The sequence below is a fragment of the Pseudomaricurvus sp. HS19 genome, from assembly GCF_009857815.1.
Taxonomy (GTDB): Bacteria; Pseudomonadota; Gammaproteobacteria; order Pseudomonadales; family Cellvibrionaceae; genus Pseudomaricurvus.
Genome location: NZ_WVVW01000019.1, coordinates 1 through 57,671, shown reverse-complemented (window position 1 = coordinate 57,671; position 57,671 = coordinate 1). Strand labels below are relative to the sequence as shown.

The 57,671-nt window shown below is 58.1% G+C and carries 34 protein-coding genes (1 of these 34 running past the window's edge); all 34 read left to right on the top strand.

What is annotated here, in order from left to right:
- Positions 1–35,955, top strand: the 3' portion of a protein-coding gene (locus tag GSF27_RS17500) for a DUF4347 domain-containing protein (protein WP_160971366.1). The gene continues 69 nt to the left of window position 1, outside the view; 35,955 of the gene's 36,024 nt are visible here — the last part of the coding sequence; its start codon lies off the left edge, out of view; it ends in the stop codon at positions 35,953–35,955.
- A gap of 102 nt (positions 35,956–36,057) precedes the next feature.
- A complete protein-coding gene (locus GSF27_RS17495; RefSeq protein ID WP_160971365.1) occupies positions 36,058–36,345 on the top strand; it encodes a DUF3467 domain-containing protein in 288 nt (95 codons plus the stop codon).
- A gap of 30 nt (positions 36,346–36,375) precedes the next feature.
- Complete coding sequence (locus GSF27_RS17490) at positions 36,376–38,229, top strand: efflux RND transporter periplasmic adaptor subunit (protein WP_160971364.1); 1,854 nt, start codon at positions 36,376–36,378, stop codon at positions 38,227–38,229.
- Positions 38,230–38,247: 18 nt separating this feature from the next.
- Positions 38,248–40,389, top strand: coding sequence for a peptidase M50 (locus GSF27_RS17485; RefSeq protein ID WP_160971363.1), 2,142 nt, complete (start codon positions 38,248–38,250; stop codon positions 40,387–40,389).
- A complete protein-coding gene (locus GSF27_RS17480; RefSeq protein WP_160971362.1) occupies positions 40,382–42,466 on the top strand; it encodes a prepilin peptidase in 2,085 nt (694 codons plus the stop codon). The genes GSF27_RS17485 and GSF27_RS17480 overlap by 8 nt, the downstream gene beginning before the upstream one ends.
- Positions 42,467–42,539: 73 nt before the next feature.
- Entirely contained in the window at positions 42,540–43,274 is a 735-nt protein-coding gene (locus GSF27_RS17475) for an efflux RND transporter periplasmic adaptor subunit (protein ID WP_160971361.1), read from the top strand.
- A gap of 194 nt (positions 43,275–43,468) precedes the next feature.
- Positions 43,469–43,780: a 30S ribosomal protein S10 gene (rpsJ, locus tag GSF27_RS17470; protein ID WP_111643375.1), complete on the top strand. Its 312-nt coding sequence runs from the start codon at positions 43,469–43,471 to the stop codon at positions 43,778–43,780.
- A gap of 136 nt (positions 43,781–43,916) precedes the next feature.
- Complete coding sequence (gene rplC, locus GSF27_RS17465) at positions 43,917–44,558, top strand: 50S ribosomal protein L3 (protein WP_160971360.1); 642 nt, start codon at positions 43,917–43,919, stop codon at positions 44,556–44,558.
- 17 nt (positions 44,559–44,575) lie between these two features.
- Complete coding sequence (rplD, locus tag GSF27_RS17460) at positions 44,576–45,190, top strand: 50S ribosomal protein L4 (protein WP_160971359.1); 615 nt, start codon at positions 44,576–44,578, stop codon at positions 45,188–45,190.
- Entirely contained in the window at positions 45,187–45,483 is a 297-nt protein-coding gene (gene rplW, locus GSF27_RS17455) for a 50S ribosomal protein L23 (RefSeq protein ID WP_160971358.1), read from the top strand. The genes rplD and rplW overlap by 4 nt, the downstream gene beginning before the upstream one ends.
- Before the next feature lie 13 nt (positions 45,484–45,496).
- Complete coding sequence (gene rplB, locus GSF27_RS17450; RefSeq protein ID WP_160971357.1) at positions 45,497–46,324, top strand: 50S ribosomal protein L2; 828 nt, start codon at positions 45,497–45,499, stop codon at positions 46,322–46,324.
- Positions 46,325–46,360: 36 nt separating this feature from the next.
- Positions 46,361–46,639: a 30S ribosomal protein S19 gene (rpsS, locus tag GSF27_RS17445; protein WP_160971356.1), complete on the top strand. Its 279-nt coding sequence runs from the start codon at positions 46,361–46,363 to the stop codon at positions 46,637–46,639.
- Positions 46,640–46,651: 12 nt separating this feature from the next.
- Positions 46,652–46,984 carry a 50S ribosomal protein L22 gene (rplV, locus tag GSF27_RS17440; RefSeq protein WP_160971355.1) on the top strand — a complete coding sequence of 111 codons (333 nt, stop codon included), beginning with the start codon at positions 46,652–46,654 and terminating at the stop codon, positions 46,982–46,984.
- A gap of 12 nt (positions 46,985–46,996) precedes the next feature.
- Positions 46,997–47,674 carry a 30S ribosomal protein S3 gene (rpsC, locus tag GSF27_RS17435; protein ID WP_160971354.1) on the top strand — a complete coding sequence of 226 codons (678 nt, stop codon included), beginning with the start codon at positions 46,997–46,999 and terminating at the stop codon, positions 47,672–47,674.
- A gap of 12 nt (positions 47,675–47,686) precedes the next feature.
- Positions 47,687–48,100, top strand: a complete 414-nt coding sequence (gene rplP, locus GSF27_RS17430; RefSeq protein ID WP_160971353.1) for a 50S ribosomal protein L16 — start codon at positions 47,687–47,689, stop codon at positions 48,098–48,100.
- A complete protein-coding gene (gene rpmC / locus GSF27_RS17425; RefSeq protein WP_160971352.1) occupies positions 48,100–48,291 on the top strand; it encodes a 50S ribosomal protein L29 in 192 nt (63 codons plus the stop codon). Before rplP ends, rpmC begins: the two co-directional genes overlap by 1 nt.
- Before the next feature lies 1 nt (position 48,292).
- Positions 48,293–48,553 (top strand): 30S ribosomal protein S17, encoded by a 261-nt coding sequence (gene rpsQ, locus GSF27_RS17420; RefSeq protein ID WP_160971351.1) that lies wholly within the window; start codon positions 48,293–48,295, stop codon positions 48,551–48,553.
- A 36-nt stretch (positions 48,554–48,589) separates the two neighbouring features.
- The gene (rplN, locus tag GSF27_RS17415) at positions 48,590–48,958 is read left to right on the top strand and encodes a 50S ribosomal protein L14 (protein ID WP_160971350.1); all 369 of its coding nucleotides are present in this window, start codon (positions 48,590–48,592) and stop codon (positions 48,956–48,958) included.
- 26 nt (positions 48,959–48,984) lie between these two features.
- Entirely contained in the window at positions 48,985–49,302 is a 318-nt protein-coding gene (gene rplX, locus GSF27_RS17410) for a 50S ribosomal protein L24 (protein ID WP_160971349.1), read from the top strand.
- A 65-nt stretch (positions 49,303–49,367) separates the two neighbouring features.
- Positions 49,368–49,907, top strand: a complete 540-nt coding sequence (gene rplE, locus GSF27_RS17405; RefSeq protein WP_160971348.1) for a 50S ribosomal protein L5 — start codon at positions 49,368–49,370, stop codon at positions 49,905–49,907.
- Between the two features lie 11 nt (positions 49,908–49,918).
- On the top strand, positions 49,919–50,224 hold the full coding sequence (gene rpsN / locus GSF27_RS17400; RefSeq protein WP_160971347.1) for a 30S ribosomal protein S14: 306 nt from the start codon (positions 49,919–49,921) through the stop codon (positions 50,222–50,224).
- Positions 50,225–50,254: 30 nt separating this feature from the next.
- The gene (rpsH, locus tag GSF27_RS17395) at positions 50,255–50,647 is read left to right on the top strand and encodes a 30S ribosomal protein S8 (protein ID WP_160971346.1); all 393 of its coding nucleotides are present in this window, start codon (positions 50,255–50,257) and stop codon (positions 50,645–50,647) included.
- A 48-nt stretch (positions 50,648–50,695) separates the two neighbouring features.
- On the top strand, positions 50,696–51,229 hold the full coding sequence (rplF, locus tag GSF27_RS17390) for a 50S ribosomal protein L6 (RefSeq protein WP_160971345.1): 534 nt from the start codon (positions 50,696–50,698) through the stop codon (positions 51,227–51,229).
- Positions 51,230–51,239: 10 nt separating this feature from the next.
- Positions 51,240–51,590, top strand: coding sequence for a 50S ribosomal protein L18 (gene rplR / locus GSF27_RS17385; protein WP_160971344.1), 351 nt, complete (start codon positions 51,240–51,242; stop codon positions 51,588–51,590).
- Positions 51,591–51,600: 10 nt separating this feature from the next.
- A complete protein-coding gene (rpsE, locus tag GSF27_RS17380; RefSeq protein WP_160971343.1) occupies positions 51,601–52,110 on the top strand; it encodes a 30S ribosomal protein S5 in 510 nt (169 codons plus the stop codon).
- A gap of 71 nt (positions 52,111–52,181) precedes the next feature.
- Complete coding sequence (gene rpmD, locus GSF27_RS17375; RefSeq protein WP_160971342.1) at positions 52,182–52,367, top strand: 50S ribosomal protein L30; 186 nt, start codon at positions 52,182–52,184, stop codon at positions 52,365–52,367.
- 1 nt (position 52,368) lies between these two features.
- Entirely contained in the window at positions 52,369–52,803 is a 435-nt protein-coding gene (gene rplO / locus GSF27_RS17370; RefSeq protein WP_160971341.1) for a 50S ribosomal protein L15, read from the top strand.
- 90 nt (positions 52,804–52,893) lie between these two features.
- The gene (gene secY / locus GSF27_RS17365; protein WP_160971340.1) at positions 52,894–54,219 is read left to right on the top strand and encodes a preprotein translocase subunit SecY; all 1,326 of its coding nucleotides are present in this window, start codon (positions 52,894–52,896) and stop codon (positions 54,217–54,219) included.
- Positions 54,220–54,265: 46 nt separating this feature from the next.
- On the top strand, positions 54,266–54,382 hold the full coding sequence (rpmJ, locus tag GSF27_RS17360) for a 50S ribosomal protein L36 (RefSeq protein WP_160971339.1): 117 nt from the start codon (positions 54,266–54,268) through the stop codon (positions 54,380–54,382).
- 242 nt (positions 54,383–54,624) lie between these two features.
- Positions 54,625–54,981, top strand: coding sequence for a 30S ribosomal protein S13 (gene rpsM, locus GSF27_RS17355; RefSeq protein ID WP_160971338.1), 357 nt, complete (start codon positions 54,625–54,627; stop codon positions 54,979–54,981).
- 54 nt (positions 54,982–55,035) lie between these two features.
- On the top strand, positions 55,036–55,425 hold the full coding sequence (gene rpsK, locus GSF27_RS17350) for a 30S ribosomal protein S11 (RefSeq protein WP_160971337.1): 390 nt from the start codon (positions 55,036–55,038) through the stop codon (positions 55,423–55,425).
- 13 nt (positions 55,426–55,438) lie between these two features.
- Positions 55,439–56,059 carry a 30S ribosomal protein S4 gene (rpsD, locus tag GSF27_RS17345; RefSeq protein ID WP_160971336.1) on the top strand — a complete coding sequence of 207 codons (621 nt, stop codon included), beginning with the start codon at positions 55,439–55,441 and terminating at the stop codon, positions 56,057–56,059.
- Between the two features lie 26 nt (positions 56,060–56,085).
- Entirely contained in the window at positions 56,086–57,084 is a 999-nt protein-coding gene (rpoA, locus tag GSF27_RS17340) for a DNA-directed RNA polymerase subunit alpha (protein WP_160971335.1), read from the top strand.
- A 138-nt stretch (positions 57,085–57,222) separates the two neighbouring features.
- Positions 57,223–57,609, top strand: coding sequence for a 50S ribosomal protein L17 (rplQ, locus tag GSF27_RS17335; RefSeq protein WP_160971334.1), 387 nt, complete (start codon positions 57,223–57,225; stop codon positions 57,607–57,609).
- The last annotated feature ends 62 nt before the right edge of the window (positions 57,610–57,671 follow it).

The window sequence follows — 57,671 nt, the reverse complement described above, 5'->3', positions numbered from 1 at the left end:
TGGAATGCACAGTCGGTCAAGGCAAAACGCCGCAACCGCTACCTGGCAGAACAGATGGAGGCCCGCTACCTGTTGTCGGCAGACCTGGCACCTTTTGCCGGCGACCAGGCGTTGCGCGAACAGATTGATCATCAGCAGGTGATTCAACAGGTTGTTGAAAACGGCCATTTTGAGAGCACGCGCGAGAATGACCAGCCTCGCCTGGAGCGGGAAGTCCTGCCCGAATTCTTTCATGCCAGCAATGACACCGCCCAGCCCGCGGACGGTCAGAGTGAAGGCTATGTGGCGCCGGATGATGAAGGCATCTACTACGTACAGCAGCTCAACGGTCATCAGTTGGTGGTTGTCGATACCGCTGTTGAAGATTACGAAAAGCTGTTGGACCGCTTTATGGGGCCGGCGGTTAACGAGCTGGAATTCAGTGCGCTGGAAGGCAGCAGCTCGCAGCTGGCGGAGTGGCAGAATGGCGATGCACGTGTCTCTGTGCTGTTGCTGGATGGCGCATCTGCCCAGGACAGCCTGCAGGAAGTGGCCAATGTGCTGGTCGGCTACGGCGATGTGGCGGCGGTACATGTGCTCAGCCACGCCCAGGCTGGCGAGTTGACCCTCGGTAATGTCACCCTCAGCAACGATAACCTCGCCGATTACGACAGCATCCTGCGCAGCTGGGGCGAGGGGCTCACCGACAACGGTGACATCCTCTTCTACGGTTGTAACCTCGCCGACGGTAGTGTCGGTTTTGAGTTTATCGAGCGCCTGGCCGGTGTCACTGCCGCCGACATCGCCGCCTCCACCGACCTCACCGGTAACAGCCGTATCGGCGGTGACTGGATCCTGGAGACCGAACTGGGTGTGGTGGAAGTGCCGGCCATGTTCTCTTCCAACGACCCCCTCTATGAAGGTGTACTGGCCACACAGACAGTGTCCACCAAAACCGTACGTGCGGCAAGTGCTGACTTTACCTCGTCGACAGCCACCATTGAGCTGCAGGCGGGCATGGAGATTCTCGACTTTAGCGGCATCACGGACAACCTGCAGCTGGTACTGGTGAACAAGTCGACCCTGACCGCGCAGCGCGTGAATGCCGATGGCAGCGTCAACGGCGCACTGCGTACTTACCAGTTTGCCTCCGGCGATACCACTTCTGCGATCAAGCAGATCAAAGTGGGTAATGGCACCAGTAAGGTCAAACTGGAGCTGAAGGTGGCCATTGAGGTGCTGGATATTGCCAACGTGGCAGCGGCCAACATTGCTATCAGCAAGAAAGACACGCTAGGCACCCCCGACGACGCCTACACCTGGGTCAAGGATTACGTTGCCATGGGTATCACCGACCCCACGGCGGCGGACGCGGCCACCAGACTGCAGGCGAAAAACAGCATCGCCGTGGTTCTCAGCGGGTCCGGTGAAGTGGGAACCCTGAGCATGGGGCGTGCCGGCGATTCGGCCAATACCCGCCTGATGATCGATGGTAGCGGTACACCAATCACCCTGGATCGGTACAGCTCAGGCCTGGGGGGCTACAGCGGCAAGATTGACCTGCTGTATATGAAAGATGGCGGCACCACCCTGGACACTGTTGTCGACTCCGGTGTTGTACGCGTGAAGGGTATTGATAGTTTTATCGGGTTTACAGTGTCGGATATTGTCTCTGTAACCACTGGGGGTGGCGCGCAGTCTCTGAGTATGGGCAACCTCGACGGGGCGAAAATTGATGCCGGCGCCGGTCATGATCTGCTGATCTCAGGCGCCAATGCCCAGACCCTGATTGGTGGCGAGGGCGACGATACCTACAAGTTCAAGGATGGCTGGGGCACTGACAAGGTGGTCGAAGCCGCACCGCGCAAAGATGGCATCAACAGCAATGTCAGCGGTGACGGTGATGCCCTGGATTTCTCCGAGGTTAATGCCGGGCTGACCGTTGATTTTTACTCGTCGGTGCACAAGGGTGCTGGCGATGCGGACAAGGGCTGGTTCTATACCGAGCCTGACGACACCCAGTTGGGCGACACCACCAAGTTCTATGGCACCACAGTCAAGCAGACCAGTGCAGCGTCCAATACGGTGAGAAACGCCGTGAACATTGAGCAGGTCATTGGTGGCAAGGGCGACAACACCTACACCTTCCATGACAACTGGGGCCAGTATTTTGTCGATACAGGTGTCACCGACCTCTCGCCGACGGTTAATTTTCTGATTGATGATACCGCGTCTAAGGAGACAGAAGGCACACTGGATTTTCGCAATGTTACCCACGACCTGATCTTTGAGCTGGAGCGTACCAGCAATAACGCGTCACCACCGGTTATGACCTCGAGCGTCAAGGTTACGGCTGTAGTCAACGTCAAGGTCAATGTAGGTACTACGGCTGCGCCCATCATCAAGGACATGACCTACACCTACGTGGTCAACGCCAAAAATATCGCCAACATCATCGGTGGTCAGGGCAAGAACACCTACGTCATCAAGGATCAGGATGCCCTGCGAGGCAAAATCCTCACCGCCAACACCACCGGCACGTTAGCCGAGGGGCTGGTCACAGGCACCACTCTGAACGGCGATCCGGTCAGCAGCGGTGTTAACGTACTCGATTATTCCGAGTACGGCTCCGGCAACACACAGGATGTGGTGGTAGACCTGGCCAAGCAGGCCGATGGCACGGTGAAGATGGGAGTCACCGGCATTCTCAATACGGCCACCGGTGTGGCTGCCCCGGCTGCGGTGAAAGAAGTGCAAACGCTGACGGTCCCCAAGTACAAGGCTGATACCAATCTCACGGATGCCCAGAAAAAAGCCAATATCCAGGACTTCCGCATCTCCCTGGGGGGCGTGGAAACCATTGATATCAGCAATACCGGTACCGGCACAGCTGCCCAGGTCGCGACACAAATCGCCACCGCCATGGAAAATGCCATTAACGGCCTGCTGCTGAAGGCTACGCCCACCACCAGTGGTACAGGTACGGGCACCACCGGCACCGGAACCACTACAACAACACCAAAATTTGTCACCGTGACCGGTGCATCCTCGGGTACTGGCGTCAATGCCAACAATGTCTTCACCATTACCTTCCAGAACCTGGGTGACTATCCGGAACTCAAACTGCTCGCCACCACCTATTTCGAGAAGATCGATCCCCAGGACACTGCGGCGTACTTCAACCCCTCAGTGTTGCTGACGTCGCAGCCGGAAGCCGTCTCCGCCGATGGCAAGACCATCACCCGGAAGGTGACCTCCAAGGGGCCGCAGGTCTCCACCACCGATGCACTGGGTAATACCGTCATCGGTGATCGCTATGATATGACCACCACCCTCACCAGGATCGAAATCGACGCGCTGGAAGTGACCAACGCGGTCAGCGGCCTGCAGGCCAACGCTATCGATCGCATTGATGGTGTGATTGGTACCCGCGATACCGGTATCGGTACCCCCAAACGCATGACTGTACTGGGGGACTTCGGCACATTGGTAAACAGCACCGGTAGTGGCAGTGACCTGATCTTCTCGGACAACTACGAGCAGGTTGCCAGCGGACGCTTCTGGCAGGCCGGCGCCGGCGAAGACATTGTTGCCGGTACTGACCAAAATGATGTGCTCTACGGCGGTGCCGGAAATGACGTCGTGGGTGGCGGCCTGGGTGACGATACCCTCAAGGGCGATGCCGGTAACGATCGTCTCTCCGGAGGTGCCGGCGACGATGCCCTCAATGGCGGTGCCGGTAACGATCACCTGAGCGGTGGCTGGGGCGATGACAGCCTCTATGGCGGCACCGGTCACGATATACTTTATGGGGGTGTCGGTAATGACACCCTGATCGGGGGTACCGGTTACGATCGCTACGTGTTTGAGAATGGCTGGGGCCATGACACGGTTATCGAAAGCAAGTCGGGGAGCAACGGTTCCACCAAAGATGAAGGCCTGAAAGAGATGGGCGATGTGCTGGATTTCTCCAGCGTTACCCAGAACATGACCTATGTCTTTAACTCCACCAACCTGATTGCCGGCACAGGTGTGTTTGTCAAAGACAAAACCAGCTGGTTGAAAACCCTGACCGGATTTGGTGATGTTACCGGTCACTTTGCCGAAAGCGCCGACATTGTGCGGGTGAACGACTCCGGCAACAGTAACGAAATTCAGCGGGTATTTCTTGCCGGTGCACAGAGCGGCACTTTCAGCCTTACCACCGATACCAACAAGTTCCCCAAACCGGATGGCAGCTTCGGTACCCTTAGTGCCACAGGTATTGCGGTAGGTTCATCCTCGTCGGTCACGGTCAATAATATCAAGACCAAGCTGGCAGAGCAGGTTCGCAGTTTGCTGGGGCTGGCGGCGACGGTCACCGATGATGAGATTATCAAGGTGAGCTCGGTGGGATCCGGTACCGGCGCGTTTGATATCGAGTTCCTGAAGCCGCTGTACACCAATGTACCGACACTGAAAATCGCGGCGACCGGCTTTACCTACGCGAAGCCCACCGTAAGTCTGGGCAAGGCCGGTACCACCGAGGTAGACCCGGCGACCAACCTGGTTACCCGCCACATAAACCCGGAGTTTACCCTCGATCTGGGTATGGCTGACTCCGGCAGCTTTACCCTGGCGTTTACCTACAAGGAAACCAACCAGACCAACGGTGCGGTCACGCCGAATAAAAGTTTCAGCCAGACCATCAATATCAACAGCGGTTCCACGCTGCAGGATGTGGCACTGGCCATTCAGAACGCCATGTCGAACCGCTCTGTGCCGGTCTATGCCAACGTTACCCTGGCGGGTATCGGCAACAAGTTCAAGGTGGAAATCACCAGCCCGGAAATCAGTGATGTGGTGTTCAGCAGTACGGAAATTGCTACCAGCACATTGGTTGGCAAACCGGATGTCTGGGTACAGAAAGAGGGGGCGTCGGTACGGGAGGTAAAACTCCTGGCGCTGAATAATGCCAATGAAGGCTCCTTCACCCTGAGCATGGGCGGCTATACCACGGCCGCGATTACCATTCCCGACAGCAGCTCGGTACCGGCTGGTTCCACCCTTGAAGAGGCCACGCGCCTTGCCATCGAAACCGCACTCAATAATCTGAAGCGCAATTTCATTGGCATGACCTACAGCGTTGAAGTCAAGGTAGAGACTTTTACCACGACGCTGAAAGAGTTTCTGATCACCTTCAAAACCCCCGGCGAGAGTAATGTCGCCGATATGACGGTGGATATCAGCCAGCTCACTGGCTCCAACAATATTGCCGGCCATGTGGCCACTATTGAAGAAGGCAGCCGTCCCGGTGATGTGCACGCCTTTGAAACCATTCTCGCTCCCAACGCCGACGCTCACTTTATTTTTGGTTCGGCGTCGCTGGAAGAGATGCTGAAAGCTATTGGCCTGCCAGAGCCACTGCGCAAACAGAAAACCGTTACCATTGATACCAGTACCCTGACCTCAAATGGCCATGTCCTGGATATCGACTTCAGCCAGGTGGCTGATGAGCTGAACTTCAACTTTGAGCAGGTGGGTGCGGTTAAGGAAGTGCAGCCGCTGAAAACTGCCACTACCACCAGTGGTGAGTTTGCACTGGATTATAAAGTGCAGGAGAAGCAGCGCCTGACCTTCAACGGCGCGGATATGCCGAGCGGTACTTTCAAGCTGGCGTTCAAGGATCCGGCCACTGGCCAGGTGAAAACCACTGCCTTGATTACGATGGTGTACAACGCCGACGGACGGGTTGACGTCAAGGCCACAGCGGCCAAAATCCAGGCAGAGCTGAACAAGCTCAGTATTGCCGGTGGCACCCTGGCGACCAAGGTGACAGGTGTCAGCCGCGATGGCTCTCCGTTGACCTCGCAGTCCACCTCGGCAGAGATGAAGGCCAACACCTGGGATATCGTCTTTACCAATGCCCAGTTGCTGGATGTTGATCTGCTGGAGGTGCAGGGCGCCTCCTTCGCCACCAGTGTGACCGAAGTACGCAAAGGTGAGCACAAGGTAACCGATACCATTACCCTGACCAGCGGTAACTTTGAGGCTAACCGTCTCGCTATTCAGAATGCGCTCAATACCACTCTGGGTGAGGGCTCGGTGACGGTCAAAAAGCCGAAGGCGACCCTCGGCTCCGTGACCACCACGACCAGTGGCTTTACCTACAACATCATTTTCAATAACCCTGAAGATGTGGTGCTGACCCGGGCGCTGAAAGACATCAATGGTGTAAACCTGACCTTCGCCACACCACTGACCGGCAGTTTCGATTTGCCGCAAACAGCCACTGCGGGCAAGGTAGAAGGTAATCATGGTCAGCTCTCGCTGACCGTCGAGCGTCTGGCGCCGCGGCCAGACACCCTCAGTACGGATTCACAGGCTTCCGGCCTGGTCGATATGTTGCTGGGCGAGAGTGTCTTCGAAACCTTTGTCTTTACCGATGTGGGTAAAAACACGGTGGTGCGTGGTGGTGTTAATGCCAACACCTTCTCCATTGCCGGGAAAACGGCCTTCGAAGGCACGATTATCGGTGGCACTGGCCTGCGCCCCTTGTCCGCGCACATCAACGCCGGTGAGATTACCGACCTGTTGGGTCTGTCGGCTCCGGATCTGACGGTGAAAAACACCGTGGATATTTCCGGGGGTGGCCTGATTGACCTGGCCAAACCTTCCAAGGTTGACCTGAAAAAGGTGGCCACCGATTCGATCCGGGTGGAAACCATTGTCGATGGCAGGAACCATGGTGAACTGCAACGGCTGTATATTCCCGAGGCCACCTCCGGGGCCTTTACGCTGATGCTGGACAGCACCACTACCGGGCCTGTGCACCTGGTGCCGCCGGTCAAACAGCAGGTGCTGGTGAGTGACAATACCGCGTTCAGTCTCAACTACATCGACCTTAATGGTACGACCAAAAGCCTGAGTTTTGCTGCCACCGATACGGCGACTGAGATTGCTGCCACCATCAATGCGCAGCTGGCGTTTGAGTTCGGTCTGGATACCGGGACGGCGGTGGTTTCCGTGAGCAAAAATGCCAGCGGCTACCTGCTGAACTTCGTCAATCAGAACAACCTGGTGGAATTCCGCACGGCGGCCAGCGGTAGTGCGGCTGTCTATTCTCTGGCGAGCAGTGCGACTGTGGATTACACAGCGTTGGCGCAGCGCATTGAAAATGCCATCTATTACGCCCTCACCGGCGGAGCGGGCACGGGTACCGGTCCGGCACCGGCGCGTACCGTGAGTGTGACCGCAGGTGCGACGCCAGGGACCTTTGATATTGAATGGCTGACGTCAGGCGACCAGCCGGTGACGGTGCTGACCAACCTGTCGCTGGCGGCGGCTACGGTCACGTCGACGCTGGAGGCGACAGGTACGGCCAGTGCACAGAAACAGGTGCTGACCATTACCCCGCCGTCAACCGCGGGCGACGGCTACGTGCTGACAATTGGCAGTTTTGAAACCGGCCATCTGGCGGATGATGCCGGTGCAACCGAGATCCAGCAGGCACTGCAAACCCTGATCAATGCCAAAGCGTCGCTGGTGGGCACCGTCAGTGTGACTGGCTCCGGTCCCTTTACCATCACCATTACCGGTGGCTCCCTGCCGGCCATTGGCCAGAAAACCATTTTTGGTACGGCGCTGGGAACGCCAGCGGCCGTGACACCACAGCAAACTGCAGCGCAGCAACAAACCCTGACTCTCAACGATGCAACCCAGGGTGTATTGCAGCTGCAATTTACCCTTACTGCCGTAGCCGATGGCTCCGAGGTTATCGGGAATGCCTACGTGGATATCAGTCAGGCGGCCAACCCTGCGGATATCAGCAACGAGATCAAGTCGGCACTGGACGCCGCCCTCGCAGCACAGAGCGTCACGGGAACCGTGAATGTGGCCCTACTCGCCGGCAAATATGTGATTGATTTTGTCGCAGACCCGCTGTTGACCACCCACTCGGTGACCTCGGTAGGCCTGACCGCGTATGGGCTGACCACGGCGTTGGGCGATCAGTCCCAGGTCGACGTGCCGGTGGGCATTGTACCCTCCTACCTGCAGCGCACTGATCCGGCGGTTGCCGGCGGGGCCATTGATCCCAACCTGCTGTACAAGTTTGCCCTGCCACCGGTTGTGGCCGGGGAGACCATCAGCGGTACCTTTACCATCAGTTATGCGGGTGTCAGCAGTGGGCCGATTACCTACGACGCAACACCGGCTACCCTGCTCAGCAATATTCAGACAGCACTGACCGCCGCCACCGGCATGACCGTGGTGGCGGTAACAGGCAGTGGCACCGTGGCAGCTCCGTTTACGGTGGAGCTGGTGCCCGACAACAGCCGTGGCCAGCAAGGCTTTGTGGTGGATGGCAGCCAGCTCATGATCACTAAAGACGCCGCGGCGACGACGCCCGAGTTTGGCCGCGTGGTGACCATTGTTGACGGTGCCACCGCTGCGCCCATCAGTGAGGTACAGCGCCTGACGCTGACCGATCAGGCGCTGACCAATATGCGCCTGACGCTCAATGGCATTACCACCCGGGAAATTGCCATTACCGCTAATGATGTGACCACCGCCAATAACATCCAGGCGGCGTTGAATGCGGCACTGGGGGCGGGCAAGGTTACGGTTACGGCAGAGGCCGGCAAGGTAAAAACCTGGCTGATCACGTTTATCGCCACCACTCCCACCGGACCGACCGACAAACTGCTGGCCGGTGAGAATATTGACACCATCACGGCCTTCTCCAAGGACGACTTTACCCAGACCGTTCTGACCCATGCCTTTGGCAAACAGGCCGGCTTTACCGGTCGCATCCAGAACATCCAGAACGTTACCTTTGGTGCTGGCCTGAACTGGGTTGTGGATTCGACCCTGAGTCCGCTTGAATCCGTCGGCAACTCTGCACTGGGCAGTAACGTCTTTGAGGTGGGTGGCAACCTGCTGGAGTCTGTGATCACCAACGAGTGGGCACTGATGCTGGCCAATGGTCTGGTCAGCTCGGTGATCAATGGCGAGCCGTCCCTGTTTGCCGAACCCACGGTGGCGCCCGGGCTGCACTTCCTGGCCGGTGGCTGGGGTGGGGATACCTACAAGTTCAGTGGCTTGTGGGGTGGCGCGGTGGTGTTTGAACTGCCGGACCTCGAAGTCGTCGGTACCAACGCCCAGTTCTTCGATACCCTGGATATGTCCGATGCCGGCTTCGGCAAAAAAGGGCAGGTATCCGGGCGCGAGATCAAGAACAGCCTCTATTACGATATTTACGAAGTCACCACGGAAAATATTTCCGAGCTGACGCAACTGATCGAGATCGCGGGCCAACCAACTGCGCCGCTCTCTATTGGCACCAACTTTATTATGGTGCGGGATCAGCTGTTCGGTTCGGCGCTGACAGCCTTGGGCGTGCCCCTGCCAGAGGACTTCAGCAGTTACCTGGGTAACTATGTGTTCGCTACCGGTATCGAGAATATCGTCGGTGGCGGCGGTGAAAATATTTTCACCTTCCACGGCGACGCGCGTATCAAAGGGGTGATCGCTTCCGAAGGTGATATCACCCTCAACTACGCCAATTACGACGATAACGTCGATTACACCAACCCGGCGACCTTCAATGATGCCGTGGTGGGTGTCACGGTCGATGGTACGGCGGGTATTGAGTACACCCTGTGGGATTCGGTCGATGTGCCGGTGTGGGGCGAAATCGGTGAGTCGGCGGTGAGCTTCGGCGGTGCCACCTCGGTATTGGGTGAGCGCTGGAATGGCCTGTCCGGCATCCTCAATGACGCGGTTGACGGCAGCTCCATGTGGAAACTGTCCAACAACGCGGTGGCCGGCTACACCAAGGTGATTGGCTCGCTGGGCGATGACACCTTCGTCGGCAACGGCAACGACAACATCTTTGTGGTCGGTCATGGCAGTGGCAAGGACACTGTCGACGGCGGCGACATGGATGAAAACGGCAACACCATCAGCGTCGATGGTGAGCTGGGCAACTTCGCCATCGATATTGCCACCGGCAAGGTTTGGCGCGACGGCTCCACTCCCGGTACCGAGGTCGATGAGGTACAGCAGCTGTCGCTGGCCGGATTGGCGGGCGATCAATTTACCCTGTCCCTGAGTGGTGATGCGGCATTGGCCGACTTTACCAGTGGCACCATCACAGTGGGCGCCACTCCCATCGACACCCGCACCAATATCCAGGCGGCGCTGGATGCCGCTGCTCCCGGCCGCTTCAGTGTGGCGGTGGATGGCAGTAATTTCCTCATTACCTTCCTGGACCTGGAGCGCTTTCAGGATGCTGTGCAGCTGAGTGTTACCGACCTGACACTGGTGGCGCCTGGCGACAGCCTGTTGTTTGCGGCCAGCGCGGTGTCCGGTGCCGAACAGAACTACGTTCACCAGCTGACTCTGGGCAGCCAGTTGCGCGGCGGCAGTTTCAGCTTCGGTTTTGAGCACCCGGATGGGGTCAGCGGTCCGGTCAGTGTGAGTGTGCCCATTAGCAGTCTGAATCCGGGCAGCATCGCGCTGGCGCTGGAGGAGGCACTCAATGCCCTGCTGGGTATTACCACAGATGTCAGCGTCAGTGATGCGGCCAGCTTTACTCTGGATGTCGAGTTCTCCGATCCACAGAACACCGCCATCACCGCTATTACCTTTGACAGTTCACTGCTGTTCCACGGCTCCCGTGTGACCACGATCAGCGATGGCGCCACGCTGGCGGCTGAATTCAAAAACATCCATATGATCGAAGGCGGTCAGGGCAACGATATTCTGCGCGACGACAGCCGTGAGGTGGTGGTTACCGAGCTGATGGACAGGGTGGCCAACCCGGGCGCAGCGGCTGAATACACCCTGGATTTCAATGGCAGCAGCTATGCCGAAGGCGAGAAGCTGAAGCTCAGTTTTGTCAATCCCGACAAGACCGACGAGCGCCTGGAAGCCGAGTTCGAGATAGGTGAGGATGACAATGACACCCGCCTCAGCCTGAGTGGTGCGCTGACCAAGCTGTCCGGTATCAGCTATACCCTGGAAGAGACTGCCAGCGGTGTGATTACCCTGAAATTTACCGGTTCCAACGCCGGGCTGGTCAGCGACCTGTCGGTGGATACCCCGGCCACGACCTTCTACTTCTTTGACCAGTTCGGTCGCGACCAGGTATTCGCTACTGGCGGTGATGACGTGCTGGACTTCTCGGCGGTGACCCACAAGATCAGCAAGTCGGCCGAGCAAAACGATGCTTTGGGTACCTTTGTTGCCTATAGCTATACCGACGAAAATGGTACCTACCACGAGGTCAAGGCCTACGGCACTTTCGAAGAGAAAGGGCTGCAAACTGAGTCCACAGGCGCTGGCCTGTGGACCGCCTTTAAGGGATCGCAGGGCTTCGGTGACCTGACCACCACAGTGGCTACAGGTACCGGGGGCTCCCTCAGTGTCGGCCAGAATATCGATGCCCTGGTGGCGGAAGCCAGGGCGCGCTGGGAAGCTGTGTTGCCCGCGGATACGCTGGCAGCTCTGGATAATATTACGGTTGTGATCGCCGACATCAGCGATACTGGTGTGGTGGGAAGAACCACCAGCGTGCTCAACAGCACAACCGGTGAGCGTGAATACACTATTACCCTGGATGTGGATGCCGGCGGTGGCTCCTGGTATGTGGATACCACTGCCAGTGATGACAGTGACGACAGCTATGACGCTATTGATCTGCTGACGGTGCTGATGCACGAGATGGGTCATACGCTGGGTATGGAACACCCGGATCTGGGTACGCCGGACCTGATGGATGAGCTGATCGACAAGGGTCAACGCCTGTTGCCCACCAGTGATCACTTTATGCTGTTGTCCGACCAGACCAAACTGAGCGTTGGCCTGGGCCAGTTTGCCGACTGGTCGCAGAACATGGGCGCCAAGATCGATGCCTATCTGGACGACGCGACTGCCATACCGTTTACCGATAAGTCCCTGTCCGACCTGCTGGGCAACAGCGTCACCGATCTGGCCGGAAATATTCACGACAGTATCGACACGTTTGTGCAGGCAATTGACGCTTACCTTGACTTGAACGACAGCGTTTCCACCCGTGACCTGCTGCAGCACCTGCAGGGCGACTATGACGTTACTATCGCCTCGTCGTCCAACCAGAAGGAATACAGCGTATCGCTGGCGCTGGCGGAGTTCAGCCAGCTGGTAGACCTGAACCTGGACGAGCTGCTCAACTTCAGTGAAACCTTCGGTTTCGCCCTGCCATTGGAGATTACCCAATCCCAGCCGCTGGTGATCAGCGGTGGTATCGACATGATGTTTAACTTCGGCGTCGATAACGATGGCCAGTTCTACGTCAAAAACCCGGGGCTGGATGCCAACTTCAATTTTGGTGAAGAGTATATCGACATCACCGGTATCAACGCCGGTGATGCAGGCAGTGCCAGCGTCACCATTGCCGGTGATCATACCGGCGCCGTCAACAGCACCGAAGCCGGTATGCTGATGGCTGGCGACAGCTTCTACCTGATTGGTACCGATGGCACCGACGACCTGTACACCGTCAAAAGCATCGATTACGACTTTGCCAGCAACACCACCACCATTGTGGTGGAGGAGCCGATTGATGCGGCTGATATCAGCGATGAAGTCCAGGGTAGTCTGCTGAAGACCTACGACTTTGGCCTGAACATTGGCCCGGTTGGCTTTAACGCCAATGATGCGGCGCTGTCACTGGGTGCCTCCGTGGGCATGGGCTTTGATGGCGTGCTGACCTACGACGGTATGGTGAGTGATGCCGGTGGTTCACTGGTGAGCCTGCCGCAGTTGGACAGCGATGCCCATTACGAAGTGCTGCTGCCGATTTCCCTCGCCGGTGCGCTGGATGGTTTCAGTGACCAGCAAGGCTTTATCACGGCTTCCAGCAGTGTGCTGCCGGACGATGCCAACATCGCCCAGTTCCTCGCCAGTATCCCTTCAGCGGTACAGTTCAATAACCTGGAAGAGGTGTTCAGCTTCAGTGGCTTGTCGCTGGATATGATCATTGGCGGTGTCGACGACCTGCTCAAGGATGTGGTGGGCACGGATACCCAGGTGCTGGGCCAGATCAGTGGCAGCACCATCACCTATTTTGAAGAGCGTTGGTCCGAGAGGTCTGATACCCCTGTGGTTGCCGACTATACCGCGGTGGAAGCGGACGGTATCCAGGAGAGCAAGTACGTTATTCTGGAAGACGGCAAAGGCCTGACCCTGTATCAGTGGAATGACGGCAGCAGCGACGTCTGGGGTGTGGAAACCTACATCGACAATGTGCGCAAGCTGCAGGTTTATGAACTCAGCTCCTGGGCAGAGGCCGGCAGTTACGATACCAGTGACGTGGCCTATGAAGTCCTTGTCGAGAACGAAATCACCGGCACGCAGACGCTGAGCCGCTTCAATATCAAAGACGGTGCCCTGTACGACGAGATCCCGTTCGTCGGTGTCAGCATCGCCGATATCCTAGGCGATGGCGCGGTCAGCTTTGCCGCCGGTCTGAGTAACGCCGTCTCCACGGTGCGCGACGCGGCGCGCAATATCCAGCAGCTGGAAGAGATGCTCAACGAAGAGCTGCGTATCCTGCTGCAGCCACTGGGTGTGGCGGATGATGCTGACATTGTCAGCATGAGCTATTTCGATTCGGCCTTCGATTTCGATCTCAATTTTGAGGTATTTGCCGAAAAGGCCTTCGACCTGGACCTGGACATCGATGACCTGAACCTGGATGAGTGGTTGGGCCTCGGCGCCGGTGCACTGGATGCCATCAATGTGGAGGCGGATGCACAGATACTGCTGCGTGCCGAAGCCGGCCTGGACCTGGGCTTTGGTTTTGACCTGAGCGATGTGCGCACGCCGGTCTACTACATCGATGAGCAGACGGGCATTTACGCATCGGTGCAAGGCAGTGCCAGCAACATGGGCGTGGAACTGGGCTTCGACGCCGGCGCGCTGGGTACCATCGGTCTGGTGGGCAAAAACGGCTCGGCCATGGTCGACCTGGGCTTCTACGCCAACCTTGGCAGCCCCACCGGCGACAGCGATGGTGACGGCTATCTGGAGTTTGGTGAGCTGCGCGATGCCTTCCAGGCGAAAGCCTACGGCAATGCCGGTATCAACCTGCCTCTGTTCTTCCCGATTGAGGCGCTGCCGTTGGGTGGAACAGACAAGGATCGCAACTCTGACGGTATTGCCGACAACGTGCTGAACGCCCGCGCCAGTTTCAGCGTTGACCAGAACGCGAACTTTGCCCATACCTTCAACTACAACCTGCCGAAGTTCAATATGAACTTCGATATCGTCGCGGCGCTGTTGGGCCTCCTCAACGACCCGGGCACCATGCGCGCCGGACTGGAAGGTTTCTTCGGTGCCATCGACGAGGTGGCCAACGGTATCGACAATATCGAGCTGCCGCTGGTCGGTGGTTCAGCGTTTGATGATCTGGCCAACAGCCTGCGCAGTATTGGCTCCAGCATCATGGGTGACAAGTCCGGCGACGACTATATCGTCGACGGGGAAGGCAAGGGTACCGGCAGTGGTCTGGGGGCAACACTGCAGCAACTGGAAGCCAGTGGCGGCAAGGTGTTTGAAACCCTGCTCAACGAAATTCGCCAGGCACTCTACGACGGCCTTAGTGTGCTGGACAGTGACCTGTTTGCCTTTGTGGTGCCGGATAAGGACGACAATGGTGCGATTCGCTACGACGACAACGGCAAGATCCTTACCCGTAAACCCACCAGCGCTGACGACATTGAGCTGATTCTGTCGCCCAACGGTCTGCTTACCTTTGATATCAAGTTCGGTGGCGTGCTGGTGGATGGCGAGCTGCCGGTGGACTTCAGTGTCGGCATGCCGGGGCTGGGTCTGGATGTGGATGCGGCGCTGCGTGCGCAGATCGATTACCTGATGGGCATTGGTCTTGGCATCGGCAACATGGCACTGGAAGGCCGGGCGCCGGATTTTGGCGTGTTCCTGAATACCTCGGGGATTAACAGCAAGGGCGAAGAGATCGCTCTGGATGTGGATGCCACCCTGGTGTCCGGTTCCAAAGCCCAGGGGACGCTGGGCTTCCTGAAAGTGGATGTGGAAGACGTAAATACCAAAGGCGGCAGTGGCCTGCACGGTCACTTCGGCTTTGATATCCAGGACCTGGGGGGCAGTGCCGGCACTGTCGGTGGCGACGGGCGTCTGGAGCTGGGTGAAAAAATTGGTCTGGCGATCAACGCCAATGCCTATGCGGAAGCGGATCTGTTCGCCAAGGTGGCGACCACGGCGGCGGATGTCTTGCCGTCCATTGATACCACCATTCACTACTTCCAGGACCTTGCCAGCGGTTCTATTTCCACCAGCAAGGGTGCCAGTATTTCGTTTGGTGACCCGCAGATTACTCTGTCAAATGTGCGCCTGGATGTGGGCTCGGTGTTTGAAAGTTTCCTCGGTGATACCTTCGATACCATTTGGCAGATCGTCGGCCCACTGAAGCCGGTGATTAACCTGTTGAACACCACCGTGGATATGGGGGTGGCCAAGCTCAAGTTTATCGATATCGCCTATTTGCGTTTGCCGGCCTCTCAGGTCGATACCGCCAAAAAAGTGATTGCCGCACTGGATGCCACCATCAAGTTCCTTGAGCAGGCCAAGTCGCTGAAGACAGCTGGATACATCGATTTTGGTGACTTTGACCTGACCGGTGGCTACGCCACCGACACCTCGGCGCCAGTGACATCGAAGAATGTGGCTGGCGCGAAAACCGAAGCGGAACGTAACGCGCAGCTGGGCAGTCACGCCCAGACCATTGCTGGTCCTAACCAGCAGGGGCTGGACGGCGGTATCTCCAGCGCCAACCGCAATACGGCCACCTTCGGTAATCCGCCCGGACAGAAGAACTTCCGCATCCCGCTGCTGGAAGATCCCATGAGCCTGCTGCAGTTTATTACCGGCCGCGGTGAAGTGGATCTGTTCTGGTACGACCTGCCGGACCTGTCGCTGTTCTTCGAATACCAGAAAACCTTCCCGGTTTACCCTGGCTTTAACGTCGGCTTCTTCGGTGAGATTGGTGCCTACACCAACTTCGACTTCGGCTTTGATACCCGCGGTTTCCGCGAGTGGATGGAGACCGACTTTGACGCCGCCGAGAGCTGGCGCCTGTTTAACGGCTTCTACCTGGACGACCACGGCCAGGAGAATACCGCTACTGACAAGGCCGAGATTCAGCTGCGCGCCGCCATTGGTGTGGTGGCCAGCCTGGGTATTGGGGGGCTGGTGGAAGCTGGCGTGAAAGGCGGCATTGAAGCCATTATCGGCTTTGACCTCAATGACATGGAAACCAAGTTCCTCGACGACCTGCCGGTGGGCGACGGCAAGATGTACGGCAGCGAACTGGTGGAGCGCATCACCCACGGTCCACAGTGTCTGTTTGACATGAGTGGCCAGCTCAACCTGTTCCTGGAGGCCTTCCTGTGGGTGGGCGTGGACCTGGGCTTGAGCAAGATCACCCTGTTTGAAGCCCGCAACCGCTTCGTCAATGAAGTGTTGGCCCGCTTCGACCTCGAATGTATCCACGAGGCGCCGGAAGACATTGCGGTACTCAACGAGAGCAGCGGCGAGCTGACCCTGCGTTACGCCGGCCGTGATTCCGACGGCCCTCACTCCTATACCGTGGATGTGTTTACCCCGGACATGGAGCTGTCGCTGCAGAAGCTGGTGGAGGAGGGCTTCCTCAATACCGAGTACTACACCAAGGCCGAGGAGACGGCGCTGCGGGATCAGATCCGCGCGCTGCGCCAGGACAACCCGGACGAAGACATTATTATTGTCAGTACCGGCCTGCGTGCCGAGGTGTTCCTCGCCAAAGACGTCAATACTCTGAAGATTGTCGGTACCAGTGGCAATGACCGCTATAGCCTCAAGCGCCTTAACGGCCGGGTGGCGGCCATTGAGGTTGCCACCCATGCCGGTGATGATTACCTGGAGATGATTGCTGACACCAACGTCACCGACATACTCCCCACCATGACCATCATTGGTGGCCTCGGCAACGATGTCTTCAATATCGATAACGCCATGCTCGGCACCGGCGGCAGCTATCGCATCGAAACCGGCGACGGCGACGATCAGGTGGACGTGCAGGGTGATAACAGCAGCTACGACGGTGTGGTCATCTACGGTGGTGAAGGCGACGATGTCATTCTGACCGGCGACGGTGACGAAACCGTTTACGGCGAAGGCGGTTTCGACTTTATTGCCACCTATGGCGGCGATGACACCATCTACGGTGGTGATGAGACCCTGGCCTACTTTACCGGTGCCGATGGCAACCAGCACCTGACGCCCATCTACCAGGCCGACGGCACGCCGTTTGCGCGCTACAACGCCGCTGGTATTCCGGTGGAAGCCGACGGTGTTACCGAAATTGTCCTGACCAAGGAAAACTCCCTGTTCCGCTCCCAGTTCGGCGATTACATTCACGCCGGCCTCGGCAGCAACACGGTGTACGGTGGATTGGGTAACGACGAAATCTTTGTCGGTGGCAAGGATGACGAGGGTAACCCCCTGCCGCAGGGCAACAACTTTATCTACGGCGAAGGCGGCGATGACATTATTGATGCCGGTACCGGTTCGGTAAATGTGGACGCTGGCGAGGGCGACGACCGCGTCGTGTGGCAATTTGCACCGCTGGCGGCGGGCTCCAGCCTGCTGATGCTGGGTGGTGAGGGTAACGATACCTTCGATGTCACCATCGACAACAACGCCAGTCAGGTGGAGCTGGTCAAAGCGTTTGCCGATATGGCGGATACCTCCGCGCGCCTGACGGTGAACCTCAGCAACAGTGTGGTGCTGGATCAGATTGAAGCCCTCAAACTGGATACCCAGCAAGAGAGCGACACCATTCGCATTGGCGACCTGATGGATACCTCGCTGCAGAGCGTGGATATCACCCTCGGCCAGCGCAAGGCGGTGGAATGGCAGGTGGAGCGTGATGTTGACGGCAACCACCAGGTCTATCCGGATGGCTACAGCGCCTACCAGGACGAAGACGGCAACTACATCACCGATGTGCGTCGTGGCGAATATTTCTACCGCTATGACCTGCAGGCGGGTGGCCAGTACCTCTACAACAGCGACGGCTCGCCGAAACTGCTCTCGGTTACCAATGCCGCCGCGGTCAGCGGCGTCGATCCCCGCCAGCAGGTGCAGGAGATCTGGCTGGCCGACGGCCTGGATGAGGTGACGGTCTTCTACGGCTATGACAGCAGTCTGCCGGACAACAACCGCTCTGACAGCAACAGTGCCACCCTCAGTGCCGATATGAGTGTTGATGAAGTGGTTGCGGCACTGGAGTCTATTACTGCCATCGGTGCCGGTGGTGTGCAGGTCACGGGTGCCGGCACCCAGGCCAACCCCTGGATTGTAACGCTGGTAGATGGGCTGGTTACCACCGACAGCAGCAACAACTATCGCCGATTTGCGCATCAGTATTTCGTGCAGGATTACAGCGGTGCCCTTACCCAGCGTGACGACACCCGCGCGGCGGAGTACCTCTACCGCCTCGATGTGGATGGCGCAGTCTATCTGGCCGGCGCCGACCAGACCCCGGCGGTCACCACCATCACCGATGCGGTGACCGCGGTAGATAAAAACGCCGCGCAGATGGTCTCCCTGACCCTGCTCGAAGGCCAGGGCATGCTCTGGTATGGCGATGAGGGTATTTCCCTCTCTGCCAGCCAGACCCTCAATGCCGCCGGCGATACGGTTGCCGGTATGGACGTGGCGGAAGTCAAACGTCGGCTGGAGTTGCTCAGCGGCATCAGCGAGGTGGCGGTTTCCGGTCAGGGCATCGACAGCGATCCGTGGCTGATTACCCTGATCAGTGCCGATACTGACGCCGGTGGCGACTTCCTGTTGTTTGAGATGGTGGCCGGTGGTTCTGCGTTGACTGACGCTGTGATTACCCGCACTCAGGCGAGTGCTGCCGACGCAGTGCTGCCCGCCAATGATCGCCAGCAGCTGGCGATTGACAGCGATGCTGTCAGCGCCGAGTTCTCCTATAACGGTGACAGTATAGAGGTGGCTCTGGATGGCAGTGCGGCTGCTGTTGAAGCGGCCCTCTTGTCCCTGAATGGTATTCGTACGGTGGAAGTGGTGGCCGGTAGTGGCGAAACGCCATGGCTGATTCAGCTGCTGGACGCCGATGCCGGCGCCGACGGCTATTACGCAATGGGTTACCAGATGTTGGAGCAGCTGCAGGACGCGGTGGCGGTAACGGCGGCGACCACCACCAATACCGGTGACACACAGTTGGTGGGCTTTGATACCCCGCGCGCGTTGGTGTGGTATGGCTTGCAGAGTGTTGAGCTGACCGCGGGCATGAGCAGTACCGATGTAGCTGCGGCGCTGGCGGAACTGGATGGCCTGCGTGCCGATACGGTGACCGTTAATGGCGGCAGTGGCACCGCCGCGGATCCCTGGCAGATTTTGTTGACGCCCGCGGATGACGTAGCGACTGAATATAGCGCCATGAAAGTCTCCCCCATCGACACGGTGGCAGCACCACAGCAGGTCACTGGTGAGGCAGTTACCAACAGTGGGCGGGTACAGTCGCTGGTATGGGATACCAGCGCCAGTACCCTCTGGTATGGTGACCAGGGCATGGACCTGGGCGCCCTCACCGCAGCCGGTATTGCAGCGGCCCTGGAAGCCCTTGATAACGTCGATGATGTGGCGGTCCTTGGCAGTGGTACTGCGGGCGATCCGTGGCAGGTGGTATTCCTGGACGCTGAAACCGACGCGGATGGCAACTACCTGCAACTGCGTGCCGAAGCGGAGCAGCAGGGCGGTGTGGCGGTACAGTCCACCAGTGAGCGTTACAGCCGCAGTGTGCGTGATGCCCTGGTAGCCACCCAGCAACTGTCCCTGGCCGATTGGCAGGATCACGCCTACTTCAGCTACAACGGCGCCGAAGTGGCGCTGGTGAAAGGCATGAGTGCCGCCGAGGTGGAGTTCTGGCTGGAATCCCTCGACACCATCGACGATGTGGTGGTGAGTGGTACCGGCAGCGAAGACAACCCCTGGAGTGTGGCTTTTGTAGCGGCCGACAGCGACGTTGATGGCTGGTTCGCCATGGAACGTAACGCCTACATCCAGCAGATGCAGGTGCCGTCGCAAATCATTGCCACCGACAACCTGCAGCTGCAGTACCTGAGCAGCAGCCAGGTGGTTGAGGGTGCCGTGATCTACTATGGCGACACCCAGATTACCCTGGGCAGCGGCGATCTTACCGCCAGCGGTCTGCAGACCCGTCTCACCAACGCCCTGCTGGACGTTACCGTGACGGAGAACGCCGGACTCTTCTCGGTCAGCTTTGATGCCGCTGACGCCACCCAGGCGTTGATCATCAACGCTGGCAGTGGTTTTGCCAGCGCCACCCTGGCGCAGGACATCAACGCCGCCATCGAGTTGCCTCGCTCCATTGCCGGCGCGACCTTCTCACTGGAGGGCCACAGCAGCTTTACCCTGAGCGCGGCTGAGTTCAGCGAGGCGAACTTTGTTGCCCACCTCTTTACCGACTGGGGCATTGTTGGCAGCGCGGCTGATGTCGAAGTCAGCGGTGATGGCAGTGCCCTGGCGCCCTGGGTGATCGACCTGATTGGCTACACCGGTGGTGCACCGATCATGGTCAGCTACGACCTCAGTGGTGCCGGTGTGCAGGCCATGCTCGACAATGCGGCCTCCAGCTACAAAACCGTGGAGCGCCGTGACGGCAGCGACAACTGGGAGATCGAACTGGATGGCAGCGGCAATCACGCTGTGCTGCCGGCCTTTGCCAGCGCCGGTTCGCTGGAGGGTTACCTCGCGGCCTTCCAGACCATTGAGAAGAACATGCCGCGCATGGTGGAGAAGCCCACCTGGAGCATCCCGGAAGGGGGCGGCGAGGCGGTTCTCGACGGCGGTACCGACTGGTTTGAAGATCCCACCTATGTCACCGACAAGGCGGTGGACAGTGTACGCATTGAGGGTGGCGACGGTCGCGATTACTTTACCGTTGGCCACGAGCTGCAGGACACCGGCTTGCCGGATCTGCAGAAAAATGTGGATACGGTGCAGGTGACTCACCAGCGTGTGGGCAGCGATGACAGCCTCTCCACCGACAAGGTGGTGATCACCATTCGCGGTATCGACCTGACCGACGACTTTGGTGATGAGCGCCACGACAGTATTGAAGTGGATGCCGGTGCGGGAGATGACTTTATCATCGCCGGACTCACGCCCAACAATGAGTTTATTCTTGGCAATGACATTCTCGCCAGCCAGGTGCTCACCTCCCGTGCGGTGGACAACCTGAAGCTCACCGGTGGTGACGGCGACGATCGCCTCATTGGTACCTCCCGCGATGACATCATCAATTCCGGCGAGGGCAGCGATACCGTCACCGGCGGTGCCGGTACCGATCAGTTTATCGACGAGGACAGCGACGGTATTGCCGACATCGATACCCTGATCGAGGCCCGTGACCTGGACTTCTCGCTGTCGGATGCCAGCCTGCATGTGACCGGTTCCGAGCGGTCACTGCTGGATCCGGAAGTGATGGTGGCGGTGGACGAGGCCGAAACCAATGTCAGCGTGTTTGAGGCGTTCTCCCTATACGGTGGTGCCAGCAGCAACAGCTTCGCCCTCAGTGAATTCACCAAAACCGCCTTCCTCGATGGCAGTATGGGTTCCGATACCTATGTCACCACTCTCAGTGGTGCTGTGGTAGGTCAATCCAACGTGCATGTGATGGACAGTGGCACCGGTGCTACCGACTCCGACTCGCTGGAGATCTGGGGCGGTGACGCCAACGACACCATGCACCTGAACGTGGACGCCAGCTACCAGCGGCTGCAGCGCAACAACTTCAGCGACAGCTTCGAACTGGGCTACAACGGTGGCAGTGTCACCATTGACGCCGGCGATGATGCGGCGGCGATCCGCAGCGCACTGCTGGACGCCAACCTGGGTATCCGTGACCTCAATATCTCCGGTAGCGGCAACGCGCTGGATCCGTGGATCATTGAACTGCTGGATGCTGATACCGACGCTGAAGGTAACTATTTCCTCTTCACCAGCTCTTCCCCGGCAGTGGCAGAGACCAGTGTCTTGCGTGCCTTTGCCGAACGCATTGATGACGACAGCATTGCCGCAGCATTGCTGGCTGGCAAGCCGGATGTGGATGGCCTGTTCGAACGCGCCGCCAACGAGATCCAGGTGTTCAGCATCATGCCCGGCGAGACCGGCAGCTATACCCTGACCTATGATGGTGACGCAACCACAACCCTGACCGACGCCTCTACCCGGGAAGAGATCGAGGCGGCGCTGGAAGCCCTGGATACCATTGTCTCGGCAACGGTAACCGGGTCCGGCACCAGCCAGGATCCCTGGTATGTGTTGCTCAACGACGCCACCCTGGACGAGCAGGGCAACTATCACCTGCTGGCGAGTGACAACAGCACACTGATCAATGCGCCGGTGGATATTGCCGATGCCATTGCCAGCACCCGTCCGTCCATTTCGCTGGCGGCGCCGGCGCAATACCAGCGTGTCTACTACAACACCTCGGCGGAAAATATCGTCGTGCACGGCGGCGGCGGTAACGACACCATCGTTTCCGATGCCACCATGGGGGCGTTGTATGTCTACGGTGACGAAGGCAACGATAACTTCCTCATTGGCCGTGTCATCAAGACCACCTTCGTGGACGATGGTCACGGCACCCAGATCGAGGTAGTGGATGGTGAACAGGGCATTACCGCTGGTGTGAACTACAACGGCTACTTCTTCGGTGGTGATGGCAACGACTACTTTGAGGTCAACCACAACATCGGTGAACTGTCGCTGTTTGGCGAGCGCGGTGACGATACCTTCTTCCTCAAGGCGCACCTGCTGGCCGGTGCTGGCAGCAGTCTGCTGGATGTCAGCGGCGGTGAAATTTCCGCCGGTGCCGGTGATGAAAATTACAACGTACAGGAAGATGAGACCGATACGCTGATCAGCTACGTGAAGAACAACCGCGTCTCCATCTACGGTGGTTCCGGCTTTGACACCCTGGTGTTGTCCGGTACCCGCCTGGGTGACGAGTTCTATATCTTCACCGACGAAAACAGCAAGCAGTACATCTATGGTGCCGGTCTCAAGGTGGAAGGTGTCAGTGGCGTGGAACGCCTGGCCCTGATCACCGGTGCCGGTGATGACACCATCAACCTCTACGGCCTGGACGCCAACATCAGCCTGGTGCTAAGCCTCGGCTCCGGCAACGACAAGGTCAACCTGGGCGGCGAAGAGAAATCCTTTGATGTCACCTATCCGGCTTCCAGCGCGGTCTATACCGTGGAGCAGCAGGTACTGGAGGATATGTTCAGCAGTCAGTCGTTCACCAATAACGATGTGATCTTCGCCAAGCGCGACATGAACTCCACCGAGCGCCAGAAGGCCTGGGCCGAGTTCTACAAGAAGTGGATCAAGAGTGGTGTGGAAACCACCATCAGCGATGATCACTGGCGCCTGCTGGAGGCCAACCTGGCGGTGGGACTGAAGCTCTATGCCCAGGGCTTTGAGAAAGCCCTGCGGGCGCCGGTGCACAACACCTATCTGTACGGTGTCAGTTGGCGCACTATCCCCGGTACCGCGTTCTCCTACCCGGTACTGGAGCGCAACTCGTCGGCGGTGTGGGATTACAACGACCAGCTCAACCAGCTGGAAGAGATTCTCAACGCCGGCCAGGAGTGGGGCCAGAACCATCCCGACGGGGACTACGAGTTCGATTTCCTCAACGGTGGTACGGCGCCGGAGATGCCGGATGAGATCGACTTCGGAGTGTTGTCGGCGGTGGGGGCCACCAGCGGCATCTACGCCGGTGGCCGCAGCCTGGATGAAATCCTCTACACCAACTTCGTTCGCGAAGTGGTGGCGCGTACCATCTGGGGTGATTTCATTCACACCGACCAGGTGCGCCAGGGGACCGAACTGAACAGCACGCGTATCGACGACTGGGGCTATGAGCCGGACTTCTACAAGGGCGATATCTACGCCGACCAGATGCCGGCCGACTATGTGGACCTGTGGATCTTCGGCGGCTACTACACCAACATGCCGCACATTGCCGGCGAAGAGGGTGTATGGGCCGCAGAAGGCCTCTCCGGCAAGGATATGTTCTGGGACCTGATCTCCCTCTTCTACGATGTGGAGGCGGAGAAAAATGTCTCCATCAACCTGGTACAGAACTACGATGCTGAGCAGGTGGACGGTGTTGCCTCCTACCGCTTTGACGGTCTGCCGGAGCGTACCGTCACCAAGATCCTGCCGGAAAACTACGATATCTCCCGTATCGCCGGCCTGGTGAAAATAGCCGGTGGCGCCGGTAGTGACACCATTGAGGTCAATGCCAGGGACAGTGCCGGCCTGGATGTGAAACTGGTCAAGCAGGAGCAGGAGAAAGTCAGCTTCGAGTTTGATACCAGTGCCTTTACCGGCACTATTCCTTCCGGCATGACCCACGACGATCTGCAGGCGGCGCTGTTGCGCGCGCACAAGGATCTGCAGGTGGGCGTATTGGATGACCTCCTGGCCGGTGAGATCGACAGTGCCGAGGTGGTGCTGACAGAAGACAGTGTCACCAATACCTTCTACGCGCTGGATTATCTCGACGACCTGGCGCAGGCGTTGGTGGCATTGAAAGGCGGCAGTGCACTGGATACCAGTGCCAAGCTGGCCTACGCCGACAAGCTGGAGGGCTTCACCCTGCGTGGCCTGCAGCTGATGGGTGAAAACGTCATCAGCAGTTACGACTTCTCCATGGCGGCGCTGGAGCAGCTGTTGCTGGATCCGCAACTGGGCAATATCACTGGCAGCGGCGACGTCAGAACGGCACTGGAGGCGCTGCAGGGTTACCTGAATCTCTCCTCTGTGCGCACTGATCTGAAAGCCGATGGCTTTGACATCAGCTCCGAATCTGCACTCAAGGTCTATCAGCAGACGCAGCTGGATACCACCGTACGCTCGGTCACCTACGAGTATTCCCAGCATATCTGGGATAACGACGAGTACGACCTGGCGGTGGACTGGAATGCATCCACTGGTGACTACGCCACTCGCCTTGATCCCAATGCCGACGATGTGCAGGCGCTGGCCGATAACGACAACGGCTACGCCGCCCTGGCGTCGGGCAAAACCGACTACAGCACCCAGGCTGTGCCGGATACCCGTGAGCTGATCGCCATCCACTACACCGTCGGTGATGCTTCCGGCACCCAGGTCAGTGGCAGTGTTGGCGGTCTCAACGATCCGCTGCGGGGCAAGGATATTGAACTGAACAAGGCCTATATGGCCGCCGTCGATGACCTTGATCACTCCTACTACAGCTACTCCTACTATGGCGTGGGCAGCAATCACGAAGTGGTGCTGGAGAGCGTGGCGATTCGTCGACTTAACCAGGCCAGTGAGGACGTTTTCAGATCCGACCTGCTGGATGGGGGGACCTACCTCAACAGCACCAACTGGAAGGCCTATGTGGCGGCAGCGGGGCTGAGTGAAATGGCCTTTACGGATGCCAATGTTCAGGCCCTGATCGAAACCTTCGATGGCGGTCAGCGCTTGCGCAGCGATGTGGAAGCGCCGTTGATCGACGGTCTTATTATCGACAAGGATGTGGACGGAACCTCCCGTGAACACACCATCGATATCGGCTCTGTACCGGACGACGCCGGCTTCTATTTGCCGGAGTATGTGGAGGTCAACCTCAGCATTGACTACAGCATCACTGTCAACAGTGAGTATGTCACCGGCAAGGGTGAAGTGGAGAAAATCATCAGCTTCGACACCCTGCAGGGGCTGAACCAGTACGGCCTGCGCATGGCCGGGCTGGAGGTGATTGATCTCAACCTCAACGCGGCGTCCGCGGCTGACAATACCCGTGATATTACCGACACAGTGGCGGTGAAGAGTGTGCATCACCTGGATGACATTACCGTCAATACCGGTGCCGGAGACGACCAGGTGTATATGTCGGCCGCCACTGCCGATGCGGTGGTGATCAATACCGGTGCCGGTGACGATGTTATTAATATCGCCGCTACCGGTGCCATGGCTGACATCAACGCCGGTGACGACGACGATACCATTCGCGTCAACTACAACAGCCTCGGTGAGCAGACCTTTGCCAACGGCATTGGCGGCACCATTAACCTGCATGGCCAGCTGGGCAGCGATCACTATCACGTGGCGCTGGCCGGTGAAGGTTCGTCAATCATCAATGTGGACGATCAGTCCACCGGTGACCTGACTGCCATCAACCTGCTCAACGTCTACGGCACCGACGGCGTGGACAACTTCCTCTTCCGTCCGCATTCCATCAACGCCATGGAGACCGATGCCGATGGCCAGCGTGTGGTTGGCGGTACGGTTGAGCGCATCAACTACGGCAGCGATCTCAATGGCGGCATCACCGTGTTTGGTCGCGATGGTGACGACAACTTTGTCTTTGATGACACCTCGGCGGTAATGACGGTGTTCGGTGATGGTGGCGACGACAACTTCCAGGTGGGGCAGATCTTCAACTCACCGCGGGACGGCGACGCCGGTCTGGCGCCGGAAGATTATTTCGACACTACCCGTATTACCCAGGGCTTTATCAGCAGCGGTATCAGCTACTCGGCTACCCTGCGTGGCGGTGTGGGTGAAGACAGTTTCACCATCTATCGCAACGTGGCGGAAATCTCGCTCTACGGTGACGAGGATAACGATACCTTCCTGATTCGCAGTTTTGTGCTGGTGGACCCCAACGACCCCAACGCGCCATTTACCAACATCAACGGTGGTCAGGGGGCTGACTTTATCAGCTACGCCATGAACGCCCCGGTCAATATCGCCGGTGGCGATGGCCTTGATACCGTCACCATTCTCGGTACCGAGATGGGCGATGACTTTGTCATTACCTCTACCGGTGTTTACGGTGCCGGTCGCTTCACCAACTTCGACGGCATCGAGAAGCTGGTGATCGACGGTATGGAAGGTAACGATACCTTCTACGTGCACAGCACCGATGAGGGTGTGCAGGTGAACCTGGTGGGTGGCCTTGGCAGTGACACCTTTGAAACAGCCGGTGGCAACGACGGTGAACCGGTAGCGGTAGTGGCCGACGACCTGCTGGGTCACAGCGGCAGCATCGAGAATGTGATCAGCAGTAACGACGCGCGCCTGGAGGCGATCCGGCAACTGCTGGTGGCCAATGTGCAGGACGACGACGAAGCCGGCATTATCATTCGTCCGGTGGCGGGCTCTCTGCGCGCCTGGGAAGACGAAGATGGTGCTGTACTTGCCGACCCCAACGCCATCAATACCTATGAAGTGGTGCTCACCCGTCCGCCGGAAGATGTGGTGCGGGTGACTGCCACTGCCACCTTGCCGGAGGAGGCCATTGCCGAAGCCGGTGGCGAAGGCGTGACCCTGAACGGTAACAGCAATGCCACTACCCTGCTGTTTGACCGCAGCAACTGGTTTATCGCCCAGACCATTACCGTGCGCGCCATCGATGATTTGCTGGCGGAAGGTAACACCAACATCGAGATCCGCCACAGCGTGATGGAAGGCCTGAGTGACGAGGATGGTGGTGCCTACGACCGCCTGGTGGCCAGCCGTATGGTGGTGGAGGTGATCGACAATGATGCGCCTTCGGTGGTGATCAGCCAGAACAACAACCAGCCGCTGGTGGCGGAAGACATCACCCAGCTGAACGAGGACTCCTACCGTGTGGTGCTGAGCAAGCAGCCGACAGAGGATGTCACCGTTACCGTGGGCGCCGATGGCCAGCTGCAACTGCGCAAGGCGGGGGATATTGATTTCGCCGACAGCGTCGCGCTCACCTTTACCGCCGCCAACTGGGATCAGGCGCAGACCGTTGAGTTCAGTGCGGTAGCCGACGACCTGGTGGAAGGCACTCACTACGGCCGTATCTCCCATCTGGTCAGCAGCGCCGACAGCGACTACGACGGCCTCGCCATGGGCGTGGTGGATGTCACCATCGCCGACGGTGATTACCCAACTCTGCTACTGCTGGAGCGTCATGAGATCGACATGGATGGCAACGCGGCCACCACTGACGATGTCATCACCTCCTACAGTCTGCAGGATGGTTCCAGCACTCAGGTGGCAGAGCGTGCCGAGACCGGTGTGCTGGCACAGGGTGAAGTGATCAGTGGCAGCGGTACTACCTTCACCGGTAGTGTGGGTATTGCCGAAGTGGATGAGCTGAAGGGCAACGATGCCTGGTTCTACGCCCAGGATCTCTCCCTGGCGCGCTGGAGTACCGCGGTCAACACGGCTATTCAGAATTCCGAGACCGTGCCGCATCTGACGGTGAACGCCACCGGTGACGGCAGTCGCGACTACTACGAGGTGCAGGTGACCGACGCCATGCTCAGCGCCGCTGGCGGCAGCCTGACTCTGGTAGCGGATGTGGATCACGGCTATGAAGGCGGAGACAGTGTCTGGTGGCAGAGCGCCCTGAGCATCTCCCGTGTGGTCAGTGGTGAGGCGCAGCAGATCGCCAGCTCCGGCTTTGGCAGTGCCTCCGGGGATGTGGGCAGCAGCACCTCCAGCGATGCCAGCCTGTCGGCGTCGATCTCTACTGCAGGGACCTACATTATTGCCGTGGATGGCCGCACCGATGGTGGTGCGGCTTACGGTACCGGCGTGCCGGAAGGGGTGGATTACCAGCTGCACATCAGCCTGCCACAGCAGGAGGTGGCGGACTTCAAGTTCGTACCGGCCCCGGTACTGGAAAACGAATCCCAATCCTCCGGCGCAGGTCAGTCCCTCAGTGGTGGCGCCAACACCGGCTGGTACGACACGCCCAACGCCAATATTGGCAATGTGGAGCTGGGTGGCACTATCGACGACAGCATGTCCCACATCACCATTGAGGGCAGCGGTTCCGGTTACAAGGATCGCTACACCTTCGACGTGACAGACGACATGCTCTCCAGTACCGCCGGTGTGATCAACACCGGCCTCTCCAGCGCCGGTACCACTGCGGGCTGGTACACCAGCGCGGTGGTGAGCTTCCCCGCCACGGTCACCGTGGGTGACAGCTGGGTGGTCAATATCAGCGGCAGCGATTACACCGTCACCGCCACCAGCACCACTGGTGCAGACCTGGCGACAGACCTGCTCGGCCAGTTGCAGGGTTCCGGCACGGGTCTGCCATCCGGGTTCAGCACCCAAATGGGAGCTGGCAGCGGGCAGGTGAGCATCGATAACGCCAGTGCCGGCTTTACCCTGGACGTACAGCGCGAGAGCACGCTCAGTGCCTCCGCCACCGGCACCAGCCTGAGCGTCAACACCCTGAAACTGTCCGATGCGGCCACCGTAGCCGATGGCCAGACCTGGGTGCTGACGGTAGGTGGCAAGGAGTACCCGGTGAATACCGACAGTACGCCTCTTTATATGGAAGTGGGCAACGCCCTGGTGAGCGCGTTGCTGACCGATCTTGGCAGTGACTATCGCGTTGAGTATTCACTGCTGGATCGCGAGCTGGTGATTACCGACCTGGCCTCCGTGGACGTCAGTCTCAAGGTGATTGATAACGATCAGGACGCTGCCACCAGCAGCTCTCAGTTGCTGGAGACGACCTTCACCCTGGGCGGCAATGTGGTGGAAAACCGGACCTGGTCGGTGACCGTAGATGGTGAGACAAGCCAGGTGATGGCCAGCAAGGACAGCGGCGGTAACCTGCCGACCCTGGCTGAGCTGACCGACCAGTTGCAGGCCGACCTCGACAGCAAGCTGGGCGCGGATTATACCGTCACCTATACCAGTGGCACCGGCTTCACCGTCGCCCGCACTGATGGCGATGGTATGACCGTCTCCTCCACCGCCTCCGGCGTGGGCAGCGTGGCGGAATCCGGCAAGCTCTACCAGCAGAAGCTGATGCTGGACAGCACGGTAGCGGCCAGCGGCTGGCAGCTGATGAACGGTTCCACGGCACTGGCCAGCGTCAGTGATGCCAGCCTCAGCCTGGACGAGATCGGCGCCTATTTCGCGGCCAATATCGGCAGCGGCTACAGCGCAACTTACGACGATGCCAGCGATACCCTGGTGGTCACCCGCAGCAGCGGTATCGATCCGGCGCTGTCGGTGATCGCGGATGTGGATATCACCACCAGCGGTAGCCCCACCACCACCAGTACGACTGTCTATACCCAGAGCATTGCCCTGGGCAGTTACAGCTTCAGTGGTGACCAGTGGTCCCTGACCCTGGATGGCATAACCCATTCCATCACCGCCAACAGCGACCTGGCTGCGGCGGCCAGTGCCCTCAACAGCCAGTTCAGCGATTACGACATCAGTGCCGGCAGCGGCGAACTGGTGATTGTGGCCAATGATGAAAGTGCGGTCACTGCCAGCCTGCTGATCACCAGCGACGAAGCGCTGGCCGATTCCACGGCCGATACGCGGGAGCGCTGGGACCGGTTTGTACTGGATCTCTCCAGTGACAGTTCGCCGGCGGTGGGAGACAAATGGACGCTGATGGTCAATGGCGTGGACTACACCCACACCGTGACCCAGGCCGATATCGACAACACCGCGCCCATCAACAATTTGGTGGCCGATGGCCTGATGGCGAAGTTGTACGCCGCCGGTCTCACCAGCAGTGACAGCGCCACCGGTGCACGGGTGGTGATCAACAGCATCGACGATGCGGTGGTCACCCACGCGCGCCAGGCGTTTGTACAGGGGCTGTTTGATATCGACTTCGGTCGCTCCTATACCGACAGCTACAACTACAGCTACTCCTCGTACAGCAGCTGGAGCACAGGTACTGCGGGTATCGACCAGAGCATCTACGAGCAGAGCGTCACCACCACGACCAGCTACAGCTACAGCTACGTGCCCTACCTGAAGCTGTTCGACAGCAGCGGTCAGCAGGTCGCCGCCACCACCGATTTCAGCGACCAGCTGGATGCCGGCAGCAGCGACCCGCGCGACCCTCTGCAGCTGATGTTGTTGGACAAGGCCGATACCTACACGGTTGAAGTGGGTTACAGCGTCACCTACAGCGGTTATGAAACCGTGGTGACGACCCTGTCGCAACACAACTATGGCCTGTTTGGTATTTTCGGCGGCACGACAACCAGCAGCTCGTCGACACAAACCAACCTCGCCAGTGGCAGCTTTGAGCAGGGTATCACCCGTGATTACCAGCTCAACATCTCCCTCGACGGCCACCCGTTGGATACCGACTTTGTCGACCTGGTGGGTATGACCCTGACGCTGATCAGTGATGACCCGCTCAAGAATGGCAACAGCGCGGTCATTACCGGCTACGACGTGGAGCTGGATCAGTTCACGCTGGCGTCAGGGCTGACCCTGGCGGCGGGGGATCGCTATGAAATCACCTACAACGTGGAGGCGGAGTACGCGGCTTACGGCGTTGAAGCCAACACCAGCTGGCAGCGTGACCAGTACTTTATGGTGCTCTCCGGACAGCCCACTGACACGGTGACCGTTGCGGTCAATGGTGTTGAAACCCGTACCTATGATGGTGATCGCGCCTTCAGTGACGATGCGGAGAACAACGCTATTCAGGTGGAAACCGGCACTAACGAAGTGGTGTTCGAAACCAGTACCTGGAACACCATCCGGCAGGTGGATGTCACGGAGTATGAAGACCTGGTGGTCGACGGCGGCGATGTGAAGGTATTTGCTCCTGGCACTGAGCGCGTCAACCAGATCCGCGGGCCGCTGTTTATCAATGGTGGTGAGCAACTGGGGGCTGATTACCTGCTCAATGATCCGGTGATGCTGCCGGATGAGACCAACCTGTTCCCGGCTGAAGGTGAGATCACCCTGTTGGGCGGCAATCAGATTACCAACGCCGATGCGCAGTACTGGGATCCGGTCAGCAAGGCGTTTGCCGATGGCTTTGATGCCCGTATTGCCGGCTCGCCTTACGAAATCAGTATTGTCCGCGACGGCAAGTTGCTGGCGCTGGTGGATATCGAGGGCATCAGTGAAGACCTGACTACCCTCACCCTGGCGGCGCTGCCGGAGGGTGTGGTGCTGCAGGATGGTGACGAGTACTTTATCCGTCCAGTCAACCTCAACTCCCGCGTGGATGAGTCGGTGCAGGTGGATGTGCTTAACATCTACAACGCCGGCAGCCCCGCCGAGGAGTCCCTCACCCTGACCCACAACCACCTTACTGGTCTGGGCATGGGTGACGACGTGGTGATCGGCGGCACGGCCATTGCCGGTGGTATCCACTACGAGAACCTGGAAGGCCTCAACATCAACCTGGGCTCCGGTGTGGATCATGTCACCGTCGAATCCACCCACAGCGGCAACACCCACATCGATACCGGACTCGGTGCCGATGTGGTCACCGTGCAAACCGTGGCCGGGGTGACCACCCTCAGCACCGGTGCCGGTGACGATACCGTCACGGTCAGCAGCAATGAGCAGCTGGTGGATGAGATCGCCAACCTGCTGGCGGTGGATATGGGTGGCAACGGTAACGATCAGCTGCATGTCGACGACCGCGGTGACACGGCGGACAACAGCATGACCCTGTCCGACACCACCCTCACCGGGCTGGACATGCCTTCGCTGGCTGAGATCCAGACGCTGAAAGTGCGGGCGGCAGCCGGCAGCTACGACGTCGACTTTGGCAGCTACGGTGTGCTGACCCTGGACTACGGTCTGGATGCCAGCGCCATGGCCGCGGCACTCAACAATCACTTCGGCATCGCCAGTGGCATCACGGCAACGCTGGAGATCTCCGCCAGTGGTTACCTGTACGGGATCACCTCTGGCGGTGAACTGGCAGGCGTGGATCTGGCACCCATGGTTGTGGATACCGCTAACCTCAGCGGCGACGCCAGCACCTCGGTGGCGGCGGAAGTGGCGGTGGTACGTGAAGGCGCCACCAGCGCCACCAGCGGCACCGTGCAGGCGCTCACCGTGACTGCCACCAGCGGCGACTATGTGCTGGAAGTGCTGGGCCAGCAGGTTGCGGTGGCCTGGGACGCGGACGCCAGTGCCCTGCTGGCGGCGCTGCAGCCGGTACTCAACCCCAACAACAGTAACCCGGCGTTGCCTCACACCAACAATGTGCAGGTGACCCGCCTGGGCAGTGACTGGCTGATCAGCCTGCGCGGCGAGTACGCCGACGAGTTGATCACGGTTGTCTCCGGCGCAGAGATTGCCACCCGTATGGACGGCATCAGCTACTACGGTGTTGACCAGCTGACCATCGACACCGGTTCCGGTGCCGACCAGATCAATGTGCAGGCCACTGCAGCGGCGACCACCACCAGCATCAACACCAACGCTGGCGATGACCGCATCGAGGTGGCCAGCGACGCGGTGGGTGATTTCGCTAACGGCGAGACAGCGCACGGCACCCTGGACGGTATTGCCGGTGAGCTTAACCTGGACGCCGGTGAGGGCAGTAACCGCCTCTACATCAGTGACTTTGACAGCAGTGCAGCGGACACCGATGTGGAGATTACCTCCACCACGGTCAGTGGCCTGGCGCCGGCATTGATCAACTACAGCGCCACCGGTGGCAACTTCGACAGCGACCTGGTGATCTGGAGTGGCAGCGGTGACGACCAGATTACGGTCAGCAGTGTTTACACCGGCAGCGTCACAGTCACCACGGTCTACAGCAACAGCGGTAACGACACCATTGTGGTGACCGCCAGTGATGATCTCCTCAATCCCGCCCACAGTGTGCTGGCACCGGTGTGGGGCGACGAGGCGCGCAGGCTCTCCTTGCGCACCCAGGATGGTAATGACCTGGTGGACGCTACCGACGCCTCCCTGGCGATACAGGTCTACGCCGGCAATGGCGACGACCTGGTGCTGGGCAGCAGCGGTGATGATGTGCTGCACGGTGATGCCGGCAACGACCGTATCTTTGGCCAGGGCGGCAATGACCTCATTTATGGTGACGCCGGTTTCGATACCCTGGAGGGCAACGACGGCGACGATCAGATCCTTGGCGGCGACGACATGGACCTGATCAGCGGTAATGCCGGTGATGATGTGATCGAAGGCGGCGCCGGTGACGACATCCTCTTCGGTGACAGCGGCGACGCACAGGATGAGCTGGGCAATTCCCTGCTGGCCAGTGAGCTGGCCAGCCTGGCCACCATCATCACCCTGGACCTGAATCTCGAAGGCGACGACACCATCGACGGTGGCCTCGGTGCCGACCGCATTATTGCCGGCCTCGGCGACGATACGGTCACCGACACCGATGGCGACAATATTATCCTCGGTGACCTGGGTGATATCGCCTATCTGGCCGGCACCCTGTTGCGGGTGCGCGCCCGTGAAGAGCTGGGTGGCGACGATACCCTCACCGCCGGTGGCAATGGTGGCTTCAACCTGATCCTGGGTGGTCAGGGGGCGGACACCATTCGCATCCTCGCCGGTGACAGCCTGCTGGTGGGTGACAGCGCCAATGTCAGCTGGCAGGGCGGCGTGTTGCGTGAAGTCATCAGTAGCGATGAGCACCTGGGTGGCGATGACAACATCACGGTCGACAGCGGCAACGGTGTTGTGGTGGCCGGGCAGGGGGCTGACAGCATCAGCTCCGGTGCCGGTGATCAACTGGTGCTGGGTGATAACGGCCTGGTGCGCTGGAGTGCTGCGGGCGTGCGGGAGCGGGTGGAAACCACCACACCTTACCAGGGTGGCGACGACACCTTCGCACTGTTCGGCGGTAATAACACCGTGCTGGCCGGTATCGGTGACGATGCCATCACCACCGGTGACGGCAACGATGACATCATTGGCGACAACGGCGAGATCCTGTTCGACGCTAATGGCGACCTGACGCTGATGCGTACCACCGACCTGGATGACTCCACGGCGGGCAATGACACCATCAACAGCGGTGGTGGCAATGACCGTATCATGGCGGGCTTTGGTCAGGACATCGTCCGCGCCGGTAGTGGCAACGACCTGGTGATGGGCGATCAGGGGATTTTCCTCTACCGCAACAACACCTTCCAGTTCGCCTCCACCATCTCCGAGCCGGCCGGCGGTAACGATCTGCTGCTGCTGGGCGACGGCAATGACCGCGCCTTCGGTGGCGGTGGTGACGACCAGCTGCTGGGCGGTGCCGGCAACGACATCCTGGTGGGTGACTTTGCCGACATGGGTTACGACCGCAGCGGCAACTTCTATGTTGATACCTCTCACCTGGGCATGGGCGGCAATGACATCCTCTATGGCGGTGACAACTATGACTGGTTGCTGGGTGGCGGTGGCAGTGACTACTTCTTCGGTCGCTTCAGCACGGACCTGATCCTGGGTAACTACGGTCGTATCACTCTCAAGTCGGCGCTGGATGGTGTGCAGGTCTCTGCCGTGCCGGACAAGCTGGACCTGATCGGCAGCAAGCAGGCGGGGCTGTATAACAACAGCCTGCTGGATCCCCGCTTCCAGTGGGATCCGGTGCTGGAAGCCTTCGTGGTGCCGAACATGGATGTGCGCAGTGACTCTGCCCTGACCCTGAGGCCGCTCATGGGCGGCAGTGGTGATCTGGCACAGCTGAGCGATGCACAGCTGCAGCAGTTCCTGCAAAACCTGCCGATGCCGACTTCCACGGATTGTGAGCTGGTGAGTGACGAGGGTGAGTGTCTGGTACCTGCCCAGGCGCCGTCCGCACCATCCGCGGCGCCGCTGCAGGAGCAGCAGCCTGAGTCTGAGCCGCCGGCGCAGATGAATGAGTCTGGCGACAGTGCTATGATCGATGCGGCCATGGCTGCATCGCTGCTGGCCGTGGCCCGTGGACGTGGCTGGCGCCTGCCGCAGAGAGAGCGGCAGCGTCAGTTGCAACTGCAGGAGGAGTGGCTACAACGGCGTTCCGAAACGCCGGAGAGCAGCCGCGCGCAACGCTGGCTGGCGGAGGAGAATCCGCTGCGCCGCGATCCGCATTAGGTTGCCAGCGTTGGCAGGGGTTGCTGTCGGGAGACGGTAACCCCTGTCTTTAAACAGGACTTTTAAAATTGCACAGTGGCACTTGCGCCACAGGGGTGAAAAATGAGCGATACCGACAACAAACCAAACGCCAATGTTCCCAAGCTGGTCTGGGATGACAGCAAGATGCGCAGCAGCTACGCCAACGTCTGCAATGTCTCCAGTACCCGTGAAGAGGTGACGCTGCTGTTCGGTACCAACTCCACCTGGCACACCGGCCAGAAAGAGGTGGCCATTACCCTCTCTGACCGCATTATCCTCAACCCGCACGCCGCCAAGCGTCTCAGTGTGTTGCTGAGCAAGGTGGTGGAAGAGTACGAAACCCGTTTCGGGAAAGTGGGCGACGCCTGATAACACTGACTGCACCAGCGCAGGGTTTGAATGAGCGTAAACCACACAACCTCACTTGAGGCGGAGCCGACGCTTGCGGCCACTGGCCGACGCCTGACGCTGGAGCAGCTCAATCAGCTGGCAGAGCACGATGGCTGGTATGACGCCTGGTTGCAGAGCCTGTTGGCTGACCTGCCACAATTCAGTGCCGCTTTACTGGCGGTGCAGGGGGCGGAGGCGGTACTGCAGCCGGTGGCGCTGTGGCCCCGCTCCCAGCAACAGCTGCAGCGCCTCGCCGACCTGGTGGATGAGTGCTGCCGCGAGCAGCACCCGTTACTCCTGCCTCCCCATGACCAGCAAACCCAGTTTGGTATTGCCTATCCGGTGATGGTGGACGGCCGCCTGGTGGCGGTGTTCGCCGGTTTTGTACCGTTGCAGCAGGAAGCCGCGCTGGATGCGCTGATGGCGGCGGTGGAAAAACAGGCGCTGTGGATCGAGAGCTGGTTTACCCGTGCCGGCAGTCGCCGTCACCAGCAGCAGATTCGCCGCCAGAGCGCCGTGATCGATGGCTTTGTGGCCGTCGGCAAGGGGGCTGCCCTGCAGGAGGCGGCGCTGCACTGGGTGGACAGCCTGGCGCGGGATTTTCGCTGTGACCGGGTCAGTCTTGGTCGTGTGAAGCAGCAACAGGTGAAGCTGGAGGTGATCTCCGGCAGCACCGAGTACAACCTCAGCAGTGTTCCGGCCCGGCAGATTCGCCGTGTCATGCAGGAGGCCTGCGACCAGCGCGCCATTCTGCAGTGGCCGCCGCAGGAAGGTACGGCGGGGATCTGCCTGCAGGCGGAGAAATTGTCCGTTGCCCATCGCAATGCCAGCGTGCTGACGGTACCGGTGTACCACGACGAGCAACCCTATCTGGTACTGACCTTCGAGCGCCCGGCGGGTACACCTTTCAGTGCTGAAGAGACTGAACACCTGGAGGCCGCACTGGCCCTGGTGGGGGTGGCGTTTCACCACCGCCGGCAGGCGGAGTTGTCGCTGTGGGGCGGGTTGGCGAAACACGCGCGGCTGCAACTGGAGCGCCTGCTGGCACCGGGCTACGTCAAGCGCAAACTGTTTTTTATCGCCCTGGTGGCGCTGGTGGTGTTCCTCGGCGTGGCCCGTGGCGAGTATCAGATCAACGCTGATGCGGTACTGGAACCGCGCCAGATCCGCATCGTCTCCGCCCCGTTTGGCGGTTACCTGAAGGCCGCCGATGTGCGCGCCGGTGACCGGGTGGCGGCGGGTCAGGCGCTGGCGGCTATGGAAGATAACGAGCTGAGGCTGGAGCGCATCAAGGCCAGCAGTCGCCTGTCACAGAATAATAAGCACTACACCGAGGCCCTGGCCGGTGGCGACCGTGCCCAGGCGCAGATCTATTTTGCGCAGATGGAAGAGGCGCGGGCAGCGCTGGCGTCGGCAGAGAGCAAGCTGGAGCGCTCGCGGCTGACGGCACCGTTTGACGCGCTGGTGGTGAGTGGCGACCTGAGCCAGCGCATCGGTGGCTCGGTCAATCAGGGGGAAGAGTTGTTCCGCCTCTCGCCGATGACCGATTACCGCCTGATTCTCTATGTGAACGAGTATCGCATCAGTGACCTGACGACAGAACAGGGTGGCAGGGTGGTGCTCTCCTCCATGCCCAATCAGGGTTTTGATTTTGTGGTGGAGTCTGTAACTCCGGTGACTGAGGTGCGCGATGGCAGCACCGTGTTCCGGGTGGAGGCACGACTGCTGCAGCACCACTCCCAGTTCCGGCCGGGTTTGGTGGGGATCGCCAAGGTCTCCGCCGGGCGCCGTCACCTGATCGATATCTGGACGCTGGAACTGCGCAAATGGCTACAGCTGAAAATCTGGTCCTTCTGGGGCTGACGGCGGGCGCGGATCATCATGGCATCGCTGTTCAGTAAAAACTGGTATCGGGTAGAGCAACTGCAACCGCGGCTGCAACCGCAGGTGGAGATCTCGCCCCAGCAGCAGCGCGGCGAGTTGAGCTATGCCCTGCGCGACCCGGTCTCCGGCTCCATCCAGTTATTCTCCGCCCAGGCCTATACCGTGATTGGCCTGATGGATGGCAGCCGCACACTGAATGACATCTGGCTGTCTGCGGGAGAGATGTTGCCCGACGATGTGCCCACCCAGGAAGATGTCATTTCCCTGATCTCCTCGCTCTACCAGCTGGACATGCTTTACCTGGATGTGCCGGCCAACGCCGCTGATCTGTTTCAGCGCAAGGACCAGAAGCAGGAGAAGAAGGCGCTGCAGAAAGTCTGGTCACCACTGTCGGTTCAGATCCCGCTGTTCGATCCCACCCGGCTGCTGGACCGGGTCTGCCCCTGGCTGGATCGCCTGCCGGGTCGCAAGCTGTTGCCGGTCTACCTGCTGGTGGTGGCCGCCGGACTGGTGGTGATGGCGCAGAACTTTACCGCGCTGACCGCCAACGCCGCCGACCGCATCCTGGCGGCGGATAACCTGTTCCTGCTGTGGGTGCTCTACCCGCTGATCAAGATTATTCACGAATTCGGCCACGCCTATGCGGTGCGGCGCTTCGGTGGCCAGGTGCACGAAGTGGGGGTGATGTTGCTGGTGTTCTTTCCCATGCCCTACGTCAACGCCTCAGAGTCGGCGGCCTTCTCCAGCAAGTACGAGCGCATGACCGTGGCTGCTGCGGGCCTGATTGTGGAGCTGTTTATCGCCGCCATTGCGGTAATCCTCTGGTCCATGGCGGCGGACGGGGTAACCAAGTCCATTCTCTACAACGTGGCGTTTATGGCGGGCGTGTCGACGCTGCTGTTTAACGGCAACCCGCTGCTCAAGTTTGATGCTTACTATGTGTTGTCGGACTGGCTGGAGATTCCCGGTCTGGCGAAGAAGGCGGTGGGTTACTGGGGCTACCTGGCGAAACGCTACCTGTTCCGCTTTCGCGAGGTGGAGGATCCCTGCGTTGACCAGCGTGAACGCTGCTGGCTGTTCGGCTATCACATCGCCTCACTTATTTACCGCATCATAATTTCCATCTCCATCATCCTGTTTATTGGCAGCCAGTATTTTGTGGTGGGGGTGATTCTCGGCATCTGGACTCTGGTTTCCAGCTGGATTATTCCTTTTACCAAAACCCTGGCGAAACCTTTTCAGGAACCGCAATTCGCCGCCCTGGGCCTGAACCCGAAGCTGGTGATGGCGGTGCTGGCGCTGGTGAGCTGGCTGCTGCTGGCGGTGGTGCCGCTGCCCCGCAGTTACACCACCAGCGGTGTCTCCTGGCCGCTGCCGGAGGAGCGGGTCTACCCGGGGGAATCGGGCTTTGTCACTGCCATGTCCCTGCCGGAAGATGGGCAGGTGACGGTGGGGCAGCCGCTGCTGGAGCTGACCAACTACGAGCTGCAGGGGCGCCTGGCGGCGGTCACGGCTCAGCTGGCGGAGGCCCAGGCGCGCTTGCGCTCGGCCTATCAGGATCGCAGTCGCGCCGGTGTTGCCGCCGCCGAGCTGACCCGTTTCCAGGAAGAGAAAGCGGATATCGAGCAGGCGCTGGCGGAAACCGCCGTGTGTGCCCGTGCCGATGGCCAGCTGGTGATGGCGCAGGCGGGCACCCTGCCGGAGCGCTTCCTGCAGCGCGGCGAGATTATTGGTTATGTGCTCAATCCAGACCGCCCGCTGCGCATAAGAGTGGTGGTGGCGGAGAATTCCGCCGAGCAGGTTCTGCAACAGGTGCGTGCAGTGACCCTGCGACCGGCCTCGGACCGGGGGCTGGAGCTGCCGGCCACCATGACCGCCGTGGTGCCCGGTGTCAGTCGGGAGATTCCCAGCCCGGTGCTGGCGACCCTGGGGGGCGGGGAGATACTGCTGGACCCCTCCGCCGACAGCCAGCTGCAGGCATTGGAAAACTACATCACGCTGGAAGTGCAGGCGCCGGATGTGCCGATGAAGCACGTGTTTGAGCGTTTCTATGTGCGCTTTGAGCTGACGCCGGAACCGCTGATACAGCGCCTCTACCGGCAGGTGCGACAGGTGTTTATCGAGAAGTTTGATGTCTGATCGCCCGCCCCGTAGCGCTTACCCCCGTCGCCACGCGGTATCCGTTACCCTGCGGCCGGAGCGGGCCTGGTACCAGCTCTCCTGGTTGGACCGTTTGCTGCGTGGAGTCTACAGCGGTTGGCTGTGGCCCTGGCGCCGGCGCTTGCTGCGCCAGTCAGGTTTCGCCCGCCAAGTCATCGCTGCTTCAGAGGATCTTATGGAGCTCTCCGAGGAAGCGTTCCTGGCTCATCGTGACCAGGTGCGGGAGCAATTGTTGCGGGAGGGTATTACCCCCCGGACCCTGGTGCCGGCCTTCGCCATGGTGCGTGAAGCCGCAGGACGCAGCCTGGGCATGCGCCACCACCATACCCAGATCCGCGCCTCACTGATCATGCTGCGGGGCATGGTGGCGGAGATGGCCACCGGTGAGGGCAAGACCCTGGCCTGTACCCTGGCCTCCGCCACCGCGGCATTGGCGGGTGTGAAAGTGCATGTGGTGACCACCAACGACTATCTGGCAGAGCGGGACTGTGAGGAGACGCTGCCGCTGTTCCATTACCTGGGCCTCAATGCTGCGGCCTTGTTGGCGGATGCCGAGGTGCCGCAGCGGCAGCAGATCTACGCCTGTGACATTGTCTACTGCTCCAACAACGAGCTGGTCTTCGACTACCTCAAGGATCTGCTGGTGTTGGGTGACCGGCGCGACAGCATCGATGTCTACCGCGATATGGTCAAGGCCGCCCGCCAGGGACCGGGGCTGAAGCTGATGCAGCAGGGGCTGGTGTTTGCCATTGTGGACGAGGCCGACAGTGTCTTTATTGATGAGTCGCGCACGCCGCTGGTGATCTCCGGTGGCGATGTGCCGCTGGCGGACAGCGAGGAGTTCCTGCGCCACATCATGGCGGTAGCGCAGGCCATGCAGCCGGAAGAGGACTACCGCATTGACCACAGCGGGCGCCGTATCCTGCTGCTGCAGGGGGGGCGTGACCAGCTGGAAGAGGCGCTGTCGGCGGAGCAAGGGCTTACTATCGATGGTCAGCCCCTGCGCTGGCACCAGAAGGCGAGGGGGGAGGAGTTGCTGCTGCAGGCCCTCAGCGCCCTCCACCTCTACCAGCGCGACAAGCACTATATCGTTGGCAAGGAGCCTGCCGATGATAAGGACTCTGCCGCTGCCGCAGAGGCTGACGACAAGGTGATGATTGTTGACGAATACACCGGCCGTCTCGCCGCCGATCGTTCCTGGGAAGGCGGCCTGCATCAGATGATTGAGGTGAAGGAGGGGTGTCCCCTCACCAAACCGCAGAAAACCCTGGCCAAAATCAGCTACCAGCAGTTCTTCCGCAAGTACTTCTACCTCTCCGGCATGACCGGTACCGCCCAGGAGGTCATGGACGAGTTCTACGGCGTCTATGGCCTGCTGGTGTGCAAGGTGCCGCTATTGCGCGCCAGTCGCCGGCGGCGGGTGGGTTATCGGGTGTTGCCCACCATGGTCGCCAAGGAACAGGCGGTGGTGGAGGCGGTACGCTACCGCACTGGCCTGGGGCAGTCGGTACTGGTGGGCACGGCGACGGTGGACCAGTCCGAGGGGCTGGCAGCCAGCCTGCAGCGGGCCGGCATCCCCTTTGAGCTGCTCACCGCCAAACAGGACGCCGACGAGGCCGCCATTGTGGCTCGCGCCGGTGAGCCCGGGCGGGTTACCATAGCCACCTCCATGGCGGGGCGGGGCACCGATATCAAATTGCGGCCCGAGACCCGCGAGGCCGGCGGCCTGCATGTCATCATTTGTGAGCTGCAGGATGCCAGCCGCATCGACCGCCAGCTGGAGGGGCGCTGTGCCCGCCAGGGGGATCCGGGCACCGTCGAATACTGCCTGTCGTGGGAAGACCCGTTGGTGAATGTTTACGGTCGCCAGCTGTTGCGGCTGGCATTGCCGCTGCTGCCACTGCCATGGCTGGGGCCCCGCCTGGCGCAAGCCATGCAGCGCTACTGCCAGTGGCGGCTGGAGCGCAAGCACGCCCGCGAGCGGCGCATGACCCAGCGCACCGACGAGCGCGAGCGCAAGACCCTGGCCTTTCTCGGGGGCGGGCGCTGGGGCTGACGCAGTCCTGGGGCACGGCAGCGCGACGGATATAGCAACACTATATAAAGAAGGAAGATTTGTGGGGGCGGGATTGAATAAGTGGATCGGTTGGCTGGTGACCGCGACGGCGCTGTGGAGCGCAGCAGCGGTGGCCCAGGAGGTGGAATACCTGCCAGCCGTGGGCTGCATTATTGAGCCCAGCGTGCGGGTGGCGGTGTCGAGCCCGGTGGAGGGTGTGCTGGAGAAGCGCCCCCTGCGCCTGGGTGACGCCGTCAAAAAGGGCGACCCGCTCTTCTCCCTGCGTTCCGATGTGGAGCAGGCCTCCGTGGAGCTGGCGAGGATCCGCTCGGAGTTTGCCCTGCGCCACTACCAGCGCAACGAGGACATGTATCAGGAGGAGTTGATCTCCATCCACGAGCGGGATGAATTCCAGACCGAGTACCAGGTGGCAGTCAAAGAGTACCAGCAGGCCCAGGCGATACTGGCGCTGCGTTCGGTTAAAAGTCCCATTAACGGAGTGGTGGTGGACTACTTTGCCGAAGCCGGGGAGTTTGTCACCAGTGAGCCGGTGATGGTGGTGGCCACCCTCGATCCCCTCAAGGTAGAGGTGGTGATGCCCTACAGCTCGGTTGGCAGTGTACCTGACAAGGCCCAACTGATGGTCTACCCGTCGGCGCCGGTGGGCGGCGCCTACCCGGCGAAGGTGACCCTGATCGACCCCATTATTGACGCCGCCAGCGGTACCTACCGCATTCGTGCCAATATCCCCAATCCCCGCCGCCAGCTGCCCGCTGGCATCGAGTGCCGCGTGGCACTCAGCTCCTGATCCGACCCCCCGTCCCGCGGGGGGAAGCCGTCGCTGCAACGGGTTAAATATTATTCAAAATAGTGGTTGACTCTGCTTGGTCGCGTCATTAGAATTCCGCTTCCTATTTTGGGCGTCATGTCTGGAGTGGGAGTGTGTAGGATCGCAATTAAACGCGGTTCTGGTTCTTTATAGATTTTTGGAGTTTGGTTCACATGCAGAATCAACGCATTCGGATTCGCCTTAAGGCTTTCGATCATAAGCTCATCGACACTTCTACCCAGGAGATCGTTGAGACCGCTAAGCGTACAGGCGCCCAGGTGCGCGGCCCAATCCCGCTGCCGACTCGCAAAGAGCGTTTCACCGTTCTGATCTCCCCGCACGTTAACAAAGACGCGCGTGATCAGTATGAAATCCGCACACATAAGCGTTTGCTTGACATTGTTGAGCCGACTGAAAAGACCGTTGATGCCCTGATGAAGCTGGATTTGGCTGCAGGCGTAGAGGTTCAGATCAGTCTCGGCTGATCTGCAGAAGGTCCTCAGTAAGAAAATCAAGTTTTACATACAATTTGTGCCGATGCCCGGGTAACCGGGTTGTGTAACGCTCTGAAATGGGCGGCCATAGCGGGTAAAAGCCCCGTACACTGAGAGGTTTAAAGAAATGACTATTGGTATAGTCGGTCGTAAGAGCGGTATGACCCGTATCTTCACCGAAGAAGGTGTTTCCCTTCCTGTATCTGTGATTGAGGTTGAGCCCAATCGCATCACTCAGGTTAAGAGCGGAGAAACCGATGGTTACAATGCTGTGCAGGTAACTGTTGGCTCTCGTCGCGCCTCCCGTGTGACCAAGTCTCAAGCTGGTCATTTTGCCAAAGCAAACACCGAAGCCGGTCGCGGCGTTTGGGAATTGCGCAACAACGAAGGCGAAGCTTTCGAAGTTGGTGGTGAAATTACTGTTGCTGCATTCGAGGCTGGTCAATTCGTCGATGTAACCGGTACCTCCAAAGGTAAAGGTTTCGCCGGTGCTATCAAGCGCTGGAACTTCAGCATGCAAGACGCTACTCACGGTAACTCTCTGTCTCACCGTGCTCCCGGTTCTATTGGTCAGTGTCAAACTCCAGGTCGTGTGTTCAAGGGCAAGAAAATGTCCGGCCACATGGGTGCCGAGCGTGTGACTGTCCAGAATCTGGAAATCGTACGTGTAGACGTCGAACGTAATCTGTTGCTGGTTAAAGGTGCCATCCCTGGTGCTCCAGGTGGTGACGTATTCGTTCGTCCAGCAGTTAAGAAACGTAGCGCGTAAGTCCGAGGGTTTCGACGATGGATTTGAATATTGCAACTCCCGAAGGCGCCAAAGGTACAGTTTCTGTATCCGAAGTGACTTTCGGCAAAGAGTTTAATCAAGACCTGGTTCACCAGGCGGTAACTGCCTACCTGGCAGGTGCTCGTCAGGGTACCAAGGCACAAAAAACCCGTTCAGAAGTATCTGGCGGTGGTAAGAAGCCATGGCGTCAGAAGGGCACTGGCCGTGCTCGTGCTGGTACCATTCGCAGCCCAATCTGGCGCACCGGTGGTGTGACCTTTGCTGCCAAGCCACGCAACCACGATCAGAAGCTGAACAAGAAAATGTATCGTGCAGCGCTGCGTTGCATTCTGTCTGAGCTGAATCGTCAGGAGCGTCTGGTTGTTGTTGAGTCTTTTGATATCGACGCGCCAAAGACCAAAGCTCTGGTTCAGCAGCTGGCTCAATACGATCTGAAAGATGCTCTGATTGTGTCTGAGAACGTAAGCGAAAACCTGTACCTGGCTTCACGCAACCTGCACAAGGTTGACGTACGTGATGTTCAGGGTGTTGATCCGGTTAGTCTGATCCGCTTTGACAAGGTTGTTGTGACTGTCGCTGCTCTGAAGAAATTTGAGGAGATGCTGGGATGAGTCAAGAACGCCTTTACAAAGTGCTGCTGGGTCCAGTGATTTCTGAGAAAGCAGCGATGGCCGGCGATGCCGCCAATCAAGTGGTTTTCAAAGTGCTGCGTAATGCTGCCAAGCAGGAAGTCAAAGCCGCAGTAGAAAAGCTTTTTAACGTTAAAGTTGAAAGCGTGCGTACTCTGGTTGTCAAGGGCAAGACCAAGCGTACCAAGCATGGTATGGGTCAGCGCAGCGACTGGAAAAAAGCTTACGTACGTCTGGCTGAAGGTCAAGAAATTGACTTTTCAGTAGCGGAATAAGGGGATAGTTGCGATGCCTATTGTAAAACGTAAACCAACTTCTCCGGGTCGCCGCTTTGTCGTCAGCGTTGTACACGCTGATCTGCACAAAGGTGCGCCACATGCGCCGCTGCTGGAGAAGAAATCCAAGTCCGGTGGTCGTAACAACAATGGCCGTATTACCACTCGTCATGTGGGTGGCGGTCATAAGCAACACTACCGTGTTATTGATTTCAAGCGTAATAAGGACGGCATTCCTGCGAAGGTTGAGCGTCTGGAATACGATCCAAACCGCAGCGCTAACATCGCTCTGGTTTGCTACCTGGATGGTGAGCGCCGCTACATCATTGCCCCTAAGGGCGTGAAAGCCGGTGATCAGCTCCAATCTGGTGAAGATGCACCAATTAAAGTGGGTAACACCCTGCCAATCCGTAACATTCCGGTTGGTAGCGTAATTCACTGCGTTGAGCTGAAGCCTGGTAAGGGTGCGCAAATCGCGCGTTCCGCCGGTACTTCCGTTCAGTTGGTGGCGCGTGATGGCCAATATGCGACCCTGCGTCTGCGTAGCGGCGAAATGCGCAAAGTACTCAGTGAGTGTCGTGCAACTCTGGGCGAAGTGTCCAACAGTGAGCACAACCTGCGTTCCCTGGGTAAGGCTGGTGCTTCTCGTTGGCGCGGTGTGCGTCCGACTGTTCGCGGTGTCGCGATGAACCCTGTTGACCACCCACACGGTGGTGGTGAGGGTCGTACTTCTGGTGGCCGTCATCCGGTATCACCATGGGGTACACCTACTAAGGGTGCCAAGACTCGTAAGAACAAGCGCACCGATAAGATGATTGTTCGCCGTCGCGGCAAGAAATAAGCGACTGGCTAAACACTAGCTGAAGAGGAAAGAGCAGTGCCACGTTCACTGAAAAAAGGTCCTTTCATCGATCTTCATCTCCTGAAGAAGATCGAAACAGCGATCGAAAGCAATGACCGTCGTCCGATCAAGACCTGGTCTCGTCGCTCGATGATCATGCCCGAAATGGTTGGCCTGACAATCGCTGTGCACAACGGACGTCAACATGTTCCAGTTCTGGTCAACGAAGAGATGATCGGGCACAAACTGGGCGAGTTTGCAGCTACCCGTAACTATCGCGGCCACGTTGCAGACAAGAAAGCCAAGAAGCGCTAAGAGGTTTTAACGATGGAAGTAGCAGCAAAATTACGCGGTGCTCAGCTGTCGGCACAAAAAGCGCGTCTGGTAGCTGATCAGATTCGTGGTAAACACGTTGAAGAGGCTCTGGACATCCTGGCTTTCAGCACCAAGAAAGGTGCCGCGATTGTCAAGAAAGTGCTTGAGTCTGCTATTGCAAACGCAGAGCACAACGAAGGCGCTGATGTAGATGAGTTGAAAGTATCCACAATTTTTGTGGATGAAGGCCTGACCATGAAGCGGATCAAGCCTCGCGCTAAAGGACGTGCGGATCGCATTTTCAAGCGCACTTGTCACATCACCGTTAAAGTAGCCGATCAGTAAGAGACAGACGTTATGGGTCAGAAAGTACATCCGACAGGTATTCGTCTGGGCATCGTTAAAAAGCATACCTCTACCTGGTATGCCGGTAGCGATGAATACGCAGACAAGCTCTACACCGACCTGACTGTACGTAAGTACATTGAAAAGCAGCTGGCGCACGCGTCAGTAAGTCGTGTAGACATCGAGCGTCCGGCCAACACCGCACGCATTACCATCCACACTGCCCGTCCAGGCATCGTGATTGGTAAGAAAGGTGAAGATGTGGAAAAACTGCGCGCTGAAATCAGCAAGCAGATGGGTGTTCCCGTCCACATCAACATCGAAGAAATCCGCAAACCTGATCTGGATGCGGCTCTGGTAGCACAAAGCGTAGCTCAGCAGCTTGAGCGTCGTGTAATGTTCCGCCGTGCTATGAAGCGCGCAGTGCAAAATGCAATGCGCCAGGGCGCTGAAGGTATCAAGATTCAGGTAAGTGGCCGACTGGGTGGCGCTGAGATTGCGCGCACTGAGTGGTACCGCGAAGGCCGTGTGCCTCTGCATACCCTGCGTGCCGACATCGACTACGCCACTGCTGAAGGTCTCACCACCTACGGCATCATCGGCGTGAAAGTATGGATCTTCAAAGGCGAAATTATCGGCGGCATCGAAGCCGTTGAAGACAAGCCCAAGAAGAAAAAAGGCTCTAAGTAAGGGGTACGCAACATGCTGCAACCGAAGCGTACAAAGTTTCGTAAGCAACAGAAAGGCCGTAACCGCGGTCTGGCCCAACGTGGCTCCAAGGTTAGCTTTGGCGAATACGCACTGAAATCCGTTTCTCGTGGCCGTATCACGGCTCGTCAGATCGAAGCGGCTCGTCGTGCGATGACTCGTCACATTAAGCGTGGTGGTAAAATCTGGATCCGTGTGTTCCCGGATAAGCCAATCACCAGCAAGCCTCTGGAAGTTCGTCAGGGTAAAGGTAAGGGTAACGTTGAATACTGGGTATGCCAGATTCAGCCAGGTAAGGTTCTTTATGAAATGGAAGGTGTTTCTGAAGAACTGGCGCGTGAAGCGTTCGCACTGGCTGCCGCCAAGTTGCCTGTAAATACAACTTTCGTGAAACGTTCGGTGATGTGATGAAAGCTACAGAACTCCGCGAAAAATCTGTTGAAGAGCTGAATGCTGAGTTGCTGAAGCAGCTGGAAGAGCAGTTCAAACTGCGCATGCAGGCTTCCACTGGACAGCTGAATCAGACTCACCTCGTCAAACAGGCGCGTCGCGATATCGCTCGTATTAAAACAGTGCTGAATCAGAAGGCAGGTGAATGACATGACAGACAAGTTGGTACGTCAGGTAACCGGCAAAGTCGTAAGCGACAAGATGGATAAAACCGTCACTGTCCTGATCGAACGCCGTGTTAAGCACCCGATCTATGGTAAGTACGTCAGTAAATCATCCAAGCTGAAAGCTCATGACGAAAACAATGAGTGCAAGGCCGGCGATGTAGTCACTATTGAAGAGACTCGTCCGCTGTCTAAGTCTAAGTCTTGGACCTTGGTAAAAATTGAAGAGCGCGCCGCTGAGATCTGAGGATCCCAGGCGTTCTAAGAGTTTCGGAGACGGACGATGATTCAAGCGCAATCATACTTGGATGTGGCAGACAACAGTGGTGCCCGTCGCGTAATGTGCATCAAAGTGCTCGGCGGTTCACATCGTCGTTACGCTGCCGTTGGTGACATTATCAAAGTTACCGTAAAGGAAGCGATTCCTCGCGGTAAAGTGAAAAAAGGTCAGGTAATGAAGGCCGTGGTTGTGCGCACCAAAAAAGGTGTGCGTCGCCAGGATGGTTCTCTGATCAAGTTCGATGACAATGCCGCGGTATTGCTGAATAGCCAGGAAGCCCCTGTAGGTACTCGTATCTTTGGCCCTGTTACCCGCGAGCTGCGTGGCGAGAAATTCATGAAGATCATCTCTTTGGCCCCAGAAGTACTGTAAGCCGGAAGAGAGTTGAGGACAGGGTTATGCGTAAGATCAAACGTGATGACGAAGTGATTGTGATCGCAGGTCGCGATAAAGGTAAGCGCGGTAAAGTAGTGAAAGTGCTTACTGACGATCGCTTGATCGTGTCTGGTGTTCACATGATCAAAAAACACCAAAAACCAAACCCGCAAATGGGTGTGGCCGGCGGAATCGTGGAGAAAGAAGCTCCGATTCAGGTTTCCAATGTTGCTCTCTTTAACAGTGCAACCGGTAAAGCTGATCGTGTTGGTTTCAAAGTCCTCGAAGACGGCACCAAAGTGCGAGTTTTCAAATCCAACGGCGAGGCCGTTGACGCGTAATTTTAAGTGCTCACTCACTTATTTAATTACGCAGTGTTAACGGTAAAAGCAGACGGTAATTAAAAATGGCTAAGTTGAAAGAACTTTACCAAAGCGACATCCAGGCAAAGCTGAAAGAAGAGCTGAAGCTGGAAAACGTGATGGAAGTGCCTAAGATCACCAAGATCACCGTAAATATGGGTGTTGGTGAGGCAATCGGAGACAAGAAGGTCCTGGAAGCTGCGGTTAGTGATCTGGAAAGAATCACTGGTCAAAAAGCAGTTATCACCAAGGCTCGCAAGTCTATCGCTGGTTTCAAAGTGCGTGAAGGTTGGCCTATCGGTGCCAAAGTCACCCTGCGTTCCGACCGTATGTACGAGTTCCTGGAGCGTCTGATCAGCATCGCGATTCCACGTATTCGCGACTTCCGCGGCATCAGCCCCAAGCAGTTCGATGGTCGTGGTAACTTCTCCATGGGTGTGACTGAGCAGATTATTTTCCCGGAAATTGAGTACGACAAAGTCGACAAGCTCCGCGGTCTGGATATCTGTATCACCACTACTGCTCGTAGCAACGAAGAAGGTCTGGCGCTGTTGAAGGCGTTTGACTTCCCGTTTAAAGGCTGAGGATAGGGATCATGGCTAAGAAATCTATGATTGCGCGCGAAACCAAGCGTGCTAATGCAGTTGCCAAGTACGCTGCCAAGCGTCAGGAACTGAAGGCTATCATTGCCAATCCGGAGTCCTCTGAAGAGCAGGTCTGGGAAGCTCAGATCAAGCTGCAGAAGTTGCCACGTGATGCCAGCCCAGTGCGTCAGCAGCGTCGCTGCCGTATCACTGGTCGTCCGCACGCGGTGTACCGTAAGTTCGGCCTGTGCCGTAACAAGCTGCGTGAAGCAGCTATGCGCGGCGATGTACCAGGTCTGGTCAAGGCCAGCTGGTAAGCAGACGGCAGAAATTAGGAGCATAGACTTATGAGTATGCAAGATCCGTTGGCAGATATGCTGACCCGCATCCGCAACGCGCAGCAAGTAGGCAAGTTTGAAGTGGCGATGCCTTCTTCCAAGCTGAAAGTGAATGTTGCCCGCGTTCTGAAAGACGAAGGTTACATTGTTGATTTCGCAGTGAGCGAGGACGTTCAGCCTCAGTTGAACATTGAGCTGAAGTACTTCGAAGGCAAGCCTGTTATTGAAGAGCTTGACCGTGTAAGCCGTCCTGGCCTGCGTAGCTACGCTGGTAAAGACGCCCTGCCTTCCGTTCGCGGTGGTCTGGGAATCGCAATTGTCTCCACCAGTAAAGGTGTAATGACTGACCGTGCCGCACGCGCCCAGGGCGTTGGCGGTGAGGTTCTCTGCACCGTATTTTAATTTAGCCGCCCGCAAGGGCGGTTGTTTAAGTTTTAACGGGAATTCGTTATGTCACGAGTTGCAAATAGTCCGGTTGAAGTACCAGCTGGTGTAACTGTAACCCTGAATGGTCAGGAACTTACAGTTAAAGGCAGCAACGGTACATTGGCCCACACCATCCACGGCAGTGTAGAAGTTGCTCAAAACGACAACGCTCTGAACTTTGCTGCCCGCGATGGCGCCAAGCAGTCCCGCGCATTGGCAGGCACCACCCGTGCCCTGGTAAACAACATGGTAGTCGGCGTGTCTCAAGGTTTTGAGCGCAAGCTGCAGCTGCAAGGTGTTGGTTATCGTGCTAAGGCCGCAGGAAACACTGTAGACCTGACTCTGGGTTTCTCCCACCCGGTTGTTTATGACCTGCCAGAAGGTGTAACCGCCGAGACCCCAAGTCAGACTGAGATCGTACTGAAGAGCGCCGACAAGCAGCTCCTCGGTCAGGTAGCGGCCGATATTCGTGCCGTGCGTCCGCCAGAGCCTTACAAGGGCAAGGGTGTACGTTACTCTGACGAGCAAGTACGTCGTAAAGAAGCTAAGAAGAAGTAAGGGCTAGGTCATGAACGATAAAAAATTGTCTCGTTTGCGCCGCGCTCGCCGTGCTCGCGCCAAGATGAGTGAGCAGGGTGTGACCCGTCTGTGCGTTAACCGCACTCCGCGTCATATCTACGCTCAGGTAATCGCACCGGAAGGTAACAAGGTTCTGGCCCAGGCTTCTACGCTGGACAAGGAGCTGCGCGACGGCAAGACCGGTAACAAAGAAGCCGCACAAGCTGTTGGTAAGCTGATCGCCGAGCGCGCCAAGGCCGCTGGTGTAACTCAGGTTGCTTTCGATCGCAGCGGCTACAAGTACCACGGCCGTGTTCAGGCGCTGGCTGATGCCGCCCGTGAAGCTGGTTTGGAATTCTAAAGGTTGAGTTATGGCTTTTAACAAGAAAGAAGAACGTAACGACGAAGGCTTCCAGGAGAAGCTGGTTCAGGTTAACCGCGTTGCCAAGACTGTTAAAGGTGGCCGTATCTTTACCTTTACAGCTCTGACTGTCATTGGTGATGGTAATGGTCGCGTTGGTTTCGGCCGCGGTAAAGCCCGCGAAGTACCAGCCGCTATCCAGAAAGCTATGGAAGCTGCTCGTCGCAACATGATCCAGGTTGAACTGAACGGTGACACCATTCAGTACCCAACCAAAGGTCGTCACGGCGGCTCCAAAGTATTTATGCAACCCGCTTCTCAGGGTACCGGTGTAATTGCCGGCGGTGCCATGCGCTCCGTATTTGAGATGGCTGGCGTGCAGAACGTACTGGCGAAGTGCTACGGTTCCACCAACCCCGTAAACGTGGTTCGTGCGACCTTCCAGGCACTGAAAGAGATGGCATCTCCGGAATCCGTAGCTGCCAAGCGTGGCAAAAGCGTTGAAGAAATTCTGAACTGATGGCGCCGGGCTGCTGAATGGCAGCCCGCTCCTGACGGAATTTCCGGCACTGAATAGAGTTGGATAGGACCATGGCTAAGAAAATGATTAAGGTGACTCAGGTTAAAAGCACCGCTGGTCGCCTGAAGAACCATCAAGCCTGCGTCGCTGGTCTCGGACTGCGCCGCATTGGCCACTCTGTGGAAGTAGAAGATACTCCATCAGTACGTGGCATGATCAACAAAGTAAATTATCTGGTTAAGGTAGAGGGAGAGTAAGATGCGTCTGAATACTCTGAGTCCTGCGCCTGGCCGCACTCACAGCAAGAAGCGCCTCGGTCGTGGTATCGGTAGCGGTCTGGGTAAAACCGGTGGTCGCGGTCACAAAGGTCTGAAGTCTCGTTCCGGCGGTAGTGTTAAGCCTGGTTTCGAGGGTGGTCAGATGCCTCTGCAGAAGCGTCTGCCAAAGTTTGGTTTCACTTCCCGCATTGGTCGTGTGACTGCTGAAGTGCGCCTGGCTGAGCTGAACGCCGTAGAAGGTGATGTAGTCGATCTGGACGCTCTGAAGCGTGCCGATATTGTGAATATCAATATCAAGCGCGCCAAGATCTTCCTGTCTGGCGAACTGACCAAAGCCGTTACCGTAAAAGGTCTGGCTGTTACCAAAGGCGCTAAAGCTGCCATCGAAGCAGCTGGCGGCAAAGTCGAAGAATAAGCGAAGTAACGAGTGGCGGTGGCGAGCTGTCAGTGTTATAACACTGCGCTCGCCATTGGCGACTCGTAACTTGCAATTAGAGACTTGATTATGGCTTCCGCAGGAAATCTGCCAGTAGGAAACCAGAAAGGACTGGGCGAGCTTTGGGCTCGCCTTCGTTTTCTGTTTTTAGCGATTGTGGTTTACCGCGTTGGTACCCACATTCCAGTACCCGGTATCGATCCGGATCGCGTTGCTGCACTGTTCAACCAGAACCAGGGCACCATTCTCGGTCTGTTTAACATGTTTTCAGGTGGTGCGCTGGAGCGCATGAGTATCCTGGCCCTGGGCATCATGCCCTACATTTCGGCCTCGATCATCATGCAGCTGATGTCTGCAGTTGTGCCGTCCCTGGAGCAGCTCAAGAAAGAAGGGGATGCCGGTCGTCGCAAGATCAACCAGTACACCCGCTACCTGACAGTGGCGCTTGCGCTGGTGCAGGGCACCGGTATGACCGTGGGATTCTCAGGTCAGGCCTACATGACTGGCTTCAGCTTCTATTTCGTGGCTGTCAGTTCCCTGGTGACAGGTGCTGTGTTCATGATGTGGCTGGGTGAGCAGGTCACCGAGCGTGGTATCGGTAACGGCATCTCGATGCTGATCTTTGCCGGTATTGTTGCGGGTCTGCCCAGTGCTATCGGTCAGGCCTTTGAAAGTGCCCGTCAGGGTGATTTGCACATCCTGCTGTTGTTGGGTGTGGCTTTCCTGGCTGTAGCTGTTATTTGGCTGGTGGTACGGATGGAGCGCGGTCAGCGTCGCATCACCGTGAACTATGCCAAGCGTCAGCAGGGTCGCAAGATGTTTGCTGCACAGTCCAGCCATCTGCCCCTGAAGGTGAATATGGCGGGTGTGATCCCTGCTATTTTTGCCAGCAGCATCCTGCTGTTCCCGGCCTCCGTGGCGCAGTGGTTCGGTCAGGGTGGTGAAGGTCTCGGCAGCGAGATCCTGCAGGAGGTCGCTCTGGCGATCGGCCCGGGTCAGCCGCTGAACTTCATCCTGTTTGCGGCATTGATCGTGTTCTTCTGCTTCTTCTATACGGCGTTGATGTTCAACCCTAACGAAGTGGCGGATAACCTGAAAAAGTCCGGCGCGTATATCCCTGGTATTCGCCCCGGCGAGCAGTCGGCGAAATACATCGACAATGTTCTGACCCGTCTTACTGTTGTTGGCGCGGTTTACATTGCGGCGGTCTGCCTGCTGCCCCAGTTCCTGGTAGTGGCGACTAACGTGCCATTTTACCTGGGCGGGACCTCACTGCTCATCGTGGTAGTGGTTGTCATGGATTTCATGGCGCAGGTGCAGTCACACTTGATGTCTCATCAATATGACTCGCTGATGAAAAAAGCTAACCTCAAGGGGTATGGTTCGGCGCGATAATGGTGTATTATCCGCCGCCGCTGAATTTTAGAAGGTGTTGTAAAACATGAAAGTTCGTGCATCTGTTAAGAAAATTTGCCGCAGCTGCAAAGTTGTGCGTCGCAAAGGTGTTCTGCGGGTAATCTGCAGCTCCGAGCCACGCCACAAGCAGCGTCAAGGCTAAGACCTCTGACTGGCGCTTCGGCGCTGGCATGAGGATCGGTGGGGGTTCTGAAATGGAGCCCCAGCCCCTGGCTCCGCAATCCGGGAGCTGGAAATAGGGGGCGCTGACTGTCGCCAGGGGGGAAACCCTCTGGCTATTGCTTTTTGGGTGTATTGTCGCTATCCTTCGCGCCTTTTCCTGGCGTTGGGGTGGCGTTTTGCGCCGTCAGTGCCACAAATTGAGTTATACGTGGAGTAATCTGAATGGCCCGTATTGCTGGTGTAAACATACCAGATAACAAACATGCCGTTATCTCCCTGACCTATGTCTATGGGATTGGTCGCACTACTGCGAAGCAAATTTGTGCCTCTGCTGGCATCGCTGAAACTATCAAGATCAGCGAGCTGAGCGACGAGCAAATGGACGCAGTGCGTAACGAAGTGGCGAAAGTCTCCGTTGAGGGTGATCTGCGCCGTGAAGTTTCCATGAGCATCAAGCGTCTGATGGATCTGGGCTGCTACCGCGGCCTGCGTCATCGTCGCAGCCTGCCTGCTCGTGGCCAGCGTTCCAAGACGAATGCACGTACCCGTAAGGGCCCGCGCAAGCCAATCAAGAAGTAAGTTAACGCCACTACAGCGTTAGCTTTTACTGGATAAAGGTTAGGAAGAGTTGCTATGGCAAAGCCAAGTAAAACTACTAAGAAAAAAGTTAAAAAGACGGTTGTCGATGGTGTTGCACACATCCACGCCTCTTTTAACAACACGATCGTGACTATCACTGATCGTCAGGGGAACACCCTGTCCTGGGCCACTTCCGGTGGTTCCGGCTTTCGCGGTTCCCGTAAGTCTACCCCGTTCGCGGCCCAGGTGGCGGCTGAGCGCGCCGGTGAAGCAGCTAAAGAGTACGGTCTGAAGAACCTGGACGTAGAAGTTAAAGGTCCTGGCCCGGGTCGTGAGTCTGCGGTTCGCGCTCTGAACAATGTTGGTTACAAGATTACCAACATCACCGACGTCACGCCGATTCCACACAACGGCTGTCGTCCGCCGAAGAAACGTCGCGTATAAGGGGGCTTAGACAATGGCACGTTATATTGGACCAACTTGTAAGCTGTCACGCCGTGAAGGAACTGATCTGTTCCTGAAATCCGGTGCTCGTCCGCTGGATTCCAAGTGTAAGGTTGAAAATGCTCCTGGTCAGCACGGCGTTCGTCGTGGTCGTCTGTCTGACTATGGTGTACAGCTGCGTGAGAAGCAGAAAGTTCGTCGTACCTACGGCGTACTGGAAAAGCAATTCCGCGGTTATTACAAAGAAGCGGCCCGCCGCAAGGGTGCAACCGGTGAAAACCTGCTGCAACTGCTGGAGTGTCGTCTGGACAACGTGGTTTACCGCATGGGCTTTGGCGCTACCCGCGCAGAATCCCGTCAGCTGGTTTCCCACAAAGCGATCTCTGTTAATGGCCAGACCGTTAACATCCCATCCTTCCAGGTGAAGGCCGGTGATGTAGTGGCTGTGCGTGAGAAGTCCAAGAACCAACTGCGTATCGCTCAGGCGTTGGCGTATGCTTCTCAGCGCGCCGATGTTGAGTGGGTTTCTGTGAACAACGACAAGAAAGAAGGTACTTTCACTCGTGTTCCGGACCGCGCCGACTTGCCAGCCGAGATCAACGAAAACCTCATCGTTGAGCTCTACTCCAAGTAAGGGACTTAATCACTAAAGGTGTGACTATGCAGAGTGCTGTAAACGAGTTTTTGACCCCGCGTCATATTGACGTTACCGAAAACGGCCCAACGCGCGCCAAAGTGGTCCTCGAGCCGCTGGAGCGTGGGTTTGGTCATACTCTCGGTAACGCACTGCGTCGGATTCTCCTCTCTTCCATGCCCGGCTGTGCCGTGACCGAAGTGGAGATCGACGGTGTATTGCACGAGTACAGTGCTATTGAAGGTGTGCAGGAAGACGTTATCGAAATCCTGCTCAACCTGAAAGGCGTAGCGGTTGTTATGCACGGTAAGGACCAGGCAGTCCTGACCCTGAGCAAAAAAGGCCCAGGTGTTGTTACTGCCGGCGATATCCAGGTTGATCACGAAGTAGAGATCAAGAATCCTGAGCATGTTATCGCCAACATCACTGGTGATGTTGATCTGAACATGCGTCTCACCGTTGCTCGCGGCCGCGGCTACCAGCCTGCGGATGCGCGTCGCAACGACGAAGACGAGACCCGTGCTATCGGCCGTCTGCAGCTCGATGCGTCTTTCTCCCCGGTCAAGCGTCTGGCTTACCAGGTAGAGAGCGCCCGTGTTGAGCAGCGCACCGACCTGGACAAGCTGATTCTCGACCTGGAAACCAACGGTACTATCGATCCTGAAGAGGCGATCCGCCGCGCTGCTACTATCCTGCAGCAGCAGCTGGCTGTATTCGTCGACCTTGAGGGCGAGAAAGAGTCCGTACCAGAAGAGAAAGAAGAGGCCATCGATCCTGTTCTGCTGCGTCCGGTAGATGATCTTGAGTTGACTGTTCGTTCAGCCAACTGTCTGAAAGCAGAAAACATCTACTACATTGGTGACCTGATCCAGCGCACCGAAGTAGAGCTGCTGAAGACCCCGAACCTTGGCAAAAAGTCTCTTACCGAGATCAAGGACATCCTCGCTTCCCGCGGTCTGTCCCTCGGTATGCGTCTGGAGAACTGGCCACCTGCCAGCATCGCCAGCGACGACAAGTTAGCGTAAGTGTATTGAATGCCGCCGCTTGGCGCTGAGTCCCGACTCGGTTGTTGAAGCGAACAGTGCCCGGCGGTGGTTGTTAATTGGTGCTACTGAGAACTTTGTGAAAAGTGCCCGGTAGCCGGTTTCGAAGGATTTAGAGTTATGCGTCATCGTCACAGTGGCCGTCAACTGAATCGTAACAGCTCACACCGTAAGGCCATGTTCAAGAACATGACCATCTCTCTGGTTGAGCATGAGCTGATCAAAACTACTTTGGCCAAAGCAAAAGAGCTGCGTATGGTAGCTGAGCCTATTATTACCCTGTCCAAGAACGACAGCGTCGCGAATCGTCGTCTGGCGTTCAGCCGTCTGGGTAGCAAGCAGGCTGTAGGTAAACTGTTCAACGAGCTGGGCCCCCGTTACCAGGGTCGTCCAGGCGGCTACGTTCGCATCCTCAAGTGCGGTTACCGCGCTGGCGACAAAGCCCCTATGGCTTACGTTGAGCTGGTAGACCGTCCAGCAGTAGCAGAGGCTGTTGAAGAGGATTAATTCCTCCCAACCGCTGATGTGCGAAAAAGGCGTCCCCCGGGACGCCTTTTTTGTTTTCCAGG

Excerpts from the sequence above, each read along its gene's own strand:
- rpmD (WP_160971342.1), top strand. The coding sequence starts at position 52,182 with ATGGCTAAGAAAATGATTAAGGTGACTCAGGTTAAAAGCACCGCTGGT.
- rpsQ (WP_160971351.1), top strand. The coding sequence starts at position 48,293 with ATGACAGACAAGTTGGTACGTCAGGTAACCGGCAAAGTCGTAAGCGAC.
- rpmJ (WP_160971339.1), top strand. The coding sequence starts at position 54,266 with ATGAAAGTTCGTGCATCTGTTAAGAAAATTTGCCGCAGCTGCAAAGTT.
- rpsE (WP_160971343.1), top strand. The coding sequence starts at position 51,601 with ATGGCTTTTAACAAGAAAGAAGAACGTAACGACGAAGGCTTCCAGGAG.
- rplF (WP_160971345.1), top strand. The coding sequence starts at position 50,696 with ATGTCACGAGTTGCAAATAGTCCGGTTGAAGTACCAGCTGGTGTAACT.
- rpsK (WP_160971337.1), top strand. The coding sequence starts at position 55,036 with ATGGCAAAGCCAAGTAAAACTACTAAGAAAAAAGTTAAAAAGACGGTT.
- rplN (WP_160971350.1), top strand. The coding sequence starts at position 48,590 with ATGATTCAAGCGCAATCATACTTGGATGTGGCAGACAACAGTGGTGCC.
- secY (WP_160971340.1), top strand. The coding sequence starts at position 52,894 with ATGGCTTCCGCAGGAAATCTGCCAGTAGGAAACCAGAAAGGACTGGGC.
- rpsM (WP_160971338.1), top strand. The coding sequence starts at position 54,625 with ATGGCCCGTATTGCTGGTGTAAACATACCAGATAACAAACATGCCGTT.
- rpsN (WP_160971347.1), top strand. The coding sequence starts at position 49,919 with ATGGCTAAGAAATCTATGATTGCGCGCGAAACCAAGCGTGCTAATGCA.
- rplQ (WP_160971334.1), top strand. The coding sequence starts at position 57,223 with ATGCGTCATCGTCACAGTGGCCGTCAACTGAATCGTAACAGCTCACAC.
- rpsH (WP_160971346.1), top strand. The coding sequence starts at position 50,255 with ATGAGTATGCAAGATCCGTTGGCAGATATGCTGACCCGCATCCGCAAC.
- GSF27_RS17495 (WP_160971365.1), top strand. The coding sequence starts at position 36,058 with ATGAGCGATACCGACAACAAACCAAACGCCAATGTTCCCAAGCTGGTC.
- rplV (WP_160971355.1), top strand. The coding sequence starts at position 46,652 with ATGGAAGTAGCAGCAAAATTACGCGGTGCTCAGCTGTCGGCACAAAAA.
- GSF27_RS17480 (WP_160971362.1), top strand. The coding sequence starts at position 40,382 with ATGTCTGATCGCCCGCCCCGTAGCGCTTACCCCCGTCGCCACGCGGTA.
- rplW (WP_160971358.1), top strand. The coding sequence starts at position 45,187 with ATGAGTCAAGAACGCCTTTACAAAGTGCTGCTGGGTCCAGTGATTTCT.
- rplE (WP_160971348.1), top strand. The coding sequence starts at position 49,368 with ATGGCTAAGTTGAAAGAACTTTACCAAAGCGACATCCAGGCAAAGCTG.
- rpsJ (WP_111643375.1), top strand. The coding sequence starts at position 43,469 with ATGCAGAATCAACGCATTCGGATTCGCCTTAAGGCTTTCGATCATAAG.
- rplC (WP_160971360.1), top strand. The coding sequence starts at position 43,917 with ATGACTATTGGTATAGTCGGTCGTAAGAGCGGTATGACCCGTATCTTC.
- GSF27_RS17490 (WP_160971364.1), top strand. The coding sequence starts at position 36,376 with ATGAGCGTAAACCACACAACCTCACTTGAGGCGGAGCCGACGCTTGCG.
- rpoA (WP_160971335.1), top strand. The coding sequence starts at position 56,086 with ATGCAGAGTGCTGTAAACGAGTTTTTGACCCCGCGTCATATTGACGTT.
- GSF27_RS17485 (WP_160971363.1), top strand. The coding sequence starts at position 38,248 with ATGGCATCGCTGTTCAGTAAAAACTGGTATCGGGTAGAGCAACTGCAA.
- rplB (WP_160971357.1), top strand. The coding sequence starts at position 45,497 with ATGCCTATTGTAAAACGTAAACCAACTTCTCCGGGTCGCCGCTTTGTC.
- rpsC (WP_160971354.1), top strand. The coding sequence starts at position 46,997 with ATGGGTCAGAAAGTACATCCGACAGGTATTCGTCTGGGCATCGTTAAA.
- rpsD (WP_160971336.1), top strand. The coding sequence starts at position 55,439 with ATGGCACGTTATATTGGACCAACTTGTAAGCTGTCACGCCGTGAAGGA.
- rplX (WP_160971349.1), top strand. The coding sequence starts at position 48,985 with ATGCGTAAGATCAAACGTGATGACGAAGTGATTGTGATCGCAGGTCGC.
- rplP (WP_160971353.1), top strand. The coding sequence starts at position 47,687 with ATGCTGCAACCGAAGCGTACAAAGTTTCGTAAGCAACAGAAAGGCCGT.
- rplR (WP_160971344.1), top strand. The coding sequence starts at position 51,240 with ATGAACGATAAAAAATTGTCTCGTTTGCGCCGCGCTCGCCGTGCTCGC.
- rplO (WP_160971341.1), top strand. The coding sequence starts at position 52,369 with ATGCGTCTGAATACTCTGAGTCCTGCGCCTGGCCGCACTCACAGCAAG.
- rpmC (WP_160971352.1), top strand. The coding sequence starts at position 48,100 with ATGAAAGCTACAGAACTCCGCGAAAAATCTGTTGAAGAGCTGAATGCT.
- rplD (WP_160971359.1), top strand. The coding sequence starts at position 44,576 with ATGGATTTGAATATTGCAACTCCCGAAGGCGCCAAAGGTACAGTTTCT.